Origin of the sequence: Ewingella americana ATCC 33852 (genome assembly GCF_000735345.1) — a bacterium.
GTDB classification, from domain to species: Bacteria; Pseudomonadota; Gammaproteobacteria; order Enterobacterales; family Enterobacteriaceae; genus Ewingella; species Ewingella americana.
Window position 1 is genome coordinate 1 of record NZ_JMPJ01000041.1, and the last position, 44,386, is coordinate 44,386.

General features: G+C 54.5%; 37 protein-coding genes and 1 pseudogene. 28 read left to right on the top strand and 10 right to left on the bottom strand.

The features are described 5' to 3' along the window. Positions 1–454: MFS transporter (locus GEAM_RS07475; protein WP_156965799.1), on the top strand; the 454-nt coding region annotated here is incomplete at its 5' end. Positions 455–504: 50 nt separating this feature from the next. On the opposite strand, the gene GEAM_RS07480 is transcribed toward GEAM_RS07475, so the two are convergent. Beyond that, the gene (locus GEAM_RS07480; RefSeq protein WP_051899442.1) at positions 505–903 is read right to left on the bottom strand and encodes a nuclear transport factor 2 family protein; all 399 of its coding nucleotides are present in this window, start codon (positions 901–903) and stop codon (positions 505–507) included. 99 nt (positions 904–1,002) lie between these two features. On the opposite strand from GEAM_RS07480, the gene GEAM_RS07485 reads away from it, so the two are divergent. Beyond that, complete coding sequence (locus tag GEAM_RS07485; RefSeq protein WP_034790123.1) at positions 1,003–1,749, top strand: helix-turn-helix transcriptional regulator; 747 nt, start codon at positions 1,003–1,005, stop codon at positions 1,747–1,749. A gap of 13 nt (positions 1,750–1,762) precedes the next feature. On the opposite strand, the gene GEAM_RS22600 is transcribed toward GEAM_RS07485, so the two are convergent. From GEAM_RS22600 to fliD, 5 genes are all read right to left on the bottom strand, one after another. Beyond that, a complete protein-coding gene (locus tag GEAM_RS22600) occupies positions 1,763–1,939 on the bottom strand; it encodes a GhoT/OrtT family toxin (protein WP_034790125.1) in 177 nt (58 codons plus the stop codon). 168 nt (positions 1,940–2,107) lie between these two features. Further along, positions 2,108–2,929, bottom strand: coding sequence for a helix-turn-helix transcriptional regulator (locus GEAM_RS07495; protein WP_034790127.1), 822 nt, complete (start codon positions 2,927–2,929; stop codon positions 2,108–2,110). Between the two features lie 214 nt (positions 2,930–3,143). Continuing rightward, the gene (gene fliT / locus GEAM_RS07500) at positions 3,144–3,503 is read right to left on the bottom strand and encodes a flagella biosynthesis regulatory protein FliT (RefSeq protein WP_034790129.1); all 360 of its coding nucleotides are present in this window, start codon (positions 3,501–3,503) and stop codon (positions 3,144–3,146) included. Then, positions 3,478–3,915 (bottom strand): flagellar export chaperone FliS, encoded by a 438-nt coding sequence (gene fliS / locus GEAM_RS07505; RefSeq protein ID WP_034790131.1) that lies wholly within the window; start codon positions 3,913–3,915, stop codon positions 3,478–3,480. Before fliS ends, fliT begins: the two co-directional genes overlap by 26 nt. A 12-nt stretch (positions 3,916–3,927) precedes the next feature. Beyond that, the gene (gene fliD / locus GEAM_RS07510; RefSeq protein ID WP_034790133.1) at positions 3,928–5,379 is read right to left on the bottom strand and encodes a flagellar filament capping protein FliD; all 1,452 of its coding nucleotides are present in this window, start codon (positions 5,377–5,379) and stop codon (positions 3,928–3,930) included. A 292-nt stretch (positions 5,380–5,671) separates the two neighbouring features. Between fliD and GEAM_RS07515 the strand changes: the two genes are divergently transcribed. The 8 genes and pseudogenes from GEAM_RS07515 to tcyN all read left to right on the top strand — a co-directional run bounded on the left by GEAM_RS07515 (position 5,672) and on the right by tcyN (position 13,366). After that, on the top strand, positions 5,672–6,796 hold the full coding sequence (locus GEAM_RS07515) for a FliC/FljB family flagellin (RefSeq protein ID WP_034790135.1): 1,125 nt from the start codon (positions 5,672–5,674) through the stop codon (positions 6,794–6,796). Between the two features lie 111 nt (positions 6,797–6,907). Then, positions 6,908–8,113 (top strand): flagellin lysine-N-methylase, encoded by a 1,206-nt coding sequence (gene fliB / locus GEAM_RS07520; protein WP_034790137.1) that lies wholly within the window; start codon positions 6,908–6,910, stop codon positions 8,111–8,113. 224 nt (positions 8,114–8,337) lie between these two features. Next, a complete protein-coding gene (locus tag GEAM_RS07525; RefSeq protein WP_034790139.1) occupies positions 8,338–9,060 on the top strand; it encodes an RNA polymerase sigma factor FliA in 723 nt (240 codons plus the stop codon). 55 nt (positions 9,061–9,115) lie between these two features. Then, positions 9,116–9,622: a flagella biosynthesis regulatory protein FliZ gene (gene fliZ / locus GEAM_RS07530; protein WP_034790141.1), complete on the top strand. Its 507-nt coding sequence runs from the start codon at positions 9,116–9,118 to the stop codon at positions 9,620–9,622. Positions 9,623–9,837: 215 nt separating this feature from the next. Then, entirely contained in the window at positions 9,838–10,830 is a 993-nt protein-coding gene (locus GEAM_RS07535) for a D-cysteine desulfhydrase (RefSeq protein ID WP_473723503.1), read from the top strand. Positions 10,831–11,039: 209 nt separating this feature from the next. Further along, on the top strand, positions 11,040–11,843 hold the full coding sequence (gene tcyJ / locus GEAM_RS07540; RefSeq protein WP_034790146.1) for a cystine ABC transporter substrate-binding protein: 804 nt from the start codon (positions 11,040–11,042) through the stop codon (positions 11,841–11,843). Between the two features lie 104 nt (positions 11,844–11,947). Next, on the top strand, positions 11,948–12,616 hold the full coding sequence (gene tcyL, locus GEAM_RS07545; RefSeq protein WP_034790147.1) for a cystine ABC transporter permease: 669 nt from the start codon (positions 11,948–11,950) through the stop codon (positions 12,614–12,616). After that, a pseudogene (tcyN, locus tag GEAM_RS07550) lies at positions 12,613–13,366 on the top strand (L-cystine ABC transporter ATP-binding protein TcyN). The gene tcyL and the pseudogene tcyN overlap by 4 nt, the downstream one beginning before the upstream one ends. An 813-nt stretch (positions 13,367–14,179) precedes the next feature. On the opposite strand, the gene putA reads toward tcyN, so the two are convergent. Beyond that, on the bottom strand, positions 14,180–18,151 hold the full coding sequence (gene putA, locus GEAM_RS07555; protein WP_034790148.1) for a trifunctional transcriptional regulator/proline dehydrogenase/L-glutamate gamma-semialdehyde dehydrogenase: 3,972 nt from the start codon (positions 18,149–18,151) through the stop codon (positions 14,180–14,182). Between the two features lie 417 nt (positions 18,152–18,568). Here putA and putP point away from each other — a divergent pair, with 417 nt between their 5' ends. The 8 genes from putP to phoH all read left to right on the top strand — a co-directional run bounded on the left by putP (position 18,569) and on the right by phoH (position 28,210). Continuing rightward, the gene (putP, locus tag GEAM_RS07560) at positions 18,569–20,053 is read left to right on the top strand and encodes a sodium/proline symporter PutP (protein WP_034790149.1); all 1,485 of its coding nucleotides are present in this window, start codon (positions 18,569–18,571) and stop codon (positions 20,051–20,053) included. Positions 20,054–20,368: 315 nt separating this feature from the next. Further along, on the top strand, positions 20,369–21,217 hold the full coding sequence (gene efeU / locus GEAM_RS07565; RefSeq protein ID WP_034790150.1) for an iron uptake transporter permease EfeU: 849 nt from the start codon (positions 20,369–20,371) through the stop codon (positions 21,215–21,217). A 98-nt stretch (positions 21,218–21,315) separates the two neighbouring features. Next, positions 21,316–22,455: an iron uptake system protein EfeO gene (gene efeO, locus GEAM_RS07570; protein WP_034790151.1), complete on the top strand. Its 1,140-nt coding sequence runs from the start codon at positions 21,316–21,318 to the stop codon at positions 22,453–22,455. Between the two features lie 217 nt (positions 22,456–22,672). Continuing rightward, complete coding sequence (gene efeB, locus GEAM_RS07575) at positions 22,673–23,992, top strand: iron uptake transporter deferrochelatase/peroxidase subunit (RefSeq protein ID WP_034790152.1); 1,320 nt, start codon at positions 22,673–22,675, stop codon at positions 23,990–23,992. 220 nt (positions 23,993–24,212) lie between these two features. Next, the gene (locus tag GEAM_RS07580) at positions 24,213–25,316 is read left to right on the top strand and encodes an N-acetylmuramoyl-L-alanine amidase (RefSeq protein WP_244956624.1); all 1,104 of its coding nucleotides are present in this window, start codon (positions 24,213–24,215) and stop codon (positions 25,314–25,316) included. Positions 25,317–25,410: 94 nt separating this feature from the next. Next, positions 25,411–26,679, top strand: coding sequence for a chloride channel protein (locus GEAM_RS07585; protein WP_034790155.1), 1,269 nt, complete (start codon positions 25,411–25,413; stop codon positions 26,677–26,679). Between the two features lie 263 nt (positions 26,680–26,942). Then, positions 26,943–27,359, top strand: a complete 417-nt coding sequence (locus GEAM_RS22605; protein WP_072009878.1) for a hypothetical protein — start codon at positions 26,943–26,945, stop codon at positions 27,357–27,359. A gap of 62 nt (positions 27,360–27,421) precedes the next feature. Beyond that, a complete protein-coding gene (gene phoH, locus GEAM_RS07590) occupies positions 27,422–28,210 on the top strand; it encodes a phosphate starvation-inducible protein PhoH (protein ID WP_034790157.1) in 789 nt (262 codons plus the stop codon). A 79-nt stretch (positions 28,211–28,289) separates the two neighbouring features. On the opposite strand, the gene chaA is transcribed toward phoH, so the two are convergent. Beyond that, on the bottom strand, positions 28,290–29,390 hold the full coding sequence (gene chaA / locus GEAM_RS07595) for a sodium-potassium/proton antiporter ChaA (protein ID WP_034790159.1): 1,101 nt from the start codon (positions 29,388–29,390) through the stop codon (positions 28,290–28,292). Positions 29,391–29,986: 596 nt separating this feature from the next. Between chaA and chaB the strand changes: the two genes are divergently transcribed. From chaB to GEAM_RS07640, 9 genes are all read left to right on the top strand, one after another. Next, positions 29,987–30,220, top strand: coding sequence for a putative cation transport regulator ChaB (gene chaB, locus GEAM_RS07600; RefSeq protein WP_034790161.1), 234 nt, complete (start codon positions 29,987–29,989; stop codon positions 30,218–30,220). Positions 30,221–30,544: 324 nt separating this feature from the next. Continuing rightward, the gene (locus GEAM_RS07605; protein ID WP_034790163.1) at positions 30,545–31,234 is read left to right on the top strand and encodes a gamma-glutamylcyclotransferase; all 690 of its coding nucleotides are present in this window, start codon (positions 30,545–30,547) and stop codon (positions 31,232–31,234) included. A gap of 163 nt (positions 31,235–31,397) precedes the next feature. Further along, complete coding sequence (locus tag GEAM_RS07610; RefSeq protein ID WP_034790165.1) at positions 31,398–33,620, top strand: TonB-dependent receptor; 2,223 nt, start codon at positions 31,398–31,400, stop codon at positions 33,618–33,620. A gap of 221 nt (positions 33,621–33,841) precedes the next feature. Continuing rightward, complete coding sequence (locus tag GEAM_RS07615) at positions 33,842–35,410, top strand: ABC transporter substrate-binding protein (RefSeq protein WP_034790166.1); 1,569 nt, start codon at positions 33,842–33,844, stop codon at positions 35,408–35,410. After that, complete coding sequence (locus GEAM_RS07620; protein WP_034790168.1) at positions 35,410–36,462, top strand: ABC transporter permease; 1,053 nt, start codon at positions 35,410–35,412, stop codon at positions 36,460–36,462. The genes GEAM_RS07615 and GEAM_RS07620 overlap by 1 nt, the downstream gene beginning before the upstream one ends. 13 nt (positions 36,463–36,475) lie before the next feature. Next, positions 36,476–37,345, top strand: a complete 870-nt coding sequence (locus GEAM_RS07625; protein ID WP_034790170.1) for an ABC transporter permease — start codon at positions 36,476–36,478, stop codon at positions 37,343–37,345. Next, positions 37,335–38,249, top strand: a complete 915-nt coding sequence (locus tag GEAM_RS07630; RefSeq protein ID WP_051899443.1) for an ABC transporter ATP-binding protein — start codon at positions 37,335–37,337, stop codon at positions 38,247–38,249. Before GEAM_RS07625 ends, GEAM_RS07630 begins: the two co-directional genes overlap by 11 nt. After that, entirely contained in the window at positions 38,246–38,923 is a 678-nt protein-coding gene (locus GEAM_RS07635) for an ABC transporter ATP-binding protein (protein ID WP_034790172.1), read from the top strand. The genes GEAM_RS07630 and GEAM_RS07635 overlap by 4 nt, the downstream gene beginning before the upstream one ends. Before the next feature lie 174 nt (positions 38,924–39,097). Then, a complete protein-coding gene (locus tag GEAM_RS07640) occupies positions 39,098–40,672 on the top strand; it encodes an ABC transporter substrate-binding protein (protein WP_034790174.1) in 1,575 nt (524 codons plus the stop codon). A 74-nt stretch (positions 40,673–40,746) separates the two neighbouring features. Here the strand turns inward: GEAM_RS07640 and GEAM_RS07645 are convergent, their stop codons facing one another. Next, positions 40,747–42,474, bottom strand: a complete 1,728-nt coding sequence (locus GEAM_RS07645; protein WP_034790176.1) for an alpha-amylase family glycosyl hydrolase — start codon at positions 42,472–42,474, stop codon at positions 40,747–40,749. Between the two features lie 218 nt (positions 42,475–42,692). Between GEAM_RS07645 and GEAM_RS07650 the strand changes: the two genes are divergently transcribed. Next, positions 42,693–43,358 carry a DUF998 domain-containing protein gene (locus GEAM_RS07650; protein ID WP_034790178.1) on the top strand — a complete coding sequence of 222 codons (666 nt, stop codon included), beginning with the start codon at positions 42,693–42,695 and terminating at the stop codon, positions 43,356–43,358. A gap of 18 nt (positions 43,359–43,376) precedes the next feature. On the opposite strand, the gene GEAM_RS07655 is transcribed toward GEAM_RS07650, so the two are convergent. Next, positions 43,377–43,943: a YbhB/YbcL family Raf kinase inhibitor-like protein gene (locus tag GEAM_RS07655; RefSeq protein WP_034790180.1), complete on the bottom strand. Its 567-nt coding sequence runs from the start codon at positions 43,941–43,943 to the stop codon at positions 43,377–43,379. Positions 43,944–44,386: the final 443 nt, after the last annotated feature.

The following is a 44,386-nucleotide window of genomic DNA, read 5'->3' on the forward strand; positions in this document are numbered from 1 at the left end:
GGGTTCTTGCGGTATCGGGCTGGTATTTGGGGCGATCAAGTTCAAAAAGCCGTTGGCCAATCGCTTATTGATCGCAAGCGTGGTGGCGGTGTTGACCACCTTGCCTCTGCCGTTCATCACCTCACTGTGGATGATGACGCTGATGGTGTTTGTTGGCGGGGCAATCAGCTCACCGACCTTTATCACCGGCATGACCCTGATCGAGCGCATCGTGCCAACCACCCAGATAACCGAAGGCATCACTTACGCCATGACCGGCGTGCTGATTGGCTTCTCGGCGGGTTCAGCCGCGTCGGGATGGGCCATCGATAACTTCGGCGCTTCCAACGGATTCTGGATTGCCGTGGCGGGCGGCGGCGTGGCGTTACTCGCCATGCTGACGGGATATCGCCTGCTGGCGGCGTTGTCGCAAAGAGACGCGTCGGAAAATGACCTGCAACTGAGCCACGAGTAACTGCAACCTTCCGGCAGAAAACAATCTGTCGGAAGGTTATTCCCAAAATTTTAGTTGTGCCGAGTCCCTAAATCTCTATCTGAAGCATCCCCTTCGAGTAAATGACTAAGTTCATCCACGCGACGAATCAGCCCATTTTCCACTTCATACAGCGCCACGACCTTCACTTTCACGCTCTGTCCATTATGTTTAATGGCATTAACAATATGCACGCTAGCCAGTGATTGGCCGCTGGCAATCACCTTTTCAAAGTTAACCGTGGCGGATTGTAATGTGGCTTTTAAGGTTCGGGCGTGCTCGACAAACAGGGCGTGATCCAACACTTTTCCATCAGCATGTTGCTGGTAATCTGAGGCGAAATAGCGACCCGTCTGCTCCGCCGTTTCTGCGGGATCGAACAGCGAGTTAAAAACTTTTGTCAGAAATTGGTGTGCTTGAATGTGTGTCATGGGGCGGTCCTCGTGGTAGATGAATTGACGAGGGTTACAATAGAGCGATATTTTTGGCGTTATGACGGCTATTAAGCCAATTTATACGGTGATCACGCCATGATTTCAGAATCTGACACGAATAGGGCATTACGCTGGGCCGATTTCGTCGAGCCGCAAGGAAAGACCACGCCTGTGCATCACCACACTGACGGCCAGCTGCTGGGCACTCACCGGGGGTTACTGACGCTGGATTTTGAGCACAGCCATCGGGCGATCCCCGCCACCTACGCGGTTTGGGTACCTTCGGGATATCCTCACGGTATGCGTTCGCATGGGGCATTTGACGGCTGGAGTCTTTATGTCCGTGAAGATGTAACTCGAGCGCTGCCGCAAACGCCGAAAACATTCCATGTGGAAGGGCTGTTGCGAGAAGCATTAAAACGGGTCAAAAGCTTGGGCGAGAGAAGCCCTGCGGAACAGGCCAGCGGGGCGCTGACGCAGGTCATTTTAGATGAAATTCGCACACTACCCGCCACGGCATTGGAGCTACCGATACCCAAAGATCCTCGTCTGATTAGTCTCGTGCGACGATTGCTCAGTGATGTGAGTGTTCAGCTGCGCGAGGAGCAATGGGCAGAAAATGCCGGATTATCAGTCAGAACGCTGGTGAGGCTCTTTCCGGCACAAACCGGTTTGACGTTCACAGCATGGAGGCAGAGAGCCAGAATGATGCGGGCGATGGAGCTTTTAGCAGATGGAATGGCGGTGCAGAACGTCGCGCTGGAGGTCGGTTACGACAACGCCAGCGCCTTTATTGCAGTATTTCGTAAACTGACCGGCACGACGCCGGGCCACTATTTCTAATCGAAAGTGGCCATTAAAACAGAGAAAACAGCACCACCACCGGCAAACTCATTGGCCAAGTAAAGCCGATCAGCGCCGAGGTTAACAGACGGATTTTAAACGTATCGCGGCTGACCAACAGAGTGAAGACCGCTGCCAGCGCCAAACCACCCCAGTAAATTGTTTTTATGACTTCCCACCACACGTGCACGACATACCCCTAACAACAGCCAAAAATAGATAAAGCAGGGCATATTCTAGGGCGTTAACATTTGGTAATCAAATAATGTGTGTTTTAGCTCACGTTTTTACAGAGTTTACATCTGCACATAGATTTACGCGTGGAAACAACAGGGCGTTAACCTTTCACCCTGATGCGTTACAGCGAGCGCAGATGGCCGCGAATAGAGGTCGGCGCAAAACCAAAGCGTTTGCGAAAACGTTCTGCAAAGCGCGATCCGCTCTCATAGCCGACCTGATGGGCGATATGGGAAATGGCTAAATCCGTACACTGCAGCAGGCGCAGCGCGTGAGTCATGCGTACATCTATCATCAGATTGCGCAGCACGCTGTTCTCGGTCGCCAGCCTGCGGCGCAGCATCACTTCATTCATCATCAGCTTCTCAGCCACCTCGGCGGCCGTGAAAGACTTGTGCAGATTATTGACCAGCAGATCGCGCACTTGCTGCGTGACGCTTTCACTGTGCTGCCGAGAGTAGCTAATGCCCATATGAGACAGCCACAGCAGCTGCTCAATCATCCGGTGGCGGGCGATGGTCGGCGGCAGGCTGTTTTGCCACAGCATGGAGTGATGGGTGTCAGTAAACGATTGCTTAAACGCCGGAGGAATATGCGGAATGACGCGAATGTCTTCGACCGTGATCAAAGCCCCTTCAAAGGGCGAGACGTACAGGCGGGAATCGCAAAATAGCGAGCTATCCCACGCCATAATGGCGCAGCTGAAAATGCCTTCATCAGAAGGAACATTGGTAATGCTCAGAGAATGGCCGCTATTTACCGCCAGCATCTCGCCACTTTGAATCGCGGTTTCTTGTAAACCGTGGCGCAGGGTGGAATGGCCCTGAAGGATTAATATGAGTTCGGGTTTATCGACGAAAATATCGCTGGTATGCAGCTCACTGTGCTGAATAAGCAGTGAGGCTGTACCAATCCCTGGAGATACTTTTATTTTACGAACCATCGCGATTTTGCCCGAAGCCGCACGTCATATTGCCGACGCTGTCCCAGGGTTTAATTACCCTTGAACCATTGCCGATATTTTCGTCGGTGAAAACGATATTAGTGAGGGCGACAGAGAAAAGACACCGGGTAAGGGCGGCTTATTCTCTGTCTATGAAGCCTTTAATATACACAAGAAGCTAAGAAAGTGGCTAGCAATGGTGTTAGGGAAACTATTATTGATCGCGCATGGCGATTGCTCTGTCGGTAAAACGCCCATAGGTCGAATTGACCTCCTGCTGTTTTACGGACTGGCCAATAAGCTCAGCCAATTGATCCATCCGTGCCTGCAATAGAGTTTTAATCTGAGTTTCATTATCCAGAATACGTCGCAGACTCTGACGGACAATATTTTGGATATTCAATGAGGTCTCTTCTGACAGCGGCAGTGTGGTGGTTGCCTCTACCGCCTTCAGGTAACTGACTTCAAGTTCTACCAATTCATCCCACTTTTCTTCTTTCGCCAGCAGCAACATTTGTTCGCTTAGCGTCAGGATCATCTGATACTCATTAACCAGGTACTGATGTCGATCCATTATATTGGTCCTGCGAGGGGTGATAGTTAGGGCCGATTTGCCGCCAGGCATCGGCTATATTTTCCAGCAATGCCATAACTTCAGTAATAGCCTGCTGATCGTTATGCAAATTGGCATGTATTAAACGGCGAACCATGTAGGAATAGAGCGCTTCCAGATTATCAACTAATTCTGGGTCGCCTTTCTCACGGCTTAAGCCAGCAATGAGTCCGTTATCGATGATATTAATGGCCTTCGACAGCGCATTGCCTTTCCCTGGAATATCCCCCTGCTGGATAAGAATACCGGCACGGATAAGGGCGCTGCGCGCCCCGTCAAATAACATCACCACTAACTGATGGGGTGATGCACTCATTACCGCACTTTCCAGACCGACTTGCGCATAGGCCTTAGCGCCGGAGTTCTTGTACATAATCAGTCCTTATTAACTTCCACTCATCGCGGCGAACTGCTGCGTCAAGTAGCTACCGGTGTTGGTTAATTTGTTAACCAGTACGGATAGGTTAGTAAATTGGTTTTTGTAGTTAGTCAGATTGAGCGTGATGCTGGCTTGGGTCTTGGTCATCTGATCTGACAGGTTTTTCAATGACTTGTTGATACCGTCTTCAGCAGCCTGAACGGTGCCGTTGGTTGGGTCCAGCATCTTGGTCAGCATGTTGGTCGCTTGAGTACCAAAACCGGTGGTTTTGCCGTCACCCGCGAAGAACTGCACCACGCTGCCCGGCTTTTTGGTGATCGCGTTGTTTAATTTGGTGCTATCTACCGTCAGCTTGCCGTTAACGTCTTGGGTGATCCCCATGCTTGCCAGAGTTGAGAAGTCCGCATTTGGCTGGGAAGACGCGATGCTGCCACGCAGCTGGGTAGTAATAGTACGCACCGTGCCGTCGCCGAACAGGGCGCCGTTGTTGGCGTTTTGGCTGTCAGCGCCTTTATCTACCGCGGTATAGGCCGTCTGGCTGGCGATGGTGGTTTGCAATGAGTTGTAGGCATCTACGTAGTTCTGGATAGCCTTAGTCATCGCGCTTGGATCTTGAGTCAGCGTTAAGGTTTCAGGGCCTGAAGAGCCTGAGCTGCCTGAATTTCCTGAGTTGGCGCTAGTCAGCGATTTCAATGTCAGCGTCACACCGTCCAATGCGTCTGATACCACGTTGCTGCTACGGGTGATTTCAATATCATTGTTGATAGTGAATTTGGCGTCTTGGGCCACAGTGGTGACTTTCATGCCGTTAGTGCTGGATGACGGGTTATAACCCACCACGTTGTTCAGCGCGTCATCGCCGGATACGCTTACGGACATAGCATTGGCCACGCCGGTATCATTGGCGGTGATAGACAAGTAATAGGTGTTGTCGTTAGCTTTAATGACGCTGGCGGTTACGCCGGCTTGCTTGGCGTTAATGGCATCACGAACGCCGTTCAGGCTGGTTTGATCATCCGTCAGCGGAATAGTGACTGGGTCTTTACCTGTCTGCGCAATAGTAATGGAGCGGTTAGCCGCACCCGTGGTGCCTAACGCGGCTTTAGGGTCTGATTTGGCTGCAGAGAGCAGAGACTGCGCCTGCGCTAACTGCGTGACGTTGATTTTGTATGAGCCCGCCGGAGCAGAAGCGTTTGGCGTCAACGCCGCGCTAAAAGAGGTGTTGGTGCTGGTAACCGACGTGCCTGCGATTTGGCTGGCGTTTTGCAGCGCGGTGGCGGCAGTCTTCAGCTTATCCAATGAAGTTTGCAAAATACTGAAAGAGGTCAGCTTCGCTTTATAAGATGTTTGTTGATTGGTCAGCGGTGTTAGACGATCATTTTCAGCTTTGGTCAGTGAATCCATCAAGCTGTTGAGGTCAAGACTGGTACCTGCACCGAGAGAACTTACACTAGCCATTATTTATATTCCTTAGAGAGAAGGGTGTTACCAGTGTTATCGGCAAGGATGGCACGAAGTTTATACCCGGCCGGATAAATTTTATGGCAAGAATAACCGCGCATATTAGGGGCAATTTGCGCCATTATTTGCAGGTGCAATAAAGGAAGGAATTAGCGTTCGGGGATTATTTTATAATTTTTTTAAATTCTGACTAAAGGTTCTGGGTGTAGCGCCGATACAAGTTTGGACGGTGATAAAGCCGTAGGCCGAAAGCCTAAACCTAAATAACAGAATTTAAGGAAATCATACTATGGCGGTAATCAACACTAACAGCTTGTCCCTGATGACTCAGAACAACCTGAACAAATCTCAAGCATCCCTGGGCACCGCCATCGAGCGTCTGTCTTCAGGTCTGCGTATCAACAGCGCAAAAGACGATGCAGCCGGTCAGGCGATTGCCAACCGCTTCACTTCTAACATCAATGGCCTGACCGTTGCTTCTCGTAACGCAAACGACGGTATCTCTCTGTCACAGACCGCTGAAGGCGCACTGAGCGAAATCAACAACAACTTGCAACGTGTTCGTGACCTGACCGTTCAAGCGCAGAACAGCTCTAACTCAGCATCTGACATCGACTCCATCCAGTCTGAAGTTAACCAGCGTATGGAAGAGATCAACCGCGTTACTAAGCAAACTGACTTCAACGGCATCAAAGTTCTGGACAACCGTACTGCTTCTACTAGCAGCTACGATTTCCAAGTGGGTTCTAAAGATGGCGAGCAAATCAGCATCGGTATCGGTTCAAGCGCTGGCTGGAACCTGGCTGCCTCTAACGGTGACGGCACTTCTAGCGACAACATCAACACCTACAAACCAACGACTGTTACTGCGCTGACTACTGCACAAACAGCGGCTAAAACTGCTAACGATGCTTACTTAGCTGCTAAGGCAACTTCTGACGCATCTGGCTTGCCAGCTGACGTTACTGCAACAGCAACTGCTAAAACTGCATTAGATACTGCAAACACCGCAGTAACAACTGCCTTGAAAACTTCTACTACTGCTAAAGAAGCAGTTAACGGCAACGCACGTACCGTTGCGGCAGAAGGTTTCGACGTTCTGAAAGGTACCGTAAGCAAAACTGGTACTGCTACCGGCTCAAGCCCACTGGCTGACATCGATGCTGCTCTGAAAGCGGTTGATACTCAACGTTCAGCTCTGGGTGCTTCTCAGAACCGTTTCGAATCTACCATCACTAACCTGAGCAGCACTGTTGATAACCTGACTTCAGCACGTAGCCGTATTCAGGATGCAGACTACTCTACCGAAGTTTCCAACATGAGCCGTGCGCAGATCCTGCAACAGGCTGGTACTTCAGTACTGTCTAAAGCTAACCAGGTTCCTCAGTCAGTATTGTCTCTGCTGCAGGGCTAATAGCTTCTCAGTTTTAATGCTTATAAAGGCGGCCTTTTGGCCGCCTTTTTCTTTGATTGAATGCCGAATTCACAGGGCATACTGCGGGCTGGTTATTGGAGGTATAACGCAATGAAAGAGATTCTGGTAAGCCAACCTGAGTATGTGCAGAACTTCAGCTGTATTGGTTCTGCATGCGAAGATCACTGTTGTAAACAATGGAATATCACGCTGGATAAGACCACCTATAACAAGTACCTAAAGAGTGAGATTCCTGGCGTAAAAAATATTGCGATTGAAAACATTACCAAGACCAAAAAAAGCCATAGCAGTTGGGCCTTGGTAAAGCTCAACGAGCAGGGCAATTGTTCTTATCTTGAGTCTGATAATCTGTGCAAGATCCATAAAACCATGGGGCCAGAGGCGCTAAGCGGCACCTGTTCTCTCTATCCACGCCAATATGTTTTGTATAAAAAAGAGCGCATTGAGAGCCTGAGCCTGTCCTGCCCGGAAGCGACCCGCAAGGTGCTGCTCACTGATACCGCCCTGAATATTAATAACTACAACGTTACCCAAACCAATTTCAATTCCCGACCTGATATCGGCATTGAAGGCAAAATCATTAATCTATTCTGCGCCAATTTACTGATGGTGCCGCAGGATAGAATTGAACAAAACCTCTACGCGATGACCTGTTTCCTGCTCTATGCGGAAAAGCAGACCGGCACGCTGGATGACAAATTCGCCGCGCTAGAGAATGTCTACTCAGCCCTGATCCAGCAATTGCAAAACGGTGAAACCTTCAAGGCTATGGCGAATATCAACAGCGAGCCTTTCTTCGAGTTAGCCTTAATTTACGGCATTCGTGGGGCGATTGATGAAGTCAAAGGCTGTCGCGGCAGCGCCGCCTTGGGTAAATTCACCGATCGACTGAATCAGCATTTCGCCACCACCCATACTCAGCAAGAGCTGGATGCCAACTTGGCTAAACTCAAGCAGGGCTGGGACAATACCGCGCTGCCGTGGCTCAACCAACGCCCGTACATTTTGCGCAACTACTTCCAATACCGGCTGTATCACGACCGTTTTGCTATTGATAAATCAATTCCCGTTATGAAGCAGCTCTACATGCTGGTGGTCGACTATTTCTATGTCAAATCTCTGCTCTCAGCCTATGTGCTGGAGAAAGGGGAGTTAACGGAGCAGACGGTGGTTGACGTGATGTACAGCTACCACTCCTATCGCCAGCACAATGAGCTCGCCAAAGCGCAATTCATGGCAGGGATCGACAGTGTCAAACGCAACGACGATCTTTCCGTCCTCCAGCTTCTGGTTTAACCCGCATACGCGGGTTTTTTCGCTTTTATTCATCACTTATTCACTTTTACTTACTTTTTTACTGTAATCTGCGCGGCGCATTCACTGATATAGTCACTGTGCGTTATTTGTACAGGTGCGCCGACATAATCCAAATAGCCGCGCTTTTCAGTCCTTATTCTGGCGATTGGAAAAAGCGGGCATACGCATAATAGTACAGACCCTCAATTTGCCAGGTTACGACAGTGAGCGATCTGTATACCGCCAGCGGCGTGATAGACAAAAATTCTTTGTGGCAGCGCTATGTTCCTTTAGTGCGCCATGAAGCCCTGCGTTTGCAGGTTAGGCTTCCCGCCAGCGTAGAGCTGGACGACCTGCTGCAAGCGGGGGGCATTGGGTTATTGAATGCGGTTGAACGGTTTGATGCCATGCAGGGCACGGCGTTTACGACTTATGCTGTGCAACGCATTCGCGGCGCGATGCTCGATGAGTTGCGCAGTCGCGACTGGGTGCCGCGCAGCGTGCGGCGTAATGCGCGCGAAGTGTCTCAGGCTATGCATCATGCCGAGCAACGGCTAGGACGCCCACCGAGCGAAGGCGAAGTGGCACAGGCGTTAGATATTCCCATTGAGGAATACCGCCAGATATTGATGGATACCAATAGCAGCCAGTTGTTCTCTTATGACGAATGGCGCGAAGAACACGGCGATACCGCCGAAGCGTTAATGGAAGGGCACGAAGAGGCCAACCCATTACACCATTTGCTGGAGGGTAATTTACGCCAGCGGGTAATGGACGCCATTGACGCACTGCCAGAACGGGAAAAAATGGTTCTGACACTTTACTACCAGGAAGAGTTGAATTTAAAAGAGATCGGGGCAGTACTGGACGTCGGGGAATCCCGCGTTAGCCAGCTACATAGTCAAGCGATCAAGCGTTTACGCGCTCGCTTGGCGAATGACCATTGATCCGCTTTTTCCTGGCCGGTTTTACATTTGATCATCCTTCACCAGGAATAAGTTTATGCCAGCCGGACTCAAAACGCGGCCGTTAAGCCGTTACTTAAAAGACTTTAAACATAGCCAGACTCAATGTTCACAATGTGGCAAAGAGCTGGATCGCATGGCGCTGGTGTTTCGCGGCCAGATCATCAATAAAGAGGCCATCGCCAAGATGGACCAGCCTATTGATGACGAAGTCTGGAACAACCTGTCGCAAGAACTGACCGCACTGTGCCGCTTTTGCAGCGAAATTAGCTGCAACAGCCATTGGTCTTACTTCGACATCATGGCGTTCAAGCAATATCTGTTCGAACAAACCGAGATGAACCACAGCACGGTACGTGAATACGTCGTCCGCCTGCGTCGTTTGGATGAGATTCTGGTTGCTCAGAACTATCCTCATGAGCGCACCAAGGGCGATAGCATTCACGAGCGTATTATCAATGACTTGCCGGTGGCAGCGCATGATAACTACCGCATCGCGCTGCGTAAGTATGACCAGTATCTGGCGTGGCAGAAATCCGCCTAATCGGCAGATTATCGCCCGACATCATGCGCAATATCAGCAACAGGCTCCCACGGGAGCCTGTTTTTTTTGCCTGACATCTGTCATCGCTTGTATAAATTCGCTATATAATTTATTGATAACGTCCTGTGCATTTTATCTCAATCTGACTTTATACATCATAACGATAGCGGCTCTCGCAAGCGCTTCAGGGGAACACTGTGCCTGCTCAAATTTCATTGCTTAAAAATCGGCTGGAAGCCTTCTCGCGCGTGGACTTGTTGGGCTGCGTCACGCCGCTCGAAAGACTTAACCGTCTTTCCGACTATTTTGGTCGCCCGATCTACATTAAACGTGACGATGTCACGCCGCTGGCACTCGGTGGTAACAAACTGAGAAAGCTGGAGTTTCTGGCCGCCGCCGCGCTAGAAGAGGGGGCTGACACGCTGATCACCGCCGGTGCCATTCAATCCAACCATGTGCGCCAAACCGCCGCCGTGGCTGCCAAGCTAGGCTTGAAATGCGTCGCGCTGCTGGAGAACCCCATTGGCACCACTCAGGCCAACTACCTGACTAACGGCAACCGCCTGTTGCTCGACTTATTCAATACCGAAGTGGTGATGTGCGACGCGCTGCATGACCCAATGGGCCAGCTTACTGAAGAAGCCGAAAAGCTCGAAGCACAGGGCTTCCGGCCTTATATCGTGCCAGTGGGCGGCTCCAACGCGCTGGGTGCTTTGGGCTACGTGCAGTGCGCACTGGAGATTGCCGAGCAGAGCGCGTCTAGCTTTGTCGATTTCAGCGCGGTGGTAGTGGCGTCAGGCAGTGCGGGGACTCACGCCGGATTAGCCGTAGCCTTAAGTCACCTGATGCCTGAAACTCAGTTGATCGGCGTGACGGTGTCACGTTCTGCCGAGGCGCAGCGCCCGAAAGTTGAAGCCATTGCTCGCGACGTCGCCAAGAGATTGCAGTTCGACGAAGCCCTGCCGGAGATCCACCTGTGGGACAGCTATTTTGGCCCGCGCTACGGCGAGCCGAGCGAAGAGGGGTTAGCCGCCATTAAACTGCTGGCGGAGAAAGAAGCCATGCTGCTGGATCCGGTTTACACCGGCAAAGCCATGGCTGGGCTGATTGATGGCTTAGAGCGCGGCCTTTTCCCCGGCTCAGGCCCGATTCTGTTCATTCATACCGGCGGCGCACCGGCGCTGTTTGCCTACCATCCTCAGGTGTAAAACCAAGGGTAACTGGCTGATATTTATTGCAACGCAGAGCGGCAATGGCATTGATAGGCTCAGCCTTTTGCCGCTCTTATGCTTGTCGGCTCCTACTTATGCTTTTCTGCACTAAGATTAGAGGATTATATTCCTGATAATCTTTTCAACCGATGCTAACGTGCGCCACGAGTAAAATAATTAATTCATAATTAATTCATGAGGTGAATATGGGTTTTTCAACACTGCGTCGTCGTTTACTTCTGGGTGCGGTCGCTGTCACTTTGACCAGCGGCATGGTCACAAGCAGCTTCGCGGCTGATGAAGGCCTGCTGGCTAAAGTCAAAGAGCGCGGCTCGCTGATTGTTGGCCTTGAGGGGACTTACCCTCCATTTAGCTTCCAAGGCGAAGACGGCAAACTGACCGGCTTCGAAGTCGAATTCGCTCAATCTCTGGCCGAGCACATGGGTGTTAAAGCCAAGCTGCAACCGACCAAATGGGACGGCATGCTGGCTTCGCTGGAATCCAAGCGTATCGACGTTGTGATCAATCAGGTGACTATCTCTCCTGAGCGCCAGAAGAAATATGACTTCTCCACCCCGTATACCGTTTCAGGTATTCAGGTGCTGACCAAGAAGGGCAACGAAGGCAACTTCGCTACGCCTGACACGCTGAAAGGCAAAAAAGTCGGCGTGGGCTTGGGCAGTAACTACGAGCAGTGGCTGCGCGCTAACGAGCCGGGCGTTGATATCCGTACCTATGATGATGACCCGACTAAATACCAAGACCTGCGCGTAGGCCGTATCGACGCGATTTTGGTTGACCGTCTGGCCGCGCTGGATCTGGTGAAGAAAACTGGCGATACCTTGGCTGTAGCGGGTAAACCTTTTGCGCGTCAGGAATCTGGCGTAGCGCTGCGTAAGAACAACCCAGAGCTGCTGGCTGCTATCGATAAAGCCATCGCTGATATGCAGAAAGACGGCTCACTGGCCAAAATCTCCGACAAGTGGTTTGGTGCTGACGTCACTAAGTAATGTCCGTCATGCTTGGGGCTGTTTCTCGCGACTTGGCGTGATTCAGCCCCAAAGATTTTGCGCTTAGAAATACGTTGAAGATGTAAAAGACCTAAGGGTTATAGATGCAAGAAAGTATTCAACTGGTGCTGGATTCAGCACCATTTTTATTGAAAGGCACGCTGTTCACGCTGCAATTAAGTTTGGGCGGGATGGTGTTCGGTCTGCTGTTGGGCTTTATCCTCGCGCTGATGCGCCTGTCCAAGTTCTGGCCGCTGTCATGGCTGTCGCGATTCTACGTGTCGATTTTCCGTGGAACGCCGCTGATTGCTCAACTGTTCATGATTTACTACGGCCTGCCGCAGTTCGGCATTGAGCTGGATCCTATTCCTTCGGCGATGATTGGTTTGTCACTCAATACCGCCGCTTACACCTCCGAAACCCTGCGCGCCGCGATTTCATCCATTGAAAAGGGCCAGTGGGAAGCCGCCGCCAGTATCGGCATGAGCTCATGGCAGACCATGCGCCGCGTGATTTTACCGCAGGCCGCCCGCACCGCGCTGCCGCCGCTGGGTAACAGTTTTATCGGTCTGGTGAAAGACACCTCCCTTGCTGCGACCATTCAGGTGCCAGAGCTGTTCCGTCAGGCGCAGTTGGTGACCTCGCGCACGCTGGAAGTGTTCACCATGTATCTGGCCGCCTCGTTGATTTACTGGGTATTGGCCACCGTATTGTCCTTCCTGCAAAATCGTCTGGAAGACCGCGTTAACCGTCAAGACAGGGAGCAGCTATGAGCACGATTGACGTTAAACAGCTGACCAAGAAATTCAACGGTCAGACGGTACTGCACGGTATCGATTTACAGGTAAATGCGGGTGAAGTGGTCGCCATTATCGGCCCAAGCGGCTCGGGTAAAACCACGTTGCTGCGCAGTATCAATCTGTTAGAAGAGCCGAATTCCGGCACCATTAAGGTCGGTAATATCGAGATCGACGGCAGTCGTTCCATCAGTAAGCAGAAAGAGAATGTGCGTAAACTGCGCCAGCAGGTGGGTTTTGTGTTCCAGAACTTCAACCTGTTCCCGCACCGTTCAGTTCTCGACAATATTATTGAAGGTCCGGTCATCGTTAAAGGCGAGTCACGCGAGAAAGCCGTGGCCTATGCCCGTCAGCTGCTGGAGAAAGTCGGGCTGAGCGGCAAAGAAGACGCTTATCCGCGCCGTCTGTCAGGCGGCCAGCAGCAGCGCGTCGCCATCGCCCGCGCACTGGCCATGAACCCGGAAGTGATTCTTTTCGACGAACCAACCTCCGCGCTCGACCCCGAGCTGGTGGGCGAAGTGCTCAATACCCATCCGCGCCTTGGCGCAAGAGCACCGCACCATGGTGATCGTCACCCACGAAATGAGCTTCGCCCGCGACGTCGCCGACCGCGCGATTTTCATGGACCAAGGGAAGATCGTCGAGCAAGGCCCCGCCAAAGAGCTGTTCTCGAATCCGCAGCATGCGAGGACAAAACAGTTTCTCGAGAAGTTTTTAACTCGCTAGTTAAAGGGGGGCGGCTGCCCACACCGTTTTAAGGTCAAAACCTTGCGTTGCCACGCAAACTGGCCCAGAAGGCGCGTAAGCGCGCGCCCTCTGGACTCCCGCGCTTTTTTTTGCTGGAAGAGCGAGGCTGCGCAGGGTTGGAATGGCCGTGTTTCAGTAGCTTCTGTGATCGCCGCGAAGTGCCGTCGCTTAGGCGATTCCCTCAGTTCGGGCTTCGAGCCATAGGTCTCGAACCACTCCCTCGGCGTCACTTCTGAACGCGGCTTACTGGCTTCTACACCGTGCCGTTTCAGTGGGTTTGGGTTTGCTCCTTCTCCTTTTCAAGGAGAGGGATGGGGTGAGGTTTGCTGCATTGAGCGTTGTATTAAACCACTCCTCATCCCTGCCTTCTCCTCTGAGAGGAGAAGGAGCAAAACCCAAACCCAAGACAAGCCCCCCTGAAACGGCACGGTTGAAATGCCCCAAAACCGCAGTCAAAAATGACGCTGAGCAAGAGGTTCAAGACCTAAGGCTTGAATCCCGCCGCGAAGGCACCGCCTAAGCGGCGGCATTTTGCGGTGGAGAACAGGTGTATCTGAAACACGTCCGCCCAGCGAGCGGAGCGCGTAGTGAAGAGCCGGGGAGTCTTGAGGGGCGCGGCGATAGGCGCCCCTCAAGGCCGGTGTGGCGGCAGCGCACGGTTTTGACCTTAAAAAGGCTAGTTTGCGTGGCTACGCAAGGTTTGAGCGGTGTGGGCGGCGAGCCCACGACCTTGACCTTGACCTTAAAGATTTAAAGCGGGTTTTGGGCAGCCAGCCCAAAGGTGCCCGACGATCACCCGATCGTCATCAAACTGGCATTTCCCCCCGCAGCCGCGGTATTAACACTCAGTGAACGCTCGATCAGCAGGCGTTCCAGCAGGATATTATCCTCACCTCGTGCGAAACCTTGGACTGACACTATGGCACCCGCGCGTTTAGCGATGGTCTGGCAAAGCTCGCGCAGCTGATCGGCGTCGCCGTGGTAGATAACCGCGTCAAACTCAGGCGCGGCGGTCTGCCACTCTTTGGCGAAATCGACGCGTTCTTGAACCGCTTTTGGCAGCTGTTTGAACAGGTCGCGCTGAAGCGCTGCCTCAGGCCACAATACGCGGCAGCCGGTGGCGGTGATGGCGGCGAGCTGAATCAGCGCGTCTTGCTGATTATCAGCCAGCGCCAGCACGCGCTCACGCGGCAGCAGGGCGTAGGTGTTGCGCTCACCCGTTGGGCCCGGCAGAGTGCGAACGGTGCCGCCCTGAGCCGTCAGAGCGAAGCGTTCCGCCAGCGCGGCCAGTGATTCATCTTTCTGCTCCACGGCCCACTGTTGCAGCGCACGGTGCGGCGCTAACAGGGCTTCGCGCAGCGTGACGTCCAGCGGCAGGGTTTTATCCTGTACGCTCAAGGTCTGCGCCACGGCTTCCTGTGGGCGGCTGCACAGCAGGCGATACAAGTACATCGGGCCACCGGCTTTCGGGCCAGTACCCGACAGACCTTCGCCGCCGAACGGCTGCACGCCAACCACCGCGCCAACCATATTGCGGTTCACATACAGGTTGCCGACGTTAGCTTTCGACGTCACGCGGTTAATGGTTTCGTCGATACGGGTGTGGATCCCGAGTGTCAGGCCATAACCGGCTGCGTTAATTTGGTCGACCAGCTTATCCAGATCCTGACGTGCATAGCGCACCACGTGCAGCACCGGGCCAAAGATCTCTTTCTTCAGCTCGTCGAAGCTCTCCAACTCAATCAGCGTTGGCTGGATAAAGGTGCCGCGTGACCACTCCTGCTGATCTTCACCTTGCTGCTGGGCGGCTTGATACACGCTGCGGCCCTTGGCGCGCATGGCGTCGATGTGCTTCTCAATGCCCGCTTTGGCCTCTTGGTCAATCACCGGCCCGATGTCGGTCGACAGGCGCTCAGGGTTGCCCATGCGGCATTCGGCCATTGCGCCGCGCAGCATTTGCAGAGTGTGCTCGGCCACGTCGTCCTGAATACAGAGCACGCGCAGAGCAGAGCAGCGCTGGCCCGCGCTGTCGAAGGCGGAAGCGACCACGTCGGTGACCACCTGCTCAGTCAAGGCCGAGGAGTCAACGATCATCGCGTTCAGACCGCCGGTTTCAGCAATCAGCGGAACAGGGCGGCCCTGCGGATCCAGACGCCCGGCGATGCTGCGTTGCAGGATGCCAGCCACGTCGGTGGAGCCGGTGAACAGCACGCCGCGGACGCGTTCGTCATTCACCAGTTGAGCACCTACGGTCTCGCCTTGGCCCGGCAACAGTTGCAGAACGCCAGCTGGAACGCCGGCTTCATGCAGGATGCGCACGGCCTGAGCGGCAATCAGCGGGGTCTGCTCGGCAGGTTTTGCCAGCACGCTGTTACCCGCGGCGAGGGCGGCGGCAATCTGGCCGCTGAAAATCGCCAGCGGGAAGTTCCACGGGCTGATACACACCACGGTGCCCAGCGGGCGGTGAGTGTTGTTGTCAAACTGTTCGCGAATCTGACCCGCGTAGTAGTGCAGGAAGTCGACCGCCTCGCGCACTTCGGCAATAGCGTTATTAAAGGTCTTTCCGGCTTCACGTACCAGCACGCCAAGCAAGCTTTGTAGCTCGCCCTCCATCAATTCTGCGGCACGTTGCAAGATTGCAGCGCGCTCTTCGGGAGGTGTCGCAAACCAGATACGGCCAGCGGCGGCAGCGGCGTCCAAGGCACGGCTAACTTCGCCCTCGGTGGCTTCGCGGACTTGCCCAACCACGTCTGTCGGCTCGGCTGGATTTACCACATCAATGAACGGACCTTCATCTAACTGGGCGTCAATCATTGGCTGCGCGGTGATGGGCTGAGCCGCGCCGCTGAGCAGGGCGCTGGACAGGGAGGCCAGACGGTGCTCGTTGGACATATCCAAGCCGGAAGAGTTGACGCGTTTTTCACCATATAAGTGACGCGGTAACGCAATGCGCGGATGCGGCAGGCCGACCTGACCCTCGCTGGCGGCCAGCGTTTCTACGGCTTTCACCGGATCAGCGACCAGCTCGTCTAATGGCAGGGTGGCGTCGGCAATGCGGTTAACGAAGGAGGTGTTTGCCCCGTTTTCCAGCAGGCGGCGCACCAGATAGGCCAACAGGGTTTCGTGAGTACCGACTGGGGCATAAATACGGCACGGGCGGTTCAGCTTGCCATCGGCAATTTTGCCCACCACTTGCTCGTACAGCGGCTCACCCATGCCGTGCAGGCATTGGAATTCATACTGGCCGGGATAGTAGTTGTTGCCCGCCAACTGGTAAATCGCCGCCAGCGTATGGGCGTTGTGGGTGGCGAACTGCGGGTAAATCAGGTTTGGCACCGCCAGCAGTTTTCGGGCGCAGGCCAGATAAGAGACGTCGGTATAGACTTTGCGGGTGTAGACCGGGTAGCCCTCAAGGCCGTCTACTTGGGCGCGTTTGATTTCGCTGTCCCAATAGGCCCCTTTAACCAGACGGATCATCAGGCGACGGCGGCTGCGCTGGGCCAGATTGGTCAGGTAATCAATCACCATCGGGCAGCGTTTTTGGTAAGCCTGAATCACGAAGCCGATACCGTTCCAGCCCGCCAGTTCAGGCTCGAAGCAGAGTTTTTCCAGCAGGTCGAGGGAGATCTCTAAACGGTCCGCTTCTTCGGCGTCGATGTTAATGCCAACGTCGTACTGGCGCGCCATCAGGGTTAGTGACAGCAGGCGCGGGTAGAGTTCGTCCATCACGCGCTCATACTGGGCGCGGCTGTAGCGCGGATGCAGGGCGGAGAGCTTGATAGAGATGCCCGGGCCTTCGTAAATACCCCGGCCATTCGAGGCTTTACCAATGGCGTGAATAGCTTGCTGGTAGGAGAGCAGGTAGGCCTGCGCGTCTTTCTCGGTCAGGGCCGCTTCGCCCAGCATGTCGTAAGAGTAGCGGAAGCCTTTCTCTTCATGCTTGCGCGCGTTAGCCAAGGCTTCGGCAATGGTTTCTCCGGTGACGAACTGCTCGCCCATCAGGCGCATCGCCATATCCACGCCTTTGCGGATCAGCGGCTCACCGCTTTTACCGATAATACGGTTCAGCGAGCGGGAGAGGTTGGCTTCATTGTGGGTCGCCACCAGTTTGCCGGTGAATAACAGACCCCAAGTCGCCGCGTTGACGAACAGCGACGGGCTGCGGCCAAGGTGCGAGTGCCAGTTGCCGGTGCTGATTTTGTCGCGGATCAGCGCATCACGGGTTGGTTTATCCGGAATACGCAGCAGGGCTTCGGCCAAACACATCAGCGCCACACCTTCCTGCGAGGAGAGGGAGAACTCCTGCAACAGGCTCTGCACCATACCGGCACGGCCATTGGCGCTTTTCTGGTTACGCAATTTGCTGGCGAGGTCATAGGCCAGTTTGTGCGCGGCCTGCGCCATATCCGCTGGCAGGCGGGCCTGCTCCAGCAGCATAGACACGGCTTCTGGCTCTGGGCGACGGTAGGCGGCGGTGATCGCCGAACGGTTAACCGACTGCGGCAAAATCTGCTCGGCGAAATCAAGGAATGGCTGGTGAGTTTCCAGCAGGCTGAGGGCAGGTTGCTCCTCATGGTCACTGATACCCGTCGCGTTCAGCGCAGGGATTTCCGGCAAGGCATCGCCATTTTCCAGGCGTTCCAGATAGGAATAAATAGCCTGCTTAATCAACCAGTGTGGCGTGCGATCAATACCCTGCGCGGCCACTTTCAAACGGTCACGTGTCGCTTCGTCTAGCTTCACGCCCATTGTCGTCATTCCCATCTTTCACTCCATAAGTCAGCCTGATAGGGCAATCGTTGATGTTTTCTGAGCAGCAATATCTTCTATGTTGCAACTTTGTGCAACCCTGTTAATTGCATGATGTGCAGCAATGCTAAATCTGGCTCAATTATTAACATTTTTAGCTGTGACGGGGATCGCTAATGGCGTTGGTTGACGGGAGTTGTGGGCGGTACAACTGCGCGCAATGCAAGGTGCAACCCGTAATCATAATAAATGTGACTGGTGACCAGTTTCATGTGACTGGCATGTTAAAAATCTTGTAATTGCGGTTTATGTCGATAACTATCCTGCCGAATTGGATTTTTACGCTGATATTTTTCACCCATAAAACGGCCCGCAGAGGCATATCAGCAGACAGGGGATTTACAGATTGAAAATTACAAGTGGAGAACTTGCATGACAATGAATACACCAATGGCGGTGACGTTTTGCGTTTATATCTTCGGAATGATTCTGATAGGGCTGATTGCCTATCTGCGCACTAAGAATTTCGACGACTATATTCTCGGTGGCCGCAGTCTGGGCAGCGTGGTGACAGCACTATCAGCCGGCGCCTCGGACATGAGTGGCTGGCTGCTGATGGGCTTGCCGGGCGCGATTTTTATCTCTGGAATATCAGAAAGTTGGATTGCCATCGGCCTGACAATTGGCGCTTATCTCAACTGGAAGCTGGTGGCGGGGCGCTTACGGGTGCATACCGAAGCCAACAACAATGCGCTAACCCTGCCAGACTACTTCACCCACCGTTTTGAAGATTCCAGCAAGTTACTGCGCATTATCTCGGCCATCGTGATTTTAGTGTTTTTCACTATTTATTGCGCTTCTGGCATCGTGGCTGGCGCGCGCCTGTTTGAAAGCACCTTCGGCATGACCTACGCCAACGCGCTGTGGGCCGGGGCTGCTGCGACTATCATCTACACCTTTATCGGCGGTTTTCTGGCGGTCAGTTGGACCGACACCGTGCAGGCCAGCTTGATGATCTTCGCGCTGATCCTCACGCCGGTTATCGTAATCTTGGCGGTCGGCGGCATTGATACCTCGATGATGGTGATCAAGGCCAAAAACCCTGAATACACTGATATGTTTAAAGGCATGAATCTGGTGGCAATTCTGTCGCTGCTGGGCTGGGGATTGGGTTATTTCGGCCAACCGCACATTCTGGCGCGCTTTATGGCCGCTGACTCTCACCGCACCATTCGCAGCGCCCGTCGCATCAGTATGACGTGGATGATCCTCTGTCTGGCGGGCACCATCGCGGTGGGCTTCTTTGGCATCGCCTACTTCAACAACAACCCGGCGCAGGCTGGAAACGTGACGGAAAACGGCGAGCGAGTGTTTATCGAGCTGGCAAAAATCCTCTTTAACCCGTGGGTGGCGGGCGTGCTGCTGTCGGCAATTCTGGCGGCGGTGATGAGTACCCTGAGCTGCCAGCTGCTGGTGTGCTCCAGCGCCATTACCGAGGATTTGTACAAAGCCTTCCTGCGTAAAAACGCCAGCCAGTTTGAGTTAGTGTGGATTGGCCGCGTGATGGTGCTGGTAGTGGCGCTGGTGGCGATTGCCTTGGCGGCGAACCCGGATAACCGCGTGTTAGGGCTGGTGAGCTATGCGTGGGCAGGCTTCGGCGCGGCATTTGGTCCGGTTATCCTGATCTCAGTGATGTGGCGTCGCATGACCCGTAACGGCGCGCTGGCCGGGATGGTAGTGGGCGCGGCGACCGTGCTTATCTGGAAACAGTATGCGTGGCTCGATCTGTACGAAATCATCCCAGGCTTTATCTTTGCTTCCATCGCCATCTGGGCGGTGAGCCTGATGGGGCGCAAACCTTCAATCGCGGTTGAAAACCGTTTCAACGCCGCAGAGGCGGAGTACAAAACCGTCTAATCGCCGACGTTTTGTATTGAACATTACGCCTAAGTGAGAGGGCGGAGCGGGGAAACCGGCTCCGCTCTTTTTTATCTCAGCCATTTTCTGGCGTTTTCTCTGAAATAATCAGCAATAAAATTTCCTGCTAAAAGCCGACAGTTGGCGCAAAAAAGCGCGGGTAGCCACTTGTTTTTATTTTTGCAGGAATGATAATCACTATCGTTTTCATTTTTACTTATCTTTACATGCTTTCCCTTGGATCCGCGCGGTTAGCGGGCATTGCGAAGGCGGGTAATTCTTGTTTTCAGCACCTCGGTGCCCGGAGTGTCAGCTATGTTCGTCCCCTTTCTCATCATGTTTCGCGAAGGGCTTGAAGCCGCGCTAATCGTCAGCCTGATAGCCAGTTACCTCAAGCGCACCCAGCGCGGACAGTGGCTTGGCGTGGTGTGGATTGGCGTTTTCATCGCCGCCGCGCTCTGTCTGGCACTGGGCATCTTCATCAACGAAACCACCGGCGAATTCCCGCAGAAGCAGCAAGAGCTGTTTGAAGGCATCGTGGCGGTGATTGCCGTCTGCATCCTGACGTACATGGTGTTCTGGATGCGCAAGGTGTCGCGCTCTATCAAAGTGCATCTGGAAGGGGCTATTGATAACGCGCTGAACTCAGGTCGCGGACAGGGCTGGGCGTTGGTGGCGATGGTGTTCTTCGCCGTGGCGCGTGAAGGGCTGGAGTCGGTCTTCTTCTTGCTGGCGGCGTTCCAGCAGGATGTCGGCATTGCCGCGCCAATCGGGGCGATTTTGGGTCTGGCCGCCGCCGTGGTGCTGGGCTTCCTGATTTACTACGGCGGCGTGAAGCTGCACCTCGCCAAGTTCTTCAAATGGACCAGCCTGTTCATTCTGTTTGTGGCTGCGGGATTGGCCGCCGGAGCTATTCGCGCCTTCCACGAAGCCGGTCTGTGGAACAGCATGCAGGACATCGCCTTTGACTTGAGCAACGTGCTGTCGACGCATTCGCTGTTCGGCACCTTGCTGGAAGGCATGTTTGGTTATCAGGAAGCGCCGACCGTCAGCGAAGTTTCGGTCTACTTCCTCTACCTGATCCCGGCACTGATTCTGTTCTTCTTGCCACAGGGGAAACAGCCGGTGGTTGCACCTGCCGCGGGCCAGAAGACCCAGCGCTAAGCGCAACAGTCTGTTTAAAAACAATTTCTTTAATAACAGTGATTTAATAATTTTAACAACCGCCTTTAACAGGGCGCCTTTAATAGGGGTGTTACCCGATGTCCAAGTCAAACACGCTGTTCCGCCGTACTGCCTTGCAGGTTGCTCTGCTCTCCTTGCCGCTGTTCGGCCTGAGCGCCAACGCACTGGCGGCGGATATTCCACAAGTCAAAATCACGGTAAACGATAAGCAGTGTGATCCAATGTCACTGACCGTACCTGCCGGTAAAACGCAGTTTGTGGTGCACAACGCCAGCCAGAAAGGGCTGGAGTGGGAGATCCTCAAAGGCGTGATGGTGGTGGAAGAGCGTGAGAACATCGCGCCGGGGTTTACCCAGAAGATGACGGCAAATCTGGAGCCGGGCGAATATGACATGACCTGCGGCCTGTTGAGCAACCCGAAGGGCAAGCTGACGGTGACCAGCGAAGGCGCAAGCACCGCCACCAAACCTGACGCCATGGCGCTGGTTGGGCCAATCGCGGAATATAAAGTCTATGTGACTCAGCAAGTGGGTGAACTGGTTTCCCACACCAAAGCGTTCACTGACGCGATTAAGAAAGGCGACCTGAAACAGGCGCAATCTCTGTACGCATCAACCCGCATTTACTACGAGCGCATTGAGCCAATCGCCGAGCTGTTCTCTGACCTCGACAGCAGCATTGACGCCCGTGAAGACGATTTTGAGAAGAAAGCCGAAGACCCGAAATTCACCGGTTTCCACCGTCTGGAGAAAATCCTCTTCGCGGATAAAACCACCAAAGGCACCGAGCCTTATGCTGATAAGCTCTACACCGACGTGCAGGATCTGCAAAAACGTATCACTGACCTGACCTTCCCACCGAACAAAGTGGTTGGCGGTGCGGCGGACCTGATCGAAGAAGTGGCCTCCAGCAAAATCAGCGGTGAAGAAGATCGTTACAGCCGCAGCGACCTGTGGGACTTCCGCGCCAACCTTGATGGTTCGCAGAAAATCGTCAACCTGCTGCGCCCGTTGCTCGAAAAAGCCGACAAGCCGCTGCTGGATAAAATTGACGCGAACTTCAAGACCGTCGATGCCCTGTTGGATAAATACAAAACCAAAGACGGTTACGAGAGCTATGAGAAGCTGACCGACGCTGACCGCATTGCGATGAAAGGGCCGATCACCACGCTGGCGGAAGATCTGGCGAAGTTACGTGGCGTGTTGGGCCTCGATTAATTCCTCTGCATACTTCGCGCCGCAGGTGCGTTGGCTGCCCTTAGTTACCCGAATCACTGACCTGTGTCAGCTCATCGGGTTCCTTCGGTTGCCGCCTTCCTGCGACACGAATTATTTTGGGGAAGTGCAAGTTAGGCGTTTGAAATATCACAATAAAGGAGCGCCACGGCGCTCCTTTCGCGTAGTGGCAAGCAGTAGAGTTTGTTGAGGCAAAGCAATGAGTGACAAAAACGACAAAGCGCCTGAATCTCAGGATGTTTCCTCCTCGCGCCGACGTTTGTTGAAAGGCGTCGGTTTGATGGGGGGCGTGTTGGCCCTTGGCGGCGCGGCGGCGGCCGGTGTTGAAAACCAGCAGGCGTCGAAGACCACGGGGTCGAAGCCGGGCTATGAGCCGGGCACGGTTTCTCCTGACGAGCGCTGGAGCAAGCAGCCTTTCCACGGCGTGCATCAGGCCGGGATTCTGACGCCACAACAGGCGTCGATGATGCTGGTTTCCTTTGACGTGCTGGCGACCAACAAGGCGGATCTTGAGCGGCTGTTCCGTTTATTGACCACCCGTTTCGACTTCCTCACCACGGGAGGCACTGCGCCAGAAGTTGACCCGAAATTCCCGCCGATGGATTCAGGCGTAATGGGGCCTGAGATTTACCCGGACAACCTGACCATGACGCTCTCCGTCGGCGATTCATTGTTTGACCAGCGCTTTGGCCTCGCTGCGCACAAGCCGCTGAAGCTGCAACGCATGGAGCGTTTCCCGAACGATTCGCTGGACGCCAAACTGTGCCACGGCGACATGCTGCTACAGATTTGCGCCAACAACAGTGACACGGTGATCCACGCGCTGCGCGACATCATCAAGTACACGCCGGACCTGCTCAGCGTGCGCTGGCGTCGCGACGGCTTTATCTCTTCCCACGCCGCGCGCAGCCAAGGCAAAGAGACGCCAATCAACCTGCTGGGCTTTAAAGACGGCACCGCCAACCCGGACACCAAAGACGCGCCGCTGATGGATAAAGCCATCTGGGTGACGCCAGAGCAGGGCGAACCTGCGTGGGCGGTGGGTGGCAGCTATCAGGCAATGCGCATTATCCCAATGCACGTCGAGTTCTGGGACCGCACGCCGTTGCAAGAACAGCAAACCATCTTTGGCCGCCAAAAACACAGCGGCGCGCCTTTGGGAATGGCAAAAGAGCACGACGTGCCCGATTACAGCAAAGACCCGGACGGCAAGGTGATTCCGCTTGATGCCCACATTCGCTTGGCTAACCCGCGCACCAAAGCTACCGATGACAGTCTGATGCTGCGTCGCGGCTACAGCTACTCGCTGGGGGTGACCAATTCAGGACAGCTGGAGATGGGGCTGCTGTTTGTCTGCTTCCAGCACGACTTGGAGAAAGGCTTCCTCGCGGTGCAAAAACGCCTTAATGGCGAGCCGCTGGAGGAGTACATTCGCCCGGTTGGCGGCGGCTTCTTCTTCACGCTGCCCGGCGTGCAGGATGAGAAGCACTATTTGGGGCAGTCGCTGATCGAAGCATAATTCAGCAAACCGCAGAATATCCCCCTTAGCTCTGTCAGGAGAAAGGGGGATAGATTTCATTTTCTTACGCCTCGTTACCGAATTCACCGCCTGTTAATACTCCTGCTAATTCATAAAAATCTGAGGAATGTCATGATGCTAAGTCGTTACGACGTCCGAGGAAACCCTGTTTATGACCATCAATCATCAGCGCCGAAAACTGCTTATTTTGGGTGTTGGCATGGCACTCACTGCGCCACGCGTGTATGCCAAATCTGTTGCCGTGCCGGTCTCGCTGACCTCTGACGCCGCGCAAATCAACGTCACCATTCCGTCTGCTGATAAACGCAGTCGAGTCTTCACCCTCGACAACCCGCAGCGGGTGGTGATTGATGTGCCGATGGAGGCTTTTCCTCCGGCGCTTATCCACTCGCTGACCGTGTTAAAGCAAAAATTCCCGTGGCTGGTTCACACCCAGATTGCCCATTTCACGCCGCAAATTACCCGAATCGTGCTGCAACTGAGCGCCACGCCGCGTTTGCAGCGCACCAAGACGGCGGGCCAGTTGCAAGTCGGTATTAGCCTGCCGAGTGGGGCCGTCAGTCAGGCTTTGCCAAACGCCGCCGCGCCGGTTGCCGCCAAGAAGCCGCTGCTGGTGATGATCGATCCCGGCCACGGCGGTAAAGATCCGGGGGCAATTGGCAATGAAGGCACCTATGAAAAACACGTGGTGCTGCACATCGCCAAACGACTGCAAACCCTGTTAGATCAGGAGCATGGCATTCATGCCGTGCTGACGCGGCAAGATGATGTGTTTATCCCGCTGTACCATCGGGTGAGTCTGGCGCACCAGCATGAGGCCGACCTGTTTATCTCGATTCACGCCGACGGCTTTACCAGTGATGATGTCTCGGGGGCCTCGGTCTTTGCGCTGTCGCCGCACGGCGCGGGGAGTGCCATGGCGCGCTACCTTTCGCAGAGTGAGAACAGCGTCGACGTGCTGTATGACGATGATTTCAAAACCGACGATCCTTATCTGAAGGAGACGCTGTTTGACCTCGACCAGCGCGAAACCATCAGCCGCAGCCTGGATTTTGGCCGCCATTTGGCGTCGAACATTATCAAGGTTCACCATATGCACAGCCCGCACCCCGAGCAGGCGGGCTTTGCGGTGCTGAAGTCTCCGCGCATTCCGTCGGTGCTGGTGGAAACCTCCTTTATCACCAATAAGCATGAAGAGAAGCTGCTCGGCGAGCCGGTATTTCAGGAGAAGATGGCCCGTGCGCTGGCCGAGGGGATCAACAGTTATTTCCTCAATGAAAAGAAAAATAATCTGCTGAGCTGACCTGCCGTTTAACCGTTTTCTTGTAAATTGAATGAGTAAGCTAAAAAATTTACTCATTGGCGCAGTACCTTAGGCCAAATTACGGAGAGAACAGTTGAGTCAGACACAAATTTCCAGCCCGATTTGGCGCTTAACCCTTGCCACGGTCGCCACCGGCGTTTTAGCTGGGCTAGGCGGCATGATGCTGGCGCTCATTCTTCATAGCATCCAGCATTGGGCGTTTGGCTACAGCCAGAACGCGATTATCAGCGATGAAAGCTTTTTGCAGGGAGTGACCGCCGCGACGCACGGGCGGCGCTTCGCCGTGCTGGTGGTGTGTGGCTTGGTGGCAGGGATCGGCTGGTGGGCGCTCTATCGCTGGGGTAAGCCGCTGGTGAGCATCGCGGCGGCGGTGAAATCTGATAAACCCAATATGCCATTTTTCAGCACCACGGTTCACGCCTTGCTGCAAATCATCACCGTGGCTTTGGGGTCGCCACTGGGCCGCGAAGTCGCGCCGCGCGAAATCGGCGCAATCTCCGCCAACTGGCTCTCCCAGCGTTTTGATCTCACCGTGCGTGAAACCCAGATTATGATTGCCTGTGGTGCAGGCGCGGGGCTGGCGGCGGTGTATAACGTGCCGCTCGGCGGGGCGGTCTTTGTGTTGGAAGTGCTGCTGGGCGCGTTTAGCTGGCAGCTGCTGCTTCCAGCGATCTGTACCTCTTCTATCGCCGCCTTGGTGGCGTGGATTGGGCTGGGCAATGAGTCGCAGTACCACCTGATGCCGCTGGATATCACGCCGTCGCTGCTGGTCTGGTCGGTGGTGATGGGGCCGGTGTTCGGCTTTGCGGCTTACTGGTTCACGCGCTTGACCAACAAGGCCAAGGGGCAGGCTCCGCGCGATGCCAAACTGATTGTGCTCAACCTGATTAACTTCGCCATTATCGGCATTTTGGCCGGTTGGCTGCCGCAGTTATTGGGCAACGGCAAAGGCCCGGCGCAAATCAGCTTTGACAATCAGATAACCATTGGGCTGGCGGCGCTGCTGCTGGTGGCGAAAGTGGCAATCACTTGGAGCACGCTGCGAGCAGGCGCGCAGGGCGGGTTACTGACGCCGGGGCTGTCCAATGGCGCATTGCTGGCCTGCATGCTGGGCGGGCTGTGGAATATTTATTGGCCGGGCACCTCACTTGGCGCTTTCGCGATTATTGGCGCGGCGGCCTTTTTAGCCTCTTCAATGAAAATGCCGCTGACGGCGGTGGTATTAATTATGGAATTTACCCGCGTCGGGCATGATTTTTTAATCCCAATTTTATTCGCGGTAACAGGTTCAATCGCGGTACAGAGCCTTTGTACCAAGGCTTTCGAAGCTAAAAAGAGTTAATCAGCGCGGGCAAAAGGGCGGTAGGATCTTTTTTAGATCGTGAAAGATCCTATTGACCTTCCCAACAAACTTTCTTACATTTCAGTAACAGGTTAGTAATGAAATTTCGTAGCAAAGATGGCAGCTGTCACTATACTGTCATTATCAGGCGGTACTTTTTAGTTAACGCTCAGTAGCTTCAAATAATTAAGTTGAGTTGAGCAGGACTAAAAAGTTTACTCGGTGAGCGGCCAAGGCCGTAAATATCACAGCGGGGATCGCGAATGAGAAAGTCCTATTTTGGGCTGAGTAATAAGAAAACATATTTACACCTCTCCACTCGTTGTCACTGCTTAAAAGCAAACGAGGGCCAAGACTTCGACTCTCTGATATTAACCGACAAGACTTCTTCCACTCCTTTATTATTCCGTGATTTTTTAACCACACAACAGCGCCTCCGTTCTTTAACTGACCCCACACTTACACTGCAACCAACTGGCTATTTGTCTGGCCGTTTAACTGGCTCCAATGCTTTGAAGGTCAGCGGTTTGTCATTAATGACAATGCCTCCTCGTGAACAGACAGTATGTCTAAAGAAAATAGCAGGGCGCTCATTTATTAATCACCCGACGTTATTTTCCTCTTCACGTTATTCATTGGCTCAACTTGGTCTAAAAGGAGACCAAAACCTCATTTGTTAGTGAAACATAACCGTGCGGGCCTATGCCTTAGCGTTAAGTGAATCAAACTGTAAGGTGCCACTATGGGAAGACAGAAAGAAGTGATCAAAGCTCGTCGTGAAGCGAAACGTGTTATTCGTCGTGATTCACGCAGTCACCGCCAACGTGAGGAAGAATCTGTGACCTCTTTAATCCAAATGGGCGGTGTGGAATCGATTGGAATGGCGCGCGACTCTCGCGATACCTCTCCAATCCAGGCACGAACTGAAGCTCAAGGTCATTACTTATCAGCCATAGAGAATAAGCAGTTAATTTTTGCTACCGGTGAAGCAGGCTGTGGCAAAACATTTATCAGCGCGGCGAAAGCTGCCGAGGCATTAATACATAAAGAGATAGATAGGATTATTGTTACCCGCCCAGTATTGCAGGCCGACGAAGACCTCGGTTTCTTGCCCGGCGATATCTCTGAGAAGTTCGCACCTTATTTCCGTCCGGTATACGACATCTTATTACGTCGTCTGGGTTCATCATTCATGCAATATTGTCTGCGACCGGAAATAGGTAAGGTTGAAATTGCACCTTTCGCGTATATGCGCGGGCGTACTTTCGAAAACGCGGTGGTTATTCTGGACGAAGCCCAGAATGTCACGGCCAGCCAAATGAAAATGTTCCTGACCCGTCTCGGTGAAAATGTGACGGTGATAGTTAACGGGGATGTTACCCAATGCGATTTACCGCGTGGGGTAGTATCAGGGCTTAGCGATGCAATGTCTCGCTTCGAAGAAGACGAGATGGTTGGCATCATTCAGTTTGGTAAAGAGGACTGCGTGCGTTCAGAGCTGTGTAAACGCACCCTGCACGCTTACTCTTAATTCTTCCCTCGCACCTGTCTCCAATAAAAAAGGCCGCCCAATGTGAATTGAGGCGGCCTTCGTTTTATCTGGAGCCAGCTTACAGCATGATTATCATCATATAAGCCACAAACAGCGCCAAGTGAGCCGTGCCGTTTAATACATTGGTACGGCCGGTAGAGAAGGAGATTTGGCACAGGATCAGCACTGACAGCATCACCACGATGTTTGCCGGATCCAGACCGAAGATAAGCTCTTGGCCGGTCAGGGTGGCAATCAGCGTCACCGCAGGTACGGTCAGGGAAATGGTCGCCAGCACCGAACCAAAGAACAGATTCATCGCGCGCTGTACCTGATTCTTCATCACGGCTTTCAACGCACCCAAACCTTCAGGGGAGAGGATCAGCAGGGCGACCAAGAAACCGGTGAACTGCGCCGGGGCGTTCAGCTCGGTCAGCAGCTCTTCCAGCGGGTTAGCGTTGAACTTAGTCACCGCGATAACCAACGCCAAATGGACAATCAGCCACAGGGTGTGAGTCAGATTGCTTTTGGAGGAAGGCTTACCGTGGCCATCTTCTTCACCTTCATCTTCATGTTCATAAATGAACAGGCTTTGGTGCGTCTTGGTCTGAATCAGCAGGAACACGCCATACATGGCGGCGGAAATCACGGCAACAATCAGCGCCTGTGCGGTGGTGAAATTACCGTTTGGCAGGGCGGCAGGCAGCACCAGCACGATGATAGCCAGCGGGAAAATCGCCATCAGGTACTGTTTGATACCGCCCAGATTGACATACTGAGTCGCGAACTTACGGCCACCCAGCAATAAAGAGAAGCCCACCAGACCGGCGGTGACAATCATGATGATCGAGAACAGCGTGTCTCGCATCAGCGCGGGGGCGGCGTCACCGGTCGCCATCAGCGCGGAAATCAGACTTACTTCAAGGATAACCACCGACAGGCTGAGGATGAGTGAACCATAAGGTTCGCCTAAGCGGTGGGCAAGGACGTCGGCGTGGCGCACGACGCTAAAGGCGCTGGCCAAAATACCCACCAGTGCGATGGCGTTGATACCGACGACGGCGAGGAAGTTGCTGCTATCACTCCAAAAGACTAAGACTAATAAGGCAGCAATAGGGAAAACGAGTGAATATTCTTGATGGCGGGATTTATGCTTCGGATGCTCCTGAGATGACACCATGATGATTATTCTCCTGTGCAAAACTTACGTGGCTCGGACGAACCGGCTTCACGAAACAGCAGTGTTTTCACTGCCAGCAAAGAACGCGTCATTGAACACGACAAACGGGTCATGCCATGGCGCGTTAACTCGTTCACTATATAAGAAAAAGGACTTAATTGATAGATATAACCATGGTTTGGTAATTAAAAATCACAAGACAGCGATTTTACCGGCTATAACTTAATATAAGGCGCTAATTAAGTTATGAAGATGTGCTTTTTGTGATTTTTTAATTCCATTAAAACAATGAGTTAATTGGATAAGTCGGGCTTATGGCTATGATGAAGGTTTTTCATCTGAGTCGTCAAATAACCCCATTTTTCACTGGATTTCCAGTCTGAGCTTACGCTGCTTTACGTTAACTGAATTATCTTTATCATTTTCAGCACCATCGGTCTTATCAGAGGATCACCTATAACCCTATTTAGCGTAGCAGCTAGACTTTGTTGTGTAGCAAAACGGGTGATGAAACGCCGATCAAAGCAGCAAAAATTGCGCTTTTTAGACTTTGTTGCTTTATCAAATAACCCAGACGACTAACAAGGAGACTGGAAATGCCTTATGACAACCGATCATCTTTACCGGATTCAGTACGAAATGTGCTGCCGCCCCATGCTCAGGACATCTATAAAGAAGCCTTTAATAGCGCGTGGGATGAGTATGCTAAATCTAAAGATAGACAGGGCGATGACAGCCGCGAGGAAACCGCGCACAAGGTAGCCTGGGCGGCGGTTAAGCACGGTTATCAGAAAGGGGATGATGATAAATGGCATCCCAAAAAGAAATAAAAAATCCTTTATTCAGATGCTGAAAACATTTCGCCCGGCCATCGCGCCGGGTTTTCTTTTTCATCCATTCTGCGCTTTATTCTGATTTGTGCCGCTCTTATATCAATGTTCACTAAATGTTCATCATATTTTCGTTTTGTGATCACCTTCAATCTTGATTGCTGACGCAGAAACGCATAAGGTTTGAACTATTAACGACATAAAGAAATTCTTATGTTTTTTTCCTTTTTCGCCGTGACGAAAAGGAATAAAGCGCAATAACGGAGAAAACAGCGTCAACAGTATGGCAAGTTCTATAAGCAGTGGTTTTGAAGGAGGCGATGAATGTTAACCCGAGATTTTCTGCGTAACGCAGATTGCAAAACAGCATTCGGCAGCATCGACGAGTCGATGTTATTGACCTCCGAACAACGTTCCGCCTCGCTCGACTGCACGCTGGCGCGACGCCCGGACAATAGCCCGGTATGGATATTCGGCTACGGCTCTCTGATGTGGAACCCGGTGTTTGACTCCGACGAGGCTCGCCCGGCGACGCTCAACGGCTATCACCGCGCTTTCTGCCTGCGTTTGACCTCAGGGCGTGGGACGCACTCCCAGCCCGGCCGCATGCTGGCGCTGAAAGAGGGGGGCCGCACCACCGGACTGGCCTTCCGCCTGCCGGAAGAGAAGCTGCGCGAAGAGCTGGAACTGCTGTGGAAGCGTGAGATGGTCACCGGCTGTTACTGCCCGACATGGTGCGAGCTGGACCTCGACGACGGACGCAAAGTGACCGCGCTGGTGTTCATCATGGACCCGGCACACCCGCTGTTTGAAGCTGACACCTCCTATCAGGTGATAGCCCCGCTGATTGCCAAGGCCAGTGGGCCGCTTGGCACCAACGCGCAATACCTGTTCGCGCTGGAGAAAGAGCTGCAAACCTACGGCATGCGCGATGACTGCATGAGCGAGCTGGTGAATCAGGTGCGCATGCTGCTCGCCGTCTCTCCGGCTGAAGGGGTTCCCGGCCTCGGCTAAGACTTTTTGACGCCATTCACGCGACTCAATAAACCGCCGCAAGATGCTTATCTGACGGCGGTTTTTTATTGCCAATTTTATTGCATTTGAGCAGTCAATACGCATAATCCCAATCTTTATGAGAATCATTGGCATTCTCATTTTTGTTGATTGGGGAACCTCTATGCAAACGTCACACCGCTCACCACCCGCGGGTCGCATGACCCGTAGCTTATTATCTGTGTTTATTTGCTCGGCTATCGCCAGCCCGCTGGCCTATGCCGCCGCGCCTGCGACAACGGAACCAGACAGCACAACCAGCCCAAAGGGTGAAGATACGCTGACTGTCACCGCCGTGGCGGATGACTTCAAAGCGGGGGGCAACACCCCGGTACCAGCTTATCTCGACGGCGGGGTGGCGAACGGCGGCAGGCTGGGGATCTTGGGCGAGCAGGATGCCAAAAACGTGCCGTTCAACGTGATTAGCTTTACCGACAAACTGATTCAGGACCAGCAGGCGCGCTCGCTGGCCGACGTGCTGAGTAACGATGCCTCGGTGCAGAGCGGCTACGGCTACGGCAACTTCTCCGAAGCCTTTATGATCCGCGGCTTCGCGCTCAATGGCGATGATATCTCCTACGGCGGCATGTACGGCGTACTGCCGCGTCAGGTGGTCGCCACCAACTTCGCCGACCGCGTCGAGCTGTTTAAAGGCTCCAACGCCTTTATCAATGGGGTTAGCCCAAGCGGCAGCGGGGTGGGTGGCGCGATTAACGTCGAGCCAAAACACGCGCCTTCCACGCCATTAACCCGCGTCACCATGGATTACACCAGCTCTTCGCAGATTGGCACCGGCATTGACGTCGGTCGCCGCTTTGGCGACAACGACCAGTGGGGCGTGCGGGTCAACGCCTTACACCGCGAAGGGGATGCCGCGGTGGACGACGAATATCGCCGCACCACGCTCGGCTCAGTCGGGCTGGACTATCGCGGAGATCGTTTCCGCAGCTCCCTCGACCTTGGCTACCAGAAGCAGGTAGTGGGCAATGGCCGTCCGCCGGTCTACGTCAGCCCAACGCTGACCAAAATTCCTGACGCCCCCTCGGCAACGCTCAACTACGCCCAGCCTTGGTCTAATACCCATACTGAGAACGAATTCGGCATGTTGAAAGGGGAGTATGACCTCACCGACCACTGGACGGCCTACGCCGGACTGGGTGCCAGTCATGCGCACGAAACCGGTGATTACGCCTCGCCAACCATTACTGATGTGAATGGAAATGGCACCGTAGGCCGCCTGAGCGTGCCTTACTTCGCCGACCGCATCTCCACCATGGCGGGGCTGCGCGGCGACTTCGACACCGGCTTTGTGTCGCACAAGGTTAACGTCGGCTTCTCCAGCGTCTATGTGAAGACTCGCACCAGCTACACCATGCCGAAAACTGCCGATCGCGGGCCTTTCAGCCTCTATGATCCTCAGCCAATCAACTACCCGCCAACCAGCTTTACCGGCGGCCATATGGATGACCCAAAAGTGCGTAACCGCAGCCGCAGCAGTGGCATTGCGGTATCTGACACCTTGGGTGTGTTAGATGACAAAGTGCTGCTGACGCTCGGGGCGCGCCGCCAAGAGGTGCTCACCCGTGGCTACACCTATGAGGGTGTGCAGAGTGCGGCCTTCGACGACACCAAGGTCACTCCGGCTTACGGGCTGTTGGTCAAGCCGTGGGAGCACGTCTCGCTGTATGCCAACCATATTGAAGCCCTTCAGCCGAGCGACCCGGCGCCAAGTACGGCGGTCAACACGGGCGAGGTATTCCCAGCCATTACCTCGAAGCAAAATGAAGTCGGCGCTAAGTTTGATTTCGGCACCCTCGGCGGCTCGTTGGCGCTGTTTGAAATCAAAAAGCCGGCTGCTTATACCAATAGCGTGACGCGCGAATATGGCCTGTACGGCATGCAGCGCAACCGTGGCGTTGAGTTGAGCGTGTTTGGTGAGCCGATGTACGGCGTGCGCCTGCTGGGCAGTGCCATGTGGCTCAAGCCTGAGCTGACGGACACCAACGGCGGCCTGAATGGCGGCAATGACGCCATTGGCGTGCCGAACTATCAGGTCGTGCTCGGCGGCGAGTGGGATGTTCCGCGCGTGCAGAACGTGACGCTGACCGGCAAGGTGATCCGCACCGGCTCGCAATATCTCAATGAAGCCAATACCCAAAAACTGGATGCCTGGACTCGCCTCGACCTCGGCGTGCGTTACGCCATGCCGATGCAGGAACACACCCTGACGTGGCGCGCCAATCTGGAAAACGTCACCAATGAGAACTACTGGGCGTCGGCCACCGGCGGTTATTTGACGCAGGGTACGCCGCGCCAGTTTAAACTCTCCGCCACTTACGACTTCTAACCTTCAAGGCCTCTCTCGCATGTGGGGGAGGCCGCGCATTTCTTAGCGTTTCACCGCACTTTGATACTGAACATTTGGCTAAACGCCGCTTTAATAACCATACTCATAATCTTATGCGATAAAAGCATAAGGTTAGTCGTTAAACGACTTTCTTGTGAGTTAGTGACTCACATACACTCAGGAAATTATTAGCAATTTCGCTATGTTGGAGAGTCATCACCATGAAAGCCTTTATCCCTTCCGTTCTGTTCGCTGCCATCGCGGCCAGCTTCACCGTTCAGGCCGCTACACCAGCGAATACCTTGGTTATTGCGCAATCTATCGATGACACGTCAAGCTTCGACCCGGCGCAGGGCTTTGAGCTGACCACCGTGCAGGCGTTCAACAACATTTATCAGCGTTTAGTGCAGTCTGACCCGAACAACCCCATTGATTTGAAACCGACGCTGGCGACCTCGTGGGAAGCAGGCAAAGACAACCGCAGCCTGACCTTTACCCTCGACCCGAAAGCAGTATTCGCCAGCGGCAACCCGCTGACCGCCGACGACGTAATTTTCTCCCTGTCTCGCGTGGTGAAGCTGAACCTCGAGCCATCCTTCGTGCTGACCCAACTTGGTTGGGATGAGAAAAACGTCGATAGCTTCCTGACCAAGGTTGACGATCACCACGTGAAGGTGAGCTGGACCGCCAACGTTAGCCCGAACTTCGTGCTGAGCCTGCTCTCTGCGCCGGTTTCTTCTATCGTAGACAGCAAGCAAGTGAAAGAAAACGCCAAAGGTACCGACCTTGGTCACGAGTGGCTGGCCAGCCATTCCGCAGGCAGCGGCCCGTACAAAATCCGCACCTATGTGCCGCATGAAGTGGTGGTGCTCGACGCCAACCCAACTTCGCCAGAGGGTGCGCCTAAGCTGAAAACCATCTTGATCAAAAACGTGCCGGACCCGGCCGCTCGCCGCCTGCTGATTGAGCAGGGCGATGCTGATATCGCGCGTAACCTCGGCGCAGACCAAATGGCCGCGTTGGAAGGCAAAAAGGGCGTTAAGCCGCTGGCTATCCCTTACGCGTCCCTGTACTTCCTGCAATTTAACGCCAAAGCTTCTCCAGCCTTGGGCAACCCTGCGTTCTGGGAAGCCGCTCGCTACCTGTTTGACTACAAACACATCGCCCACGACCTGATGAAAGACACCTTCCAGGTGCATCAGGCCTTCCTGCCAGAAGGCTATCTTGGCTCGCTGAATGACAACCCGTACACCTACGACCCGGCAAAAGCCAAAGCCATCTTGGAAAAAGCGGGGCTGAAAAACGTCACCTTCACCATTTCGACCTCTAACCAGCCGCCGTATCTGGACATCGCTCAGGCCTTGCAGGCGAGCTTCGCGCAGGGCGGCGTGACGGTGAAATTGGATCCGGGCCTAAGCCAGCAGATTTCCACCAAGGTTAAAGCGCACGAGTACGACGCTTACATGTCTTCATGGGGCCCGGACTACTTTGACCCGAACACCAACGCCTCGGCCTTTGCCTACAACGCAGAGAACGGTGGCCAAACGCTGGCATGGCGCGCCAACTGGTCAATTCCAGAGTTGAACAAACTGACGCTGGCAGCGACCGCCGAGCCTGACCAAGCTAAACGCGTGGCGGATTACCGCAAACTGCAATTAGAAGTGCAGAAAAGCTCGCCGTTCGTGATTGGTTTGCAGGCCAAGAGCCTGATTGCCGTGCGTGACAACATTCAGGGCTACGTGCAGGGCATCAACCCTGACATGGTCTTCTACAGCAAGGTCACTAAGTAATGACAGATAGTTCAACACCCGCCGGATTCGTCCGGCAGGGTTGGCGCTGGTCAGGCCGTCTGCTGACCGGCTTGGTTTCGCTAGCGCTGACGCTGCTCGGCCTGCTGGCGTTTACCTTTACGCTTTCCCACCTCGCGCCGATTGACCCCACGCTGCAAGTTGCTGGCGACCACGCCAGCGAATCGACTTACGCCCAGATCCGCAAAGATCTCGGGTTGGATCAGTCGGTTCCGGTGCAGTTTGGGCGTTATATCGAGCATCTGGCTCACGGCGATATGGGCATGTCGCGCATCACCGCGCAGCCGGTAGCCAGTGATTTGGCTCGCACCTTCCCAGCCACCGTGGAGCTGGCCACCTGTGCCATTATCTTCGGCGCTTTCTTCGGTATTTCGCTGGCGCTGCTGGCGGTATGGAAACCGGGAAGCTGGCTGGATAACACCGCGCGGCTGATTTCGCTGCTCGGCTATTCGGTGCCGATTTTCTGGCTCAGTCTGTTAGGGCTGCTGCTGTTTTACGCCGTACTGCACTGGGCCGGTGGGCCGGGGCGGCTGGACGATGTGTATCTCTATAGCATGGAGCCAAAAACCGGTTTTGTGCTGATTGATACTTGGCTGTCCGGCGATCGCGAGATGTTCTTCAACGCCATCAGCCACCTGTGGCTGCCGGTGACCGTGCTGGCACTGCTTTCGATGGCAGGGATCACGCGCCTGCTGCGCGCCTCGATGCTGGGCGAAATGAACAAAGAGTATGTGATTCTGGCGCGCTCGAAGGGTGCTGGCCGGGGCCGCGTGCTGCTGCGTCACGTCTTCCCTAACGTTTTGGGTACGCTTATTACCGTGTTAACGCTCTCCTACGCCAGCCTGCTGGAAGGGGCGGTATTAACCGAAACGGTATTTGCTTGGCCGGGCGTTGGGCGCTATCTGACCACCGCGCTGTTTGCTGCCGACACGCCAGCTATCCTTGGCGCGACGCTGCTGATTGGCACCTGTTTCGTGCTGCTCAATGCGCTGGCGGATGCCCTGACTTACCTTCTTGACCCGCGAACCCGATAAGTGGCTGACTGATATGACTCAACTTATTCCTGACCAGCCAACGCAGGTCGATGCCTCGACCGAATGGCGTCCGGCAAGGCGTATCACCACCTTGTCGATTGGCACCGTGCTGGTCATCATCCTGATTGCCTGCGCGCTGCTTGCGCCGCTGCTGGCACCTTTCGACCCGAACATTCAGCACATTGAGTTTCGCCTGCTGCCGCCTTCTGCCGAGCACTGGTTGGGCACTGACGGCTTTGGCCGTGACTTGCTCTCCCGCGTGATTTACGGCGCGCGGCCTACGCTGCTGCTGGTGTCGCTGATTTTGATCCTGACCATTCCGATTGGCCTCCTGGTGGGTATCAGCGCGGGTTACATCGGCGGCTGGTATGAGCGCATTATCATGCGCCTGACTGACATCGTGCTGTCGCTGCCAAGCTTGGTTATCGCGCTGGCGCTGGTGGCTATCCTTGGCCCGGGCTTGATGAATGGCGCACTGGCGCTGGCTTTCACCAGTTGGCCGCCGTTTGCTCGTCAGGCGAGGGCGGAGACGCTGGCGCTGCGCCGCAGTGACTATCTGGCGGCGGCGCGTATGCAGGGCATTGGCGGCTTACGCCTGATGTTCGGCCATATTCTGCCGCTGTGCTTGCCTAGCGCCGTGGTGCGCGCGGCGCTGAGCCTCGGCGGCATTATTCTGGCTTCTGCCGGTTTGGGCTTCCTCGGCATGGGTATCCAGCCACCGACCGCCGAATGGGGTTCGATGGTTGCCGAAGGCAGCAAAGTGATTTTCGACCAGTGGTGGGTCGCAGCCGCGCCGGGTGGAGCAATCCTGTTCGCCAGTCTGGCATTCAACCTGCTGGGCGATGGCCTGCGTGACAAAATGGACCCGCGACATGGCAAATGATTTCGAGAAGAACCAACAAAAGACCCTGCACAATGACGTGCTGGTCGCCAAAGACCTGACGGTCTATCTGCCCGGCCCGCGCCCGGTGGAGCTGGTGAAGTCACTCTCTTTCAGCGTCGGAAAAGAGCGCGTGGCGCTGGTGGGAGAGTCCGGCTCGGGTAAATCCTTAACCGCCCGCGCTCTGATGGGGCTGTTGCCACATCCTTGCGAAGTGCGCGCCAGCCAGCTGACCTTGGGTGACCAAGACCTGCTGACACTGCGCGAACGCCAGTGGAACCAGCTGCGCGGTAACCGCGTATCGATGGTGATGCAGGATCCAAAACACGCGCTAAACCCGTCGCAGCCGATTGGCTGGCAGGTGGAAGAGCCGCTGCGCCTGCACACCCGTCTTGGTCGCAAAGAGCGGCAGGAGAAGGTGCTGGAGATGCTCAACGCCGTGGGCCTCCCTGACCCGAAACGCCTGTGCAAGCAGTATCCGCACCAGCTTTCCGGCGGTATGGGCCAGCGCGTGATGCTGGCGATTGCTCTAATCAATGATCCACAGTGGCTGATTGCCGATGAACCGACCTCGGCGCTGGATTTCGACATGCGCGAGCAGGTGCTGGGCTTGATTGAGCGTCTGGTAGAGCAACGCAACATGGGGCTGATTTTGATTAGCCACGATTTGCAGCAGGTGTCGCAGTTCTGCGAACGCGTGCTGGTGATGTACAAAGGCGACCTGTTGGATGAGCTGCCAGCCGACCAGCTGGCGCACGCCACGCACCCGTACACTCACACTCTGTGGTCATGCCGCCCGAGCAAGTTCACCCACGGTGAACGCCTGCCGGTGCTGGACCGCGCACTGCTTGAGTCTTTGAAATCCGCTTCATCGAAAGATGCTTCCTCACAGGAGCCACAGCCATGAGTCAGGTCGTTGCTGAATTAGCACACCTCAGCGTTTCACACCGTCACGGCTATGAGCTGCGCACCGTGGTGCATGACGTGCATCTGAGCATTAAGCAGGGCGAGTGCTTCGGGCTAGTCGGGCCTTCCGGCTGCGGGAAATCCTCGCTGCTGTGGGTATTGGCTGGGTTAAACGGCCAATGGTCAGGGAACTTAACCATGCTCGGCCAGCAGCTGGTGCCGGGCAAGCCGTTCACCGGCAGCCTGCGCCGCGACGTGCAGATGGTGTTTCAGGACCCCTATGCCTCGCTGCACCCGAAACATCGCCTCAGCCGCACTCTGGCCGAGCCGCTGAAAATCCTTAAAGAGCAGGATATCGAGCAGAAAATCGCTGAAGGTTTCCGTCAGGTGGGCCTCGACCCTAGCCTGATGAATCGCTATCCGCACCAGCTTTCCGGCGGCCAGCGCCAGCGCGTGGCGATTGTCCGCGCTCTGCTGCTCAAACCCAAGTTGCTGCTGCTGGATGAGCCGACGTCTGCGCTGGATATGTCAGTGCAGGCCGAAATTCTCAATCTGCTCAATGACCTGAAAGCCTCAACCGACCTCACCATGCTGCTGGTAAGCCACGACGCCGATGTGATTGACCACATGTGTGACAGGGCGGTGCATATGGCGAAAGGGCATATTGTCGGGTAATTATTGGTTTGCTCCTTCTCCTCTCAGAGGAGAAGGAGCAAAATCAAAAGCCAATGCAAAAGCCGCAAACTCTTATCCATTTTGATTATTTCTAATGCATTTATAAGTATTTAGCTGCTTAGAATCCGCCCCGTAAACTCCCTAAACAAATCATTTTTCGGGAGTTTTGCCTTCATGAAAGTTCGTCTTCCTTCTTTGCTTTTCTTGGCCGTTGCGGCGGCGTTCAGTGCTCATGCGGCGACGCCGAAAGATACGCTGGTGATCGCCAGTACGCTTGAGGGGATCATCAGTCTGGATCCGGCCGAAAGTTTTGAAATCATGAGTTCAGGGAATTTAATCAATATTTATCAGCAGATTGTCTCTCCAGACCGCCAGCACCCGGACACGCTGGATCCTGACGTGGCGTCGAGCTGGACCAAGGGCGACAGCGACCACAGCTTGGTGTTTACCATCAAGCCGGGGGCGAAATTCGCCAGTGGCAACCCGGTGACGGCGGATGACGTGATTTACTCCTATACCCGCGCGGTGAAGCTCAACAAAAGCCCGTCGTTTATCCTCGGCGAGCTTGGCTGGACGCCGGACAACATTGATACCCAATTCAAAAAAGTCGGTGACGATAAGCTGCAAATCAGCTGGCCTGCGGATATCGGCAGCGAGCTGGTGCTGCGCGTGCTGACCGCCCCGGTGGCGGCGATTGTTGACAGCAAGCTGGTGAAATCTCATGCGGAAAATAACGACTTCGGCAACAGCTGGTTGCGCTCTCGCTCGGCGGGCAGCGGTGCCTTTGAAGTACGCAACTACGTGCCGCACGAGGCGCTGGTGCTCAAACGCAACCCGAATGCGCACCCTCTGGCTAAGCTGGAAAACGTGCTGTTCAAAAACGTCGCGGACCCGGCAACCCGCCGCCTGCTGGTACTGAACGGCGACGCGGATATTGCCTATGACTTGGGTGCCGACCAGTTCGCCTCGCTGCAAAAAGAGAAGGGCGTGCGCGTCTCTGAATTCCCGGCGACCAAGGTGTTCTATCTGGCCTTCAACACCGGCGACACCACCCAGCCCGCGCTGAATAACCCGGCGCTGTGGCAAGCGGCTCGCTGGCTGGTGGACTACAAAGGCATCTCGCAAGACTTGCTGAAAGGCCAATACACCATCCACCAAACCTTCCTGCCGGACGGTCTGGCCGGGGCAATCGACGATCAGCCATTTAAGCTGGATGTCGCCAAAGCTAAAGAGATCCTGAGCAAAGCGGGCATCGCCGAAGGCACCAAAATTGACCTGCTGGTGATTAACCAGCCGCCATATTCTGATATCGCCCAGTCGCTGCAAGCCAGCTTCGCCAAGGCGGGGATTAACTTAGTGGTGCATCCGCTGGTGGAAAGCGATGTGCTGACCCGCATGCGCGCCCACAAATTCCAGTCCATCTTCACCTACTGGGGCGCGGATTACCTCGACCCGAATACCAACGCCAGCACCTTCGCCTATAACGTGCCGGACGGCCCGAAAACCTTGGCCCAGCGTATTCAGTGGGTGATCCCTGAAATCAGCAAGCAGACCCGCGAAGCGGCGGCAGAGTCTGACCCAACCAAACGTCTGGCGCGCTACGCCGATCTGCAACGTGAATTGCAGCGCAATTCGCCATTCGTGGTGGCGCTGCAAAGCAAACTACTGGTGGCTTTACGTGACAACGTAACGGGGGCCAGCCAGAACGTCGCGGGCAGCCAGCTGTATTTGGATACGGTGAATAAGTAAAAGTAGAGTGAAAGATAAAAAGCCCCGCGATGTTTAGCGGGGCTTTTTGCTGATGTGGTAAAGCTTTTATTAACTTAATCCAACTTATAAACCTGCGCAGAAATCGCGCCAGCGTGGATGGCATCGTTCTGGTCGCCCGGCTTATAGCTGCCTTGGGTGTTATCTCCGGCCATCAGTTTGGCAGTTTTCACCTTCAGCGCGGCGACGGAAACATCGCGCGGCTGCTCGCTTGGGTTGAGCACCACCAGATAGCGGTCATCGCCCGAGGAGCGCAAATAGACCATCGGGTAGGGCTGATTGACGTCGCTGACTAGCTTCCAGTCGCCGTCTGCCGACAGTGCCGGGCTGTCTTTGCGCAGCGTCAGCAGTTGGCGGGTGTAGTTGAGCAGCGAGGCAGGGTCTTTGTCCTCTTTGGCCACCGTCGGGCGATTGACGTCTTTGTCCACTGGCAGGTAGAGATTCCAGTAATCTGCGGTGGAGAATCCGGCGTTTTTCGAATCATCCCACTGCATTGGCGTCCTTGAGCCCGCGCGGTTCTTGGTGGCGCGTCCCTGACTGCCTTCTTTGTTCCACAGCCCGGTCTGGAATTTCATCCCAATTTCATCGCCATAGTAGATAAACGGCGTGCCCGGCATGGTGAGGAAGAAGGTCATGGTGACTTTCAGCTGGTCGAGGGTGTTACGGTCACCGGCGTTTAGGCGCTGGATATCATGGTTGCCGGTCGGTAGCGAGATATAGCTCTTGCCCTTGGTGGCGTTGTATTGCTCGGTGTAAAGATCGTACCACTCCTTGATTTGGCCTTTGCCCTGCTTGGCGAAGTAGCTGACCTGCGGCTCGAACTCGCCGCCGACCTTGTTAAAGAACAGCGAGGAGAAGTTATATTTGCCGGTGTGCATCATGAAATCGATGTTGAACCCTGCCGCAGAGGACTCTTTCGGGTTGCTCCATTCGGAGATAAGCACGCCTTCGGGATACTTGGCTTTGTACCATGAGGAGATGTCCTGCCAAACCTTGATGGAGGCCAATTTGCCCGGATCGTTCTTCACCACGCTGGAGGCCATATCCACGCGGAAGCCGTCCGCGCCCTTGTCCATCCAGAACGCGATAATGTTTTCGATTTCACGGCGGACCGCCATCGGGCCGGGGGCGTCAATCGGCTGCTCCCACGCGTGCTGCGGGTTCGGATTGGCGTAACCGTAGTTCAGCGCTGGCTGGGAATCGTAGTAGTTTTTGATGTAAAACGGCGAGCGGCCTGAGTCGGTTTTCACAAAGCTGTCTTCACCAATTACACCGCTGATTTGGTCTTTCTCTTTGCCTTTGACGTCATCGGGAATTCTGTCCGGCCAGATGTAGTAGTCGCTATAGCGCTGGTCCGGGCCTTTCTTCGACGCTAAGAACCAAGCGTTTTGGTCGGAAGTGTGTCCCGCCACCAAGTCCAAACAGACGCGCAGGCCGCGCTTGTGGGCCTCTTCCACCAGTCGTTTGAAGTCGGCGTTGGTGCCAAAGCGTTTGTCGATGGAGTAGAAGTCAGTGATGTCGTAACCGCCGTCTTTGAATTCAGAGGAGAACATCGGGTTGAACCACAGGGTGTTTACGCCGATGGATTTTATGTAATCCAGCTTGTCGATCACTCCCTGAATGTCGCCGACGCCGTCGCCGTTAGAATCTTTAAATGAGGAGGGGTAAATCTGATAAAAAACCGCTTTGCTGACCCATTCCGGCGCGTCGTTTTTGGCCTGCGCCTGCCCTGAAATTGCCGCGACGGCTAACGCGGTGAATATCGCAATGCTATGCTTCTTCATGTCACTTTCTCCTGAGTAAAAAAATAATAAAAAGTACCAATCGCGTTTCATTTTTAATACGAGGAGTTATGACAGTAGCAGCTATTTAGCCATGCAATTTCAACAAGCTAGGGTAGAGCGCAGCTTTGTGAGTAGGGTCACAATCAATGATCGAGCTAATGAAATGTTGCATTTTGACCGAGGATTTATCGTCTGAACTTTGAAGATTTAAGGGGCTTATGCAGCAGGCAAAAAAGAGTCAAATTGGCGGTGCGCTGAGTTTTATGCTTGGTGGATTGATCTATTTATTGGCGGAGAAAATCGCCGCGCTGGGTTGGCGGCAACCGGCCTACAGTTACATCAATAATTACATTAGCGATCTGGGCGTCGCCCAATGCGGCGTGATGCCGGACGGGCGAGACATCTGCTCGCCACTGTATGGCGTGATGAATTCTGGTTTTGCACTAGAGGGCGTGCTGTTTTTCATCGCCTGCTGGCTGTTGCGCCCGTTGTTTAGCGGCCTGTCGGGAAGGCTAATGCTGCTGTTTGGCCTGCTGCACGGCGTAGGCGGCATTCTCATTGCCCTGTTCCACAGTGAACCTTCTGACACCGTTTTCTTGGGCGTCTCGCTGCATCAGTTCGGGGCATTTCTGGCGATTGTCGGCGGGAATCTGACTTTGCTGTGCGCGGGCTGGAGCCAGTGGAATAAGCCCTCGTGGCTGATATTTAGCAGGTTAAGCTGGCTGTTGGGCGTTTTCGGCCTGCTCAGCGTGGTGGTGCTCACGCGGGATATTCTCCCCACCGGGGTTGCCGAACGCGGCTCAGTGTACAGCATCACTTTTTGGCAAATCTTCACCGGCATCTCTCTGCTGGTGGCGCGGAGCAATACGCAGCAGGCGGCCTGAAACCGCCTGCGAGTCAGCTTATTTGTTACCAAAACGGCCAATAATCCCAGCGGCACCTTTGCTGTGTCCGTCGAGTTTTTCAAACAGCTGTTCACGCGTCAGGCCCGCAGGCAGGGCGTCCGGCGCTAAGTCGGTGGCGATCAGCGTGAAGGTGTAGTGGTGAACCCCGGCGCTAACCGGCGGGCAAGGGCCGTTGTAATGCCCGTTACCCTGCGTGCTTTTCCCGCCAACAAAGCCTTTGCCTTTCGCCAAATCGTTTTCAGCGAAGCCTTTGGCATCGGGCGAAATCCCATAAGCCACCAGATGATTCACCCCCAGCCCGCCGCGCCCCTCGGGGTCAACCATCGTCAATGCCAGACTCTTGGTACCTTCCGGCACATTTTCCCAGCTCAGCGCCGGAGAAGCGTTTTCACCGGTACAGAACTGATTACCTTTGATATTCCCGGCGAACTTCTGCGCCATCATCTCACCATCTTTAAAGTCGCCAGACTTGAGGGTAAAGATCCCCGCAGCATTAGCCAAAGGCAACCAAGCAGCGAGCGAGACGGCGAGGGTAGTTTTTAACAGTGTTTTACAAGCGGGCATGTTGAATCCTTGCGATGGGAATGTGTTTGAAAAGCATAGCAGGAGGGGGGAGTTATATGCATAACAGGCGGGGAGAGGAAAAGGGGTTAATTGTTATTGAAGGGGGTTTTAATTGCAAATTTTGGGGAATTCAAGGTCAAGACCGTGGGCTCGCCGCCCACACTGGCCCAAAGGTCAAGGTCGTGCGCTGCCGCCACACCGGCCTTAAGAGTCGCCTATCGCCGCGCCTCTTAAGAATCTCCGGCTCTTTACTGCGCGCTGTCGCTGGCTAAATGGACGTGTTTCAGGGGCTTCCGTTATCCACCGCAAAATGTCGCCGCTTAGGCGGTACCTTCGCTGCGGGATTCAAGCCTTAAGTCTTGAACCTCTTGCTCAGCGCCATTTTTGACTGCGGTTTTGAGGCATTTCAGCCGTGCCGTTTCAGGGGGGGCTTGTCTTGGGTT

Excerpts from the sequence above, each read along its gene's own strand:
- GEAM_RS07480 (WP_051899442.1), bottom strand. The coding sequence starts at position 903 with ATGACACACATTCAAGCACACCAATTTCTGACAAAAGTTTTTAACTCG.
- GEAM_RS07485 (WP_034790123.1), top strand. The coding sequence starts at position 1,003 with ATGATTTCAGAATCTGACACGAATAGGGCATTACGCTGGGCCGATTTC.
- GEAM_RS07495 (WP_034790127.1), bottom strand. The coding sequence starts at position 2,929 with ATGGTTCGTAAAATAAAAGTATCTCCAGGGATTGGTACAGCCTCACTG.
- fliT (WP_034790129.1), bottom strand. The coding sequence starts at position 3,503 with ATGGATCGACATCAGTACCTGGTTAATGAGTATCAGATGATCCTGACG.
- fliS (WP_034790131.1), bottom strand. The coding sequence starts at position 3,915 with ATGTACAAGAACTCCGGCGCTAAGGCCTATGCGCAAGTCGGTCTGGAA.
- fliD (WP_034790133.1), bottom strand. The coding sequence starts at position 5,379 with ATGGCTAGTGTAAGTTCTCTCGGTGCAGGTACCAGTCTTGACCTCAAC.
- GEAM_RS07515 (WP_034790135.1), top strand. The coding sequence starts at position 5,672 with ATGGCGGTAATCAACACTAACAGCTTGTCCCTGATGACTCAGAACAAC.
- fliB (WP_034790137.1), top strand. The coding sequence starts at position 6,908 with ATGAAAGAGATTCTGGTAAGCCAACCTGAGTATGTGCAGAACTTCAGC.
- fliZ (WP_034790141.1), top strand. The coding sequence starts at position 9,116 with ATGCCAGCCGGACTCAAAACGCGGCCGTTAAGCCGTTACTTAAAAGAC.
- tcyJ (WP_034790146.1), top strand. The coding sequence starts at position 11,040 with ATGGGTTTTTCAACACTGCGTCGTCGTTTACTTCTGGGTGCGGTCGCT.
- tcyL (WP_034790147.1), top strand. The coding sequence starts at position 11,948 with ATGCAAGAAAGTATTCAACTGGTGCTGGATTCAGCACCATTTTTATTG.
- putA (WP_034790148.1), bottom strand. The coding sequence starts at position 18,151 with ATGGGAATGACGACAATGGGCGTGAAGCTAGACGAAGCGACACGTGAC.
- putP (WP_034790149.1), top strand. The coding sequence starts at position 18,569 with ATGACAATGAATACACCAATGGCGGTGACGTTTTGCGTTTATATCTTC.
- efeU (WP_034790150.1), top strand. The coding sequence starts at position 20,369 with ATGTTCGTCCCCTTTCTCATCATGTTTCGCGAAGGGCTTGAAGCCGCG.
- efeO (WP_034790151.1), top strand. The coding sequence starts at position 21,316 with ATGTCCAAGTCAAACACGCTGTTCCGCCGTACTGCCTTGCAGGTTGCT.
- efeB (WP_034790152.1), top strand. The coding sequence starts at position 22,673 with ATGAGTGACAAAAACGACAAAGCGCCTGAATCTCAGGATGTTTCCTCC.
- GEAM_RS07580 (WP_244956624.1), top strand. The coding sequence starts at position 24,213 with ATGGCACTCACTGCGCCACGCGTGTATGCCAAATCTGTTGCCGTGCCG.
- GEAM_RS22605 (WP_072009878.1), top strand. The coding sequence starts at position 26,943 with ATGAGAAAGTCCTATTTTGGGCTGAGTAATAAGAAAACATATTTACAC.
- phoH (WP_034790157.1), top strand. The coding sequence starts at position 27,422 with ATGGGAAGACAGAAAGAAGTGATCAAAGCTCGTCGTGAAGCGAAACGT.
- chaA (WP_034790159.1), bottom strand. The coding sequence starts at position 29,390 with ATGGTGTCATCTCAGGAGCATCCGAAGCATAAATCCCGCCATCAAGAA.
- chaB (WP_034790161.1), top strand. The coding sequence starts at position 29,987 with ATGCCTTATGACAACCGATCATCTTTACCGGATTCAGTACGAAATGTG.
- GEAM_RS07605 (WP_034790163.1), top strand. The coding sequence starts at position 30,545 with ATGTTAACCCGAGATTTTCTGCGTAACGCAGATTGCAAAACAGCATTC.
- GEAM_RS07610 (WP_034790165.1), top strand. The coding sequence starts at position 31,398 with ATGCAAACGTCACACCGCTCACCACCCGCGGGTCGCATGACCCGTAGC.
- GEAM_RS07615 (WP_034790166.1), top strand. The coding sequence starts at position 33,842 with ATGAAAGCCTTTATCCCTTCCGTTCTGTTCGCTGCCATCGCGGCCAGC.
- GEAM_RS07620 (WP_034790168.1), top strand. The coding sequence starts at position 35,410 with ATGACAGATAGTTCAACACCCGCCGGATTCGTCCGGCAGGGTTGGCGC.
- GEAM_RS07625 (WP_034790170.1), top strand. The coding sequence starts at position 36,476 with ATGACTCAACTTATTCCTGACCAGCCAACGCAGGTCGATGCCTCGACC.
- GEAM_RS07630 (WP_051899443.1), top strand. The coding sequence starts at position 37,335 with ATGGCAAATGATTTCGAGAAGAACCAACAAAAGACCCTGCACAATGAC.
- GEAM_RS07635 (WP_034790172.1), top strand. The coding sequence starts at position 38,246 with ATGAGTCAGGTCGTTGCTGAATTAGCACACCTCAGCGTTTCACACCGT.
- GEAM_RS07640 (WP_034790174.1), top strand. The coding sequence starts at position 39,098 with ATGAAAGTTCGTCTTCCTTCTTTGCTTTTCTTGGCCGTTGCGGCGGCG.
- GEAM_RS07645 (WP_034790176.1), bottom strand. The coding sequence starts at position 42,474 with ATGAAGAAGCATAGCATTGCGATATTCACCGCGTTAGCCGTCGCGGCA.
- GEAM_RS07650 (WP_034790178.1), top strand. The coding sequence starts at position 42,693 with ATGCAGCAGGCAAAAAAGAGTCAAATTGGCGGTGCGCTGAGTTTTATG.
- GEAM_RS07655 (WP_034790180.1), bottom strand. The coding sequence starts at position 43,943 with ATGCCCGCTTGTAAAACACTGTTAAAAACTACCCTCGCCGTCTCGCTC.